Annotated in this window: 46 protein-coding genes, 2 tRNA genes and 1 pseudogene (2 of these 49 cut by a window edge); 37 read left to right on the plus strand and 12 right to left on the minus strand. The window is 72.2% G+C overall.

Annotation, left to right across the window (positions count from 1 at the left end):
• The 6 genes from JW613_RS09950 to obgE all read left to right on the plus strand — a co-directional run.
• On the plus strand, positions 1-424 hold the final stretch of the coding sequence (locus tag JW613_RS09950) for a hypothetical protein (protein WP_209210362.1). 764 nt of this gene lie to the left of the window's left edge; only the last 424 of its 1,188 coding nucleotides appear in the window; its start codon lies off the left edge, out of view; it ends in the stop codon at positions 422-424.
• 171 nt (positions 425-595) lie between these two features.
• Positions 596-1,435, plus strand: coding sequence for a TIGR03936 family radical SAM-associated protein (locus JW613_RS09955; protein ID WP_209210665.1), 840 nt, complete (start codon positions 596-598; stop codon positions 1,433-1,435).
• Positions 1,436-1,684: 249 nt separating this feature from the next.
• A complete protein-coding gene (locus JW613_RS09960) occupies positions 1,685-6,436 on the plus strand; it encodes an Rne/Rng family ribonuclease (protein ID WP_209210363.1) in 4,752 nt (1,583 codons plus the stop codon).
• Positions 6,437-6,706: 270 nt separating this feature from the next.
• The gene (gene rplU, locus JW613_RS09965) at positions 6,707-7,030 is read left to right on the plus strand and encodes a 50S ribosomal protein L21 (RefSeq protein WP_099880752.1); all 324 of its coding nucleotides are present in this window, start codon (positions 6,707-6,709) and stop codon (positions 7,028-7,030) included.
• Between the two features lie 13 nt (positions 7,031-7,043).
• Positions 7,044-7,301 carry a 50S ribosomal protein L27 gene (gene rpmA / locus JW613_RS09970; protein ID WP_099880750.1) on the plus strand — a complete coding sequence of 86 codons (258 nt, stop codon included), beginning with the start codon at positions 7,044-7,046 and terminating at the stop codon, positions 7,299-7,301.
• Positions 7,302-7,439: 138 nt separating this feature from the next.
• The gene (gene obgE / locus JW613_RS09975) at positions 7,440-8,879 is read left to right on the plus strand and encodes a GTPase ObgE (protein WP_209210364.1); all 1,440 of its coding nucleotides are present in this window, start codon (positions 7,440-7,442) and stop codon (positions 8,877-8,879) included.
• A gap of 128 nt (positions 8,880-9,007) precedes the next feature.
• Here obgE and JW613_RS09980 read toward each other — a convergent pair whose 3' ends face one another.
• Together JW613_RS09980 and JW613_RS09985 are read right to left on the minus strand one after the other, a co-directional pair.
• A complete protein-coding gene (locus tag JW613_RS09980) occupies positions 9,008-10,258 on the minus strand; it encodes a phospholipase D-like domain-containing protein (protein ID WP_209210365.1) in 1,251 nt (416 codons plus the stop codon).
• Between the two features lie 274 nt (positions 10,259-10,532).
• Positions 10,533-12,626: a CDP-glycerol glycerophosphotransferase family protein gene (locus JW613_RS09985; RefSeq protein ID WP_209210366.1), complete on the minus strand. Its 2,094-nt coding sequence runs from the start codon at positions 12,624-12,626 to the stop codon at positions 10,533-10,535.
• A gap of 438 nt (positions 12,627-13,064) precedes the next feature.
• On the opposite strand from JW613_RS09985, the gene proB reads away from it, so the two are divergent.
• From proB to JW613_RS10010, 5 genes are all read left to right on the plus strand, one after another.
• The gene (gene proB / locus JW613_RS09990) at positions 13,065-14,213 is read left to right on the plus strand and encodes a glutamate 5-kinase (protein ID WP_209210666.1); all 1,149 of its coding nucleotides are present in this window, start codon (positions 13,065-13,067) and stop codon (positions 14,211-14,213) included.
• A 356-nt stretch (positions 14,214-14,569) separates the two neighbouring features.
• Entirely contained in the window at positions 14,570-14,944 is a 375-nt protein-coding gene (locus JW613_RS09995; protein WP_221506483.1) for a DUF8830 family protein, read from the plus strand.
• A gap of 149 nt (positions 14,945-15,093) precedes the next feature.
• Positions 15,094-16,383, plus strand: coding sequence for a glutamate-5-semialdehyde dehydrogenase (locus JW613_RS10000; protein WP_372447928.1), 1,290 nt, complete (start codon positions 15,094-15,096; stop codon positions 16,381-16,383).
• A 78-nt stretch (positions 16,384-16,461) separates the two neighbouring features.
• On the plus strand, positions 16,462-17,136 hold the full coding sequence (locus JW613_RS10005) for an SCO2584 family spore wall biosynthesis protein (RefSeq protein ID WP_209210368.1): 675 nt from the start codon (positions 16,462-16,464) through the stop codon (positions 17,134-17,136).
• A 120-nt stretch (positions 17,137-17,256) separates the two neighbouring features.
• On the plus strand, positions 17,257-18,381 hold the full coding sequence (locus tag JW613_RS10010; protein ID WP_209210369.1) for an SCO2583 family membrane protein: 1,125 nt from the start codon (positions 17,257-17,259) through the stop codon (positions 18,379-18,381).
• Here the strand turns inward: JW613_RS10010 and JW613_RS10015 are convergent.
• Positions 18,335-19,465 (minus strand): M48 family metallopeptidase, encoded by a 1,131-nt coding sequence (locus JW613_RS10015; protein ID WP_209210370.1) that lies wholly within the window; start codon positions 19,463-19,465, stop codon positions 18,335-18,337. The two genes, JW613_RS10010 and JW613_RS10015, sit on opposite strands and share 47 nt — an antisense overlap.
• A 219-nt stretch (positions 19,466-19,684) precedes the next feature.
• On the opposite strand from JW613_RS10015, the gene JW613_RS10020 reads away from it, so the two are divergent.
• The 6 genes from JW613_RS10020 (at position 19,685) to JW613_RS10045 (ending at position 23,748) form a co-directional block, all read left to right on the plus strand.
• On the plus strand, positions 19,685-19,855 hold the full coding sequence (locus JW613_RS10020; protein WP_185016833.1) for a hypothetical protein: 171 nt from the start codon (positions 19,685-19,687) through the stop codon (positions 19,853-19,855).
• Positions 19,856-19,872: 17 nt separating this feature from the next.
• Positions 19,873-20,508, plus strand: a complete 636-nt coding sequence (gene nadD / locus JW613_RS10025) for a nicotinate-nucleotide adenylyltransferase (RefSeq protein ID WP_099880734.1) — start codon at positions 19,873-19,875, stop codon at positions 20,506-20,508.
• Positions 20,505-22,292, plus strand: coding sequence for an LCP family protein (locus JW613_RS10030; RefSeq protein ID WP_209210371.1), 1,788 nt, complete (start codon positions 20,505-20,507; stop codon positions 22,290-22,292). Before nadD ends, JW613_RS10030 begins: the two co-directional genes overlap by 4 nt.
• A 132-nt stretch (positions 22,293-22,424) precedes the next feature.
• Positions 22,425-22,889, plus strand: a complete 465-nt coding sequence (gene rsfS, locus JW613_RS10035) for a ribosome silencing factor (RefSeq protein WP_099880730.1) — start codon at positions 22,425-22,427, stop codon at positions 22,887-22,889.
• A complete protein-coding gene (locus JW613_RS10040) occupies positions 22,886-23,539 on the plus strand; it encodes a histidine phosphatase family protein (RefSeq protein WP_209210667.1) in 654 nt (217 codons plus the stop codon). Before rsfS ends, JW613_RS10040 begins: the two co-directional genes overlap by 4 nt.
• A 136-nt stretch (positions 23,540-23,675) precedes the next feature.
• A tRNA-Ala gene (locus JW613_RS10045) sits at positions 23,676-23,748 on the plus strand.
• A 108-nt stretch (positions 23,749-23,856) separates the two neighbouring features.
• Here the strand turns inward: JW613_RS10045 and JW613_RS10050 are convergent.
• Entirely contained in the window at positions 23,857-24,897 is a 1,041-nt protein-coding gene (locus JW613_RS10050; protein ID WP_209210372.1) for a helix-turn-helix transcriptional regulator, read from the minus strand.
• 291 nt (positions 24,898-25,188) lie between these two features.
• Between JW613_RS10050 and JW613_RS10055 the strand changes: the two genes are divergently transcribed.
• From JW613_RS10055 to JW613_RS10060, 3 genes are all read left to right on the plus strand, one after another.
• The gene (locus JW613_RS10055; protein WP_307865853.1) at positions 25,189-26,586 is read left to right on the plus strand and encodes an MFS transporter; all 1,398 of its coding nucleotides are present in this window, start codon (positions 25,189-25,191) and stop codon (positions 26,584-26,586) included.
• 87 nt (positions 26,587-26,673) lie between these two features.
• On the plus strand, positions 26,674-26,868 hold the full coding sequence (locus JW613_RS35715; RefSeq protein WP_245225312.1) for a hypothetical protein: 195 nt from the start codon (positions 26,674-26,676) through the stop codon (positions 26,866-26,868).
• A 7-nt stretch (positions 26,869-26,875) separates the two neighbouring features.
• Positions 26,876-27,109 (plus strand): hypothetical protein, encoded by a 234-nt coding sequence (locus JW613_RS10060; RefSeq protein WP_019358162.1) that lies wholly within the window; start codon positions 26,876-26,878, stop codon positions 27,107-27,109.
• 9 nt (positions 27,110-27,118) lie between these two features.
• Here JW613_RS10060 and JW613_RS10065 read toward each other — a convergent pair whose 3' ends face one another.
• Positions 27,119-28,447, minus strand: a complete 1,329-nt coding sequence (locus tag JW613_RS10065; RefSeq protein WP_372447929.1) for a glycosyltransferase 87 family protein — start codon at positions 28,445-28,447, stop codon at positions 27,119-27,121.
• Positions 28,448-28,598: 151 nt separating this feature from the next.
• Between JW613_RS10065 and JW613_RS10070 the strand changes: the two genes are divergently transcribed.
• From JW613_RS10070 to JW613_RS36565, 6 genes and pseudogenes are all read left to right on the plus strand, one after another.
• Positions 28,599-28,671, plus strand: a tRNA-Ala gene (locus JW613_RS10070).
• A gap of 407 nt (positions 28,672-29,078) precedes the next feature.
• The gene (gene leuS / locus JW613_RS10075) at positions 29,079-31,952 is read left to right on the plus strand and encodes a leucine--tRNA ligase (RefSeq protein WP_209210374.1); all 2,874 of its coding nucleotides are present in this window, start codon (positions 29,079-29,081) and stop codon (positions 31,950-31,952) included.
• Positions 31,953-32,126: 174 nt separating this feature from the next.
• Positions 32,127-32,951, plus strand: coding sequence for a hypothetical protein (locus tag JW613_RS10080; protein ID WP_209210375.1), 825 nt, complete (start codon positions 32,127-32,129; stop codon positions 32,949-32,951).
• Positions 32,952-32,986: 35 nt separating this feature from the next.
• On the plus strand, positions 32,987-33,832 hold the full coding sequence (locus JW613_RS10085; protein WP_209210376.1) for a DegV family protein: 846 nt from the start codon (positions 32,987-32,989) through the stop codon (positions 33,830-33,832).
• A gap of 709 nt (positions 33,833-34,541) precedes the next feature.
• Positions 34,542-35,537, plus strand: coding sequence for a ComEA family DNA-binding protein (locus JW613_RS10090; protein ID WP_209210377.1), 996 nt, complete (start codon positions 34,542-34,544; stop codon positions 35,535-35,537).
• A gap of 509 nt (positions 35,538-36,046) precedes the next feature.
• Positions 36,047-38,356, plus strand: a pseudogene (locus JW613_RS36565) (ComEC/Rec2 family competence protein); the annotation flags it as partial.
• Between the two features lie 115 nt (positions 38,357-38,471).
• On the opposite strand, the gene JW613_RS36570 reads toward JW613_RS36565, so the two are convergent.
• Positions 38,472-38,717: a hypothetical protein gene (locus tag JW613_RS36570; protein WP_307865854.1), complete on the minus strand. Its 246-nt coding sequence runs from the start codon at positions 38,715-38,717 to the stop codon at positions 38,472-38,474.
• A gap of 129 nt (positions 38,718-38,846) precedes the next feature.
• Here JW613_RS36570 and holA point away from each other — a divergent pair, with 129 nt between their 5' ends.
• Positions 38,847-39,836, plus strand: a complete 990-nt coding sequence (holA, locus tag JW613_RS10100; RefSeq protein ID WP_218967857.1) for a DNA polymerase III subunit delta — start codon at positions 38,847-38,849, stop codon at positions 39,834-39,836.
• Positions 39,837-40,148: 312 nt separating this feature from the next.
• Here the strand turns inward: holA and rpsT are convergent, their stop codons facing one another.
• On the minus strand, positions 40,149-40,415 hold the full coding sequence (gene rpsT / locus JW613_RS10105; protein ID WP_099880717.1) for a 30S ribosomal protein S20: 267 nt from the start codon (positions 40,413-40,415) through the stop codon (positions 40,149-40,151).
• 321 nt (positions 40,416-40,736) lie between these two features.
• Between rpsT and lepA the strand changes: the two genes are divergently transcribed.
• Together lepA and JW613_RS10115 are read left to right on the plus strand one after the other, a co-directional pair.
• Positions 40,737-42,611, plus strand: a complete 1,875-nt coding sequence (lepA, locus tag JW613_RS10110) for a translation elongation factor 4 (RefSeq protein ID WP_209210378.1) — start codon at positions 40,737-40,739, stop codon at positions 42,609-42,611.
• Between the two features lie 321 nt (positions 42,612-42,932).
• Positions 42,933-44,825 (plus strand): AMP-dependent synthetase/ligase, encoded by a 1,893-nt coding sequence (locus tag JW613_RS10115; RefSeq protein ID WP_209210379.1) that lies wholly within the window; start codon positions 42,933-42,935, stop codon positions 44,823-44,825.
• Between the two features lie 61 nt (positions 44,826-44,886).
• On the opposite strand, the gene JW613_RS10120 is transcribed toward JW613_RS10115, so the two are convergent.
• A complete protein-coding gene (locus JW613_RS10120) occupies positions 44,887-45,084 on the minus strand; it encodes a hypothetical protein (RefSeq protein WP_245225313.1) in 198 nt (65 codons plus the stop codon).
• A gap of 332 nt (positions 45,085-45,416) precedes the next feature.
• Between JW613_RS10120 and JW613_RS10125 the strand changes: the two genes are divergently transcribed.
• Positions 45,417-47,288, plus strand: a complete 1,872-nt coding sequence (locus JW613_RS10125) for an ATP-binding SpoIIE family protein phosphatase (protein ID WP_245225314.1) — start codon at positions 45,417-45,419, stop codon at positions 47,286-47,288.
• Positions 47,289-47,299: 11 nt separating this feature from the next.
• On the opposite strand, the gene hemW is transcribed toward JW613_RS10125, so the two are convergent.
• Positions 47,300-48,523 carry a radical SAM family heme chaperone HemW gene (gene hemW / locus JW613_RS10130; protein ID WP_209210380.1) on the minus strand — a complete coding sequence of 408 codons (1,224 nt, stop codon included), beginning with the start codon at positions 48,521-48,523 and terminating at the stop codon, positions 47,300-47,302.
• A gap of 115 nt (positions 48,524-48,638) precedes the next feature.
• On the opposite strand from hemW, the gene JW613_RS10135 reads away from it, so the two are divergent.
• Positions 48,639-49,244: a Uma2 family endonuclease gene (locus JW613_RS10135; RefSeq protein ID WP_245225315.1), complete on the plus strand. Its 606-nt coding sequence runs from the start codon at positions 48,639-48,641 to the stop codon at positions 49,242-49,244.
• On the opposite strand, the gene JW613_RS10140 is transcribed toward JW613_RS10135, so the two are convergent.
• The gene (locus tag JW613_RS10140) at positions 49,216-50,088 is read right to left on the minus strand and encodes a DUF3097 domain-containing protein (protein ID WP_209210381.1); all 873 of its coding nucleotides are present in this window, start codon (positions 50,086-50,088) and stop codon (positions 49,216-49,218) included. The genes JW613_RS10135 and JW613_RS10140 overlap by 29 nt on opposite strands.
• A gap of 13 nt (positions 50,089-50,101) precedes the next feature.
• The gene (locus JW613_RS10145) at positions 50,102-50,884 is read right to left on the minus strand and encodes an MBL fold metallo-hydrolase (protein ID WP_209210382.1); all 783 of its coding nucleotides are present in this window, start codon (positions 50,882-50,884) and stop codon (positions 50,102-50,104) included.
• Between the two features lie 262 nt (positions 50,885-51,146).
• Here JW613_RS10145 and hrcA point away from each other — a divergent pair, with 262 nt between their 5' ends.
• The 6 genes from hrcA to JW613_RS10175 all read left to right on the plus strand — a co-directional run bounded on the left by hrcA (position 51,147) and on the right by JW613_RS10175 (position 56,726).
• On the plus strand, positions 51,147-52,163 hold the full coding sequence (hrcA, locus tag JW613_RS10150; protein WP_099886484.1) for a heat-inducible transcriptional repressor HrcA: 1,017 nt from the start codon (positions 51,147-51,149) through the stop codon (positions 52,161-52,163).
• Complete coding sequence (gene dnaJ / locus JW613_RS10155) at positions 52,164-53,297, plus strand: molecular chaperone DnaJ (RefSeq protein WP_209210383.1); 1,134 nt, start codon at positions 52,164-52,166, stop codon at positions 53,295-53,297.
• A gap of 224 nt (positions 53,298-53,521) precedes the next feature.
• Positions 53,522-54,607 carry a nitronate monooxygenase gene (locus tag JW613_RS10160; RefSeq protein WP_209210384.1) on the plus strand — a complete coding sequence of 362 codons (1,086 nt, stop codon included), beginning with the start codon at positions 53,522-53,524 and terminating at the stop codon, positions 54,605-54,607.
• Positions 54,604-55,341, plus strand: coding sequence for a 16S rRNA (uracil(1498)-N(3))-methyltransferase (locus JW613_RS10165; RefSeq protein ID WP_209210385.1), 738 nt, complete (start codon positions 54,604-54,606; stop codon positions 55,339-55,341). The genes JW613_RS10160 and JW613_RS10165 overlap by 4 nt, the downstream gene beginning before the upstream one ends.
• 51 nt (positions 55,342-55,392) lie before the next feature.
• Complete coding sequence (locus tag JW613_RS10170) at positions 55,393-55,776, plus strand: histidine triad nucleotide-binding protein (protein ID WP_209210386.1); 384 nt, start codon at positions 55,393-55,395, stop codon at positions 55,774-55,776.
• A gap of 29 nt (positions 55,777-55,805) precedes the next feature.
• Entirely contained in the window at positions 55,806-56,726 is a 921-nt protein-coding gene (locus JW613_RS10175; RefSeq protein WP_209210387.1) for a ribonuclease Z, read from the plus strand.
• Positions 56,727-56,739: 13 nt separating this feature from the next.
• On the opposite strand, the gene era is transcribed toward JW613_RS10175, so the two are convergent.
• Positions 56,740-57,671, minus strand: the 3' portion of a protein-coding gene (gene era, locus JW613_RS10180; protein WP_099886483.1) for a GTPase Era. The gene runs 40 nt beyond the window's last position; only the last 932 of its 972 coding nucleotides appear in the window; its start codon lies off the right edge, out of view; the stop codon is at positions 56,740-56,742.

Below are 57,671 nucleotides of genomic sequence, written 5' to 3' on the forward strand. Positions count from 1 at the left end.
GACGGTGGTGGTCTTCCGGTTCCTCGGACGGATGGCGTATCTGCTGCTGGTGGCCCCTTTCGTGGGGTTGTGGCGCTACCTGCTGGCCCCCCTCGGACGGGCGCTGCGCGACTGGCTGTGGCGCCCGCTCGCCACCGCGGCACGTGCGGTGGGGCGTACGGCGGGCCGCGGCCTGAGGGCTGCCGGACGGCCGGTGCGGGACGCGCTTCGCTCGGCGCGGGAATCGATGCGCGCGACACGGGCAGAGATACGGCGTGCCCTGTGGGGATCCCCCCGGCCCGAGGCCCGGAAAGTGCCCCGCTCGAAGGAGCGGGAGCCGCTGCCCCAGGGCAGCCGCGTACCCTGGGCACCAGGATCATCCGCACGACCCCGGGCTTCCCGGCCGTCCGCCGGGGTGCCGCCCGGTCGCGAAGACCGCAGGTGAGGCGCCTCGACACGGAGGGCGCCGGCCTGGTCGGTGCGGACTTCCGCCTTCGTACACGACGCATAGACGAACCCATCAGACATGGACGGTCGCGCCCTCGCGCACCGCCCGGCACCGAGGAGAGAACCACTGGGCAAGCGACAGCCCGAAGGCCCGCCGCCCGCACCCACCGTGCAGCGCCTCCGCCTGCGCTACACGAAGCGAGGCCGCCTTCGGTTCACCAGCCACCGCGACTTCCAGCGCGCGTTCGAAAGAGCACTGCGCCGGGCCGAGGTCCCCATGGCGTACTCCGCCGGTTTCACCCCGCACCCCAAGGTCAGCTACGCCAACGCCGCCCCCACCGGCACCGGCAGCGAGGCCGAGTACCTGGAGATCGCCCTCGTCCAGCAGCGTGACCCCGAACAGCTGCGGGCGCTGCTCGACAGCTGTATGCCGGACGGCCTCGACATCGTCGACGCGGTCGAGGCCCACGGGTCCGACTTCAGCGACCGGCTGCAGGCGTCCGTATGGGAGCTGCGGCTCGACGGCGTCACCCCGCAGCAGGCACAGCAGGCGGCGGACGCGTTCTTGGCGGCCGAGTCCGTCGAGGTGCAGCGGCAGACCAAGAAGGGCCTCCGCTCCTTCGACGCCCGGGCCGCCGTCCGCTCACTGACGGTCGCGGGCCAGGACGACGGACAGCCGACCGGGCAGCACGCCGAGGCGGACACCGCCGCCGCTGCGGTCGGCTCCACCGGCACCGATAGGCCGGGCAAGGGGGCCTGTGCGATACTGCGCCTGGTAGTACGGCACCTGACACCTGCCGTACGACCCGACGACGTCCTGTCCGGTCTCCGCGCTACGGCCGACCTGGCGCCGCCGGTCCCCGCAGCGGTGACCAGGCTGGCGCAGGGGCCGCTCGATGAGGAGAGCGGCACGGTGACCGACCCGTTCGCACCTGACCGCGACGCGCTTCCGGAGCCCATCGGCTCAGGGATCTCCAGCGCCGCGACGGTGCCGGGCGGCGCCGCGTAGGACAGCCGCCGAAGCCGCGCCGCCGCCGACGACGCACGCCAGGGAGCCACCCGGGCAGCCGTAGGCCAGGCGAGCGCACAGACCAGCAGACTTTCGCCGTAGCCGGGCCGGACAAGGGCCGGAACCGGCGAGTGAGACGACAAGCTCCCGCGCGGCGCCCGCGCCCCGGAGAGCGATCCGCCCGCAAGGGCGGGCCGCCCCGGACCTCACGAGCGCGGCGCCCGGGAGCGTGACGGGAGAACCGCCCGCATGCTCGAACCAACTGAATCCAACGAAGCCGAGGCAGCCGCAGCCGGTCCCGCCGCTTCCGCGGAAGCCGCCGCCTCCGGCGGATCCACCGCGTCCGGCGGGTCGGTCGTCGGCAGTGGCACCACTGTCGGCGGCGGAGCCGCCGGAGCGCCCGAGACCGCCGGTGGTGCGCTCAGCACGCCGAGCGACAACCTGCCCCCGCGCCGCCGCCGTGCCGCCAGCCGTCCCGCGGGACCGCCGTCCACGGCGGACACCGGTGAGCCGGTGAGCAGCACGGACAGCGGTGGGACCGGGAGCTCGGCGACCGCCGGGGCCGGAACGCCGACCGTGCGCGACAGCGCCGAGGACACCTCGGGGGAGGCCGGAGCCCAGGACGGCCCGGCCCCGGACGACTCGGGGAGCGACGCCGCTCCTCAGGCCCCCGCCGACATCGCACCGGCGCCCGCCGCCCGCACCCGCCGCCGCGCCACCCGCAAGGCGACCGCCCCGGCCGGCTCGCCGCCGCCGGCCCAGCCCGCCGAACAGGCCGAGGCAGCCGAACAGGCCCAGGCCGCGGAACGGACCGAGGCGGCTCCGCAGCCGGAGACCGCCGGTGGCACCGTCGAGGTGGGCACCGAGCCGCCGAAGACCGGCAGCCGCCGCCGCGCCACCCGCAAGGCCACCGCTCCCGCGGGCTCGCCCGCTCCGGCGGAGTCCACCCCCGAGCCCGAGGCGGCCGAGTCCGAGGCGCCGAAGGCCCGTACCCGCCGTCGTGCCACCGGCCGCAAGGCCGCCGACGCCGCCCCGGCCGAGGAGACGGCGCAGTCGTCCGAGGAGGAGAAGCCCGCGGCTGCGCGTCGTCGCAGCACCCGTGAGACCTCCGCGCCCGCCGAGACCTCCGCGCCCGCCGAGACCGCTGAGACCTCCGCGTCCGCCGGGACGGCCGAGGGCGCCGGGACGGCCGAGAACGCCGAGGCGCCGAAGACGCGCGGTCGTCGCCGTACCGCCACCCGCAAGGCCGCCGCTGCCGCCGACGCGACGGCCGAGCCGGAGACCGGGACCGGGACGGGGACCGAGACCTCCGCCGAACCCGCCTCCGCCGAACCCGCCTCCGCCGAACCCGCCTCCGGCGGCCGTACGCGGCGCCGTGCGACCCGTGCGGGTTCCGCGCCCGCCGCCACCGAGGCGACGGAGACCGTCGAGGCCTCCGCGCCCGCCGGGACCACCGAGGCCGCACCGGCCCCCGAGCAGGGTGCGGCCACCGAGACGTCCGCTCCTGCCCGTACGCGTCGCCGGGCGACCCGCAAGGGCGCCGAGGCCGCGGAGCCGGCCGGAACCGCCGATTCCGACCGCCCCGCCTCCGACAGCGGCAAGGCCGCCAGGAGCGACGCGAAGGGCAATGCCGCCAAGGCTGCCAAGGCGACCGAGGCAGCCGGGACGGCCGAGGCGCCGCAGGAGGCCGAGCCGAAGGTCGCCAGGGGCTTCGAAGCCCCCGCGTCCGGGACCCCCAGGACCGGCGAGCAGTCCGAGAAGTCGGAGAAGGCCGAGACGCGCGGGGGACGGCGTAAGCGCCCCGCGCCGCCCGTGGCGATGTTCCAGCCGCCCGTCTTCACCGAGCCGGCCTTCCAGACCCCGCAGTCCGCCGCCGCTGCCGCCGAGGCCGAGCGCCGGGCCGAGGCCGAGGCGGAGACCGAGCCGGAGCCGGAGACCGAGACCGGGGCCGCGATCGAGGAGGAGGCCGCCGCCACTCCGCGCCGTCGCCGTCGCCGCCGCGCGGAGTCGGCCGAGCAGCAGGCCGAGCAGCAGCCCGCCGCCCGCGACGAGAGCCGGGACGAGCGGGAGGACCGCGAGGGCGGCGACCAGGACACCGAGGGCGAGGAGCAGGAGGGCGCCCAGGCGGACGAGCGCCCCGCACGCCGCCGCCGTCGGGGCGGCCGCCGTCGGCGCCGTGGCGAGAGCGCCGAGCAGGCCGAGGGTGCCGAGTCCGACGAGGCCGATGAGCCGGAGGAGCGCGAGGAGCGCCCCGAGGCCGCCGAGGAGACCGAGACCGCCGGGCGGGCCGCTGCGGACGCAGCGGGGGCCGGCGAGGACGAGGGCGAGGCCGGGGCCACCGGTGGCACCTCCTCCAGCAGCTCGCGCCGTCGCCGCCGTCGCCGCCGCCGCTCCGGTGACACGGAGGCCCCGGCCGGTGAGACGGTCACCTCGGAGGACCCCGAGCGCACCGTCGTCAAGGTTCGTGAGCCCCGCAAGAAGAAGGACGAGCCCTCCGACGAGGTGCAGGCCATCAAGGGCTCCACCCGGCTGGAGGCCAAGAAGCAGCGCCGCCGCGAGGGCCGTGAGCAGGGGCGTCGCCGGGTTCCGATCATCACCGAGGCGGAGTTCCTCGCCCGCCGCGAGGCCGTCAAGCGCGAGATGATCGTGCGGCAGAGCGGCGAGCGTACGCAGATCGCCGTCCTGGAGGACGATGTGCTGGTCGAGCACTTCGTCAACAAGGAGCAGTCGACCTCGTACGTCGGCAATGTCTACCTCGGCAAGGTGCAGAACGTCCTGCCGTCGATGGAGGCCGCCTTCGTCGACATCGGCAAGGGCCGCAACGCCGTGCTGTACGCGGGCGAGGTCAACTTCGAGTCGCTGGGCATGGGCAACGGCCCGCGCCGGATCGAGACCGCGCTCAAGTCCGGCCAGTCGGTGCTGGTGCAGGTCACCAAGGACCCGATCGGCCACAAGGGCGCCCGGCTGACCAGCCAGGTCTCGCTGCCGGGCCGCTACCTGGTCTATGTGCCCGAGGGGTCCATGACGGGCATCAGCCGCAAGCTCCCGGACACCGAGCGCTCGCGGCTCAAGCAGATCCTCAAGCGGGTGGTGCCCGAGGGCGCCGGCGTGATCGTCCGTACGGCGGCCGAGGGCGCCAGCGAGGACGAGCTGCGCCGCGACGTCGAGCGGCTGCAGGCGCAGTGGGAGGACATCCAGAAGAAGGCCCAGAAGGGCAACGCGCCCACGCTGCTGTACGGCGAGCCGGACATGACCGTCCGGGTGGTGCGCGACATCTTCAACGAGGACTTCTCCAAGGTCACCATCAGCGGTGACGAGGCCTGGGAGACCATCCACGGCTATGTCTCGCACGTGGCTCCCGACCTGGGCGACCGGCTCCAGAAGTGGACCTCGGACGTGGACGTCTTCGCCACGTACCGCATCGACGAGCAGCTGGCCAAGGCGCTGGACCGCAAGGTGTGGCTGCCCAGCGGCGGTTCGCTGGTGATCGACAGGACCGAGGCGATGATCGTCGTCGACGTCAACACCGGCAAGTTCACCGGCCAGGGCGGCAACCTGGAGGAGACGGTCACCAGGAACAACCTGGAGGCGGCCGAGGAGATCGTGCGCCAGCTGCGGCTGCGCGACCTCGGCGGCATCATCGTGATCGACTTCATCGACATGGTCCTGGAGTCCAACCGCGACCTGGTGCTGCGCCGCCTGCTGGAGTGCCTGGGCCGGGACCGTACCAAGCACCAGGTGGCGGAGGTCACCTCGCTGGGCCTCGTGCAGATGACCCGTAAGCGGGTCGGACAGGGGCTGCTGGAGTCGTTCTCCGAGCAGTGCGTGCACTGCAACGGGCGCGGCGTCATCGTGCACATGGACCAGGCCGTGGCCGCCGGTGCGGGTGGCGGCGGCAAGAAGGGCAAGAAGGGCAAGGGCAAGGCGGACAAGGGCGAGGCGAAGGGCGGCGGCCAGCAGGTCGCACAGCCGCAGCCGGCTCCCGCCGAGCCCGTCCCGGCAGAGCCCGAGCCCTCGCCCGCGACCGCGCCGGCGGCTGCCGCGGTGGAGCCCTCCGAGGTGGTGGCCGAGTCCGCCGACGTCTCGACGGCGGCCCCCGCGCCGGTGGAGTTCGTGCCGGACGAGGAGCTGTTCAACAGCGCCGCCGAGGCGGAGGCAGCAGCGGCTGCCGCGCGTGGTGGACGTGGCCGACGCCGGGGCAGCCGCAAGGCGAGCGCGCCCGCGGGGTCGCCGAGGGCGACGGCGGGTGAGACCGCCGAGGTGGTCGAGCCGACAACACCGGAGCCCGCCGCTTCGGAGTCCGCCGTGTCACAGCCCGCGGTTCCGGAGGCCGTCGCCGCCGGGCCCGCTGCGGTCGAGCCCACCGCCCCGGCACCGGCCGAGGCTCCGGCCGAGCCCGCGGCCGACGTGGCCGCACCGGTTGCCGAACCGAGCACGGAGCAGGCCGCCGAGCAGCCCGCCGAGCAGCCCGAGGCGGCCACCGAACCCGCCACCGGCGCCCGGCGCCGCCGTCGGGTGACGCGCAAGGTCAGCGCTCCGGCCGGGGCGCCGCGTACCGGGGACGGCACCGCCGCCGTGCTGGTCGTCCCGTCGGACGAGGCGACCGCTCCGGCTGCGGCCGCCGAGCCCGAGCCGGTGGTCGGCGAGGTCGTCACCGATGTCGCGCCGGTCCGGCCGCGGCGGCGGGTGACGCGGACCATCACCACCACCGCTCCGGCGGAGGAGGGCGAAGCCGTCGCCCCGGCGAAGAAGACCGCCGCGAAGAAGGCGGCCAAGAAGGCCCCGGCCAAGAAGACGGCCGCGAAGAAGACCGCCGCCAAGAAGTCGACGACGGCGAAGTCGGCGACGAAGGCGGCGGGAAAGTCGGCAGCGGGAAAGACGGCGGCGAACAAGACCGCCGCGAAGAAGGCGGCCAAGAAGGCTTCGGCCAAGAAGACGGCCGCCGCCGAGCAGGAGGGCGGAGCCGGAACCTCGGTGTCCGCCGCCACCCCCGAGGAGTGACCCGCACCCCCCGGCGGTGACCCGCCGGGCGGGGAGGGCCCGTCCCTCCCCGCCCGGCTCGGGTCCGGGCAACGGGGCCTCGGAAAGAACCCCAGGTCCGTATGGGGTACCCTTGACCGTCGGCGTGTCCTCACCCGGGCGCGCCGCTCCTGAGCAAATCCCTCCCGGTTCCCGGGAGAGGCCGCTCAATCCTTCCGGATCAGATCCGCGCTCTCGCGCGGGCGGGCGGCTGGCGTCAGGAGCTCCGATACGAGCGAGAGAGAGTTCCGCGTGTACGCGATCGTGCGCACCGGCGGTCGCCAGCAGAAGGTTTCTGTGGGCGACGTCATCGAGGTTGACCGTATTTCTGACAGCAAGGTCGGCGACAGCGTCGAGCTCTCGACCCTGCTCGTCGTCGACGGTGACGCGGTCACCAGCGACCCCTGGGTCCTGGCGGGCGTGAAGGTCCAGGCCGAGGTGGTGGACCACCACAAGGGCGACAAGATCCGGATCCAGAAGTACAAGAACAAGACCGGGTACAAGAAGCGCATCGGCCACCGCCAGCTGCACACCGCGCTGAAGGTCACCGACATCCCCGCCCCGGCCAAGAAGTAAGGACTGAGGAGAGATGGCACACAAGAAGGGCGCATCGTCCACCCGGAACGGTCGCGACTCCAACCCGCAGTATCTCGGCGTGAAGCGCTTCGGCGGTCAGGTCGTCAACGCGGGTGAGATCCTGGTCCGCCAGCGCGGCACCCACTTCCACCCGGGCAAGGGCGTCGGCCGCGGCGGCGACGACACCCTGTTCGCGCTGGACGCGGGTGCGGTGCAGTTCGGCACCCACCGCGGCCGCAAGGTCGTCAACGTCGTACCCGCTGCCAAGTAAGCAGCCGGACGGCACACTCTCCACACCCGAGGGCGGACCTCCTTCTCCCGTATGTTCGGCATATGCCTGCGTACGGGAAACGGGTCCGCCCTCGGTGCGTAGTACACCCCCCTCAGCACGCCTTGGAGGCACACCCCTATGACCACCTTCGTGGACCGCGTCGAGCTGCATGTCGCCGCGGGTAACGGTGGGCACGGTTGCGCCTCCGTGCACCGGGAGAAGTTCAAGCCGCTCGGCGGCCCCGACGGCGGCAACGGCGGGCGCGGCGGCGACGTGGTCTTCGTCGTCGACCCGGACGTGACCACGCTGCTCGACTACCACCACAGTCCGCACCGCAAGGCCACCAACGGCCGGCCCGGCGAGGGTGGGCACCGCTCCGGGCAGGACGGCACGGACCTGGTGCTGGCGGTGCCGGACGGTACCGTCGTCCTGAACAAGCGCGGCGAGGTGCTGGCCGACATGGTCGGCGCCGGCACCACCTTCATCGCGGGGCGGGGCGGCCGCGGCGGCCTCGGCAACGCGGCGCTGGCCTCCGCACGGCGCAAGGCCCCCGGCTTCGCGCTGCTGGGCGAGCCCGGTGAGGAACGGGACGTCGTCCTGGAGCTGAAGACCGTCGCCGATGTCGCGCTCGTCGGTTACCCGAGTGCGGGCAAGTCCTCGCTGATCTCGGTGCTCTCCGCCGCCAAACCGAAGATCGCCGACTACCCCTTCACCACGCTGGTGCCCAACCTCGGCGTGGTCACGGCCGGGAGCTCCGTCTACACCATCGCGGACGTGCCGGGGCTGATCCCCGGCGCCAGCGAGGGCAAGGGGCTCGGGCTGGAGTTCCTGCGGCACGTCGAGCGCTGCTCCGTGCTGGTCCATGTGCTGGACTGCGCCACGCTGGAGACCGACCGCGACCCCGTCTCCGACCTGGACGTCATCGAGGCCGAGCTGGCCCGCTACGGCGGCCTGGAGGACCGGCCGCGCGTCGTCGTCCTCAACAAGACGGACATCCCCGAGGGCAAGGACCTGGCCGACATCATCCGGCCCGATCTGGAGGAGCGCGGCTTCCCTGTCTTCGAGGTCTCCGCCGTCTCCCGGCAGGGCCTCAAGGAGCTGTCCTACGCGCTGGCGGGTCTGGTGGACCAGGCCCGCGCCGCCCGTCCCGCGCAGGAGTCCACCCGTGTCGTCATCCGCCCCAAGGCCGTCGACGACGCGGGCTTCACGGTGACCCGCATCGAGGAGGGCTTCTTCCGGGTGCGCGGCGAGAAGCCCGAACGCTGGGTGCGGCAGACCGACTTCAACAACGACGAAGCCGTCGGATATCTCGCCGACCGCCTCGCTCGCCTCGGCGTCGAGGAGGAGCTGCTGAAGGCGGGCGCCCGCGAGGGCGACGGCGTCGCCATCGGCGACGAGGACAACGCCGTCGTCTTCGACTGGGAGCCCACCATGGTCACCGGTGCCGAGATGCTCGGCCGCCGGGGCGAGGACCACCGCATGGACGCCCCCCGTCCGGCAGCCCAGCGCCGCCGCGACCGCGAGGCGGAGCGCGACGAAGCCCTGGGTGAGTACGAGGACTTCGACCCGTTCGAGTAAGAGGGCCGCGCCCCGAAGGGGCGCGGGGAACGGCGCGACAAGCCACGACGAACCCGCAGCCTGTAAGCGCCAGTCAGGGGCAGAACCCCTGACCAGCACAGCCGGAAGGGCGAGCCCAGAGGCGCGCCCTAGTGCTCCGGCTGGGGGCTCACTCCCTTGCAGCTGGGGGTGTTGTCGGCGCTGCCGGGCCGCGCCGCGGCCCACACGGCACGAAAGCGCCGCACATAGGCGTCGTGCACCGCCGAGCTGTCGACCTTCATCAGAGCCTCGTCGTTCTTGGTGAGCGCCGGGCCCGAGTAGTTGTGGCTTCCGGTCCACACCACCTTGTTCGCGGCACCCGCGTACCGACCCGAGATCATCAGGGTCTTGGAGTGGATGACCTCCCGTGCCGTCTTAGGGTCGCCGTCGTCGTCATAGTGCAGGCACCGCACAGCGGGGCCGCCAGGTACGTGCAGCGTCTCCCAGGTGCCGGGGGAGCCGGTGCTGTCCTTGCTGTCGGTCTCGGCGTAGACGATGTCGACGGCGCAGCCTTGCCGGCGCAGCGCGGCGAGTTCGTCGGCTACGCCCTGCCGGGTGAGCTTGAACATCGCCAGCCGGACGCTGGTGCGGTGGCTGCCGCGCGCGTCCTTCCAGCGGCAGGTCACGTTGTCCAGGATGCCGCGCACGGTGTCGCCGCCGCTCGGCCGGGGGAAGAAGTAGCCGGTGTAGGGGCCGGCGGCGGCCCGGGTGTAGCGCCAGGTGCGCCAGTTCGCGGCGGCCATCTTGTCGAAGTAGCGGCTGTAGGCCTGGTAGGTGCGGGCCTGGGAGACGACCATCGCGTCGTTCCAGAACTTGGTGTAGTTGCCGGTGGACAGGTTCGAGGACGTCTGCACCACGACGTTTCGTAAGCCGCCGGTACGGGAGAAGAGCCAGAACTTGTTGTGCGCGATGGACGCCCCCGAGCCGGGGTTGCCCAGACAGGACTTCCCCTTCGGGCAGAGCCCGACGAAGGACCGTTTCGCCCGGTCGGTGCCGAGCGCCTTGCGCAGGATCTTGTACGAGCTGCTGGAGGGCATCGTGCTCACACTCGACTCGTCCAGCAGCACCCGCACGTTCACGCGCCGCTTGGCCGAGGTGTGGGCCTTGGCCAGTGCGCGGGCCACCTCGGCGTCCCAGAAGTGGTAGAGGGCCAGCTTGATCGTGGAGCGGGGCGCCGCCGCCTTGATCCGGGCCAGCAGATCGCTGCGGATGGCGCGCTGCTGGGTGGGGGTGCCGTTGGGCAGGTTGAAGACGGGACCGGTGCCGGGAGAGGCGGCTGCGGCGGGGGAGGGGGTGGCGAGGTGGATTCCCGCCACCAGGAGCAGAGCGAGTGGTGTTGCGGCGGTTCTCAGGCGTGTCACGTGCGTCCCCTCCTGGCTGGTGGTGCGGAACCCGGCGGATGGTGCCTACCGGGTCGCCAGCGAGCGTAGGGACGCGGGGCCGGGCTTTCAGCCGTATGCGTCAGGTCCTGGGACGGATGGGACGGAAGTGACGCAGACATACGGAAGGGCCCCGGGAGGTGAATTCCTCCCGGGGCCCCGCACCGTCATGTGCTTCCGTGCGCCGGTGTGCTGCGCATGCGCCGCCCGAACGAGTGGCCCCGCCCAAACGGTGGTCACGCGGTGGCGGTGCTGCCTATGTCGGCACCGCATCCTCCGGATCCGCCGTCGTCGGCGCCTCCATCTCGGCCTCCTCGGCGGCCTCTTCCATCTCCCGCTGGCCGGGGATCTCGGCCGTACGCCGTGCGACACGGGTGTTGCGGGCCTCGGCCTCGGCCGCCAGCTCCAGCCCGGCCGCGTTGAAGCGGACGAGCGAAGGCGGATCGGAGGGGCCCAGCAGATGTGTCTTGAGCTCCTTGCGGGCCCGCACCAGGGCGTCCTTCTCCGGGTGGCGCACCGACTCCAGCAGCGCCGGGATCTGCTGAGCGTCGGGGGAGAGCACGGTGCCGGCCCGCACGGTCGGGAAGGTGGCCCGGAACTCCTCCTCGCTCATGCCGCTGGTGTTCGCCACCGCGTACGGCTTCTCGCTGCTGAGGTAGTCGGAGACGACGGAGGAGACGTCCGAGATCAGCAGGTCGGCCTGGTTGAAGCAGGTGAAGATCGCCGGCCGGGGGCCGTCGATGATCTGGTGCTCCCACTCCGGGAACGACGCCCAGTAGGCCGCCTCCCACGCCTCTGTCGCGGCCCGCACCCGTTCGGCGTTGCCCTCCTCGGGTGTGCCCTGGATCTTCATCCGCTCCATCTCGTCCGCGCTGCGGCGGAACGCGGTGGTGGACACCCGGTCCAGCTCCGTGGTGCGGCGCTCCAGCTCCGCGACCGCCTCCGTGCTGCGCCGCGCACCGCCGCGAGCCGCGTTGGCCTGCGTGATCAGTGCGCGGATGCGCTGGTCGGCGGCGCCCGCGCGGGGGTCGACCGAGCCGGTCATCGGGTGCGGCTTGTAGAGCAGCCGTACCTTCGGGTCCGCCAGCAGGGCCTTGACGATGTTCTCGCCGGCCAGCCGGACCGAGGTGTTGCCCGGGTTGCCGTCCCAGCCCTCCCAGGTGGGCGCGTACAGCACCGTCGTGTAGTCGCTCTTCGGCGCCGCGGCGCGCTCGTCGGCGTGCTGGATGGGGCTCAGCTGCGGGCGGCCCACCTCCACCACGTCCTTGTCGTCGACCCCGACCTCGGCGAGCTGGTACCGCTCACGTGCTGCTTCTCCGGCGACCCACACCTGGTCGTACGCCTTGGCGTAGGGGTTGCAGGAGGAGAGCTTGTCGGACTCGCCGTGGTTGATGAAGGCGTGCTTGAGGGTGGGGATGCGCAGCACCTGGGAGGTCTTGCCGGAGTTGGCCGGGTGCAGCAGCACCTTGAGCGTGGAGTGCTCCAGCCGCATCAGGTGGGCGACCTTGGGGATGCAGACGATCGGGATGTCGGTGGCGTCGATCTTCTGCACCATGAACCGCTCCCGCAGCACGATCAGCGGCCTGCCGTCCAGCTGGGCCAGGGTGCTCAGCCACATGTTCGCCTGGTACGCGGAGGTGGCGCCGCCCGAGAAGTACATGCCGATGGTCGGCCTGTACTGCGCCAGCCACTTGTCCAGCCACGCCAGCACGTCCTGCTCGCTCTTGGAGCGCTTCTTGGGCAGTAGCCAGGTGCCCAGATACACAGCGCTGCTCAGCGACAGCAGCAGGGTGCAGCTGACGCCGATCAGACCCCACTCCTGCGCCGACAGCCCGGCGCTGAGCATCAGCCCCAGGGTGCCGGGGATCGAGAAGCGCAGCAGCCTGCGGCTGGGCTGGCGGGCCAGCAGCCGGGACGGCGCGTTGGTGAGGTGCAGCGCCGAGGTGTCGATGTTGCGCGTGACGACCGGCAGGGTGCGGGTGCGGCGCACCAGCTGGGCCACCGCCTGGCACAGGAAGTGCGCGGCGTACGCGGCCAGCAGCAGCAGGGTGAGCGGGCGCTCGATGTCCGGCGGGACCTCGGGGATGCGCACCAGGCCGATGACGACCAGCATGTCGCGCAGCAGCTGTCGCGTGGTGACGTCGAAGCGGACCTTCCCGAGCAGCGCCAGCAGCCCGGGCTGCTTGTGCGTCAGGTACAGGTCGAGGGCGAGTCCCGCCAGCGAGGCGGCGACGAAGACGGGCACGTTCGGTAGCAGCGCGCCCGCGAGCTGCACGGTGTAGAACACCGCGAGCGCGAGCAGGGCCGCGAGCTGCACGGCGCGTCGTGTGGAGAGTCCGGCAGAGGGCACGGGCTGGGCTCCTGGCATGGAGATCGTGGTTCGAAGGAACAGGGCTTGAGGGATGGCCGGTGGCGGTGGCCAGTGGTCGACCACTGACCGTATGACGCCCGTGGGTCAAGTGACAATCTTCGTCGTCCCCGGATACGTGCTTACCTGGTCAAAGGTAACCATCCGCACCCGTCCGTTGCGCGAAACGGATGAGCGGAGCGGACCGGCGCTGACGTAGATTGCGACACAGGACAGACGGCGGGTCACGGGCCACGGGCGCACAGCGGCGCCCCTCGGCCGGCCGCGGCGGGACAGGCGCGAGGGGTACGTACGGGCGTGACAGGAGACAGGGGAACAGGCCGCGTGGCCGACGCCGCGGGACAGGGCGCGCATCCGGGGGGCGGCAGAGGCAGCAACACCGATTCGGTCACGGAGAGTGCACAAGTGGGCCGTCAGGCCGTGCGGGAGGCGCGCCGCGTCGTCGTCAAGGTCGGCTCCTCCTCGCTGACCACCGCGACTGGCGGACTGGACGCCGACCGGGTGGACGCCCTCGTCGACGTCCTCGCCAAGCACATCGACGCCCGGCACGCCGACACGCGCGCCGGCACCGAGCAGACCGCGCTCCCCGGCCGCGAGATAGTGCTGGTCTCCTCCGGCGCCATCGCCGCCGGGCTGGCGCCGCTGGGGCTGGCCAAGCGCCCCCGCGACCTGGCCCGCCAGCAGGCAGCGGCGAGCGTCGGCCAAGGGTTGCTGGTGGCCCGCTACACGGCCTCCTTCGCGCGCTACGGGCGGCGCGTCGGCCAGGTGCTGCTGACCTCGGACGACACCAGCCGGCGTGCCCACTACCGCAACGCCTACCGCACCCTGGACCAACTGCTGGCCATGGGCACCGTCCCGGTCGTCAACGAGAACGACACGGTGGCCACCGACGAGATCCGCTTCGGCGACAACGACCGGCTCGCCGCGCTCGTCGCCCACCTGGTCCGCGCCGACCTGCTGGTCCTGCTCTCCGATGTGGACGGCCTCTACGACGGCAACCCCGCCACCCCCGGCACCCGCCGCATCGCCGAGGTGCGCGGCCCCGCCGATCTGGAGGGCGTCGACATCGGCAGCGCGGGCAGCGCGGGGGTGGGCACCGGCGGGATGGTCACCAAGGTCGAGGCGGCCCGGATCGCGGCCGGCGCCGGAGTGCCCGTCGTGCTGACCTCCGCCGTGCACGCGGCCGACGCGCTGGCGGGCCGGGAGACGGGCACGTACTTCCACCCGACCGGGCGGCGCGCCGCCGGGCGTCTGCTGTGGCTCGCGCACGCCTCCACGCCCACCGGCGCGCTCACGCTGGACGACGGCGCCGTGCGGGCCGTCGTGGACCGCCGTACCTCGCTGCTGCCCGCCGGTATCGCCGGGGTGGAGGGTGACTTCTCGGCGGGCGACCCGGTGGAGCTGAGGGACACCGCGGGGCGGGCGGTGGCACGCGGACTGGTGAACTTCGACGCCAGGGAGCTGCCGCGGCTGCTCGGCCGCACCACGCACGAGCTGGCCAAGGAGCTGGGCCCGGCCTACGAGCGCGAGGTCGTCCACCGGGACGACCTCGTGCTGCTGAGCGGCTGAACGACGCCGCCCGCTGAGCGCCGCATGGCGCCGCCTGCTCCGCGGCTGATCGGTGCTGTCTGCTGCGCTTCTGATTCGGGCCGGACAGGAAGCCGGACAGGAAAAAGTCCAGCCTTTCCACGGACACCTTCCGCAAAACGGCCCCGCGCTCGCCCTCGGGCTGGTCAACTTTGACGCGGGCGATACGTGCGGCACGTGCACCCGCACGTGCACGCACCGTCCCGACGGCAGCACCGACAGCCACCGAGCAGCACCGACACACGAGCAGCACCACGGACACGAGCAGCAGCAACCGGACAACGCAGCAGCAGCACCACTCCAGGAGGCCACCGGTGAGACGACTGGCCAGCGTCGACATGGCGTCTTCTCCCCAGCCCGAGGAACGAGTCGGCTCCCGGCTCTGGCACATCACGCTGAGCGTCGCGGGGCGGGAGGCACCGCTGGCCGACGTACGGCGCGCGCTCGAACAGCTCGCCCACGACCATCCGTTCCTGTTGACCAGCCGCTACGCCAACGACCACGCCGAGATCCGCTACTGGGAGGAGGCCCATGACCTGCACGACGCCGCCGCCGTGGCGCTGCGGCTGTGGGGCGAGCACCGGGCTTCGGCAAAGCTGCCGCCCTGGGAGATCGTGGGGCTCGAAGTGATCGGCCGGGAGACCTTCCAGCAGCGCGTCGCCGAGGGCTACGGTCCGCCACCCGCCAGCCCGATGGGGGTGCACCCGTTCTGAGGGCGCCGGGTTCCGACGGCACCGGTCGCGGCGGCACCGGTTTTGGCGGCACGGGTTCGGCGGCACCGGGTCCCGTCGGCGCCGGTGCGGCCCCCTTCCGAGCGGTCCTGCTGAGACGCCGAGGCGGCCCGCCGGGTGCCCCGGCTACCATGCGCGCCATGAGCGCATCCGAGACCCCGGAGTCCCCCGTCCGTCAGGCGGCCCGCCGCGCGCGGACTGCGGCAGCCGACCTCGCCCCGGCCCCCCGCACCACCCGTGACAGCGCGCTGCTGGCCATCGCCGACGCGCTCACGGCCCGGACGGACGAGATCGTCGCCGCGAACGCCGACGACGTCGCCAAGGCGCGCGCCGCCGGGACGGCCGAAGCCGTCGTCGACCGGCTCACCCTCACCCCCGAGCGGGTCGAGGCCATCGCCTCCGACGTCCGCGACGTGATCGCGCTGCCCGACCCGGTGGGCGAGGTGCGGCGCGGCTCGACGCTGCCCAACGGTCTGGAGCTGCGCCAGGTGCGGGTCCCGCTGGGCGTCGTCGGAATCATCTACGAGGCCCGCCCGAACGTCACCGTCGACGCCGCCGCGCTCTGCCTCAAGTCCGGCAACGCGGTGCTGCTGCGCGGCTCGTCGTCCGCTCACGCCTCCAACACGGCACTGGTCGCCGTACTGCGCGATGCCGTCGAGAAGGCGGGACTGCCCGCCGATGTGGTGCAGTTGGTGCCCGGCGAGGGCCGGGAGAGCGTCACCGAGCTGATGCGCGCCCGGGGCCTGGTGGACGTGCTGATTCCGCGCGGCGGCGCCTCGTTGATCCAGACCGTGGTGGAGCAGTCCACCGTCCCCGTCATCGAGACCGGCACCGGCAACTGCCACGTCTATGTGGACGAGCGCGCCGACATCGACACCGCGCTCGCCATCCTCGTCAACTCCAAGGCCCAGCGCCCCAGCGTCTGCAACGCAGCGGAGACCGTCCTGGTGCACGCCAAGATCGCCGACGCCTTTCTGCCGCGTGCCCTCGAGGCGCTCGCCGAGGCGGGCGTCACCGTGCACGGGGACGACGCCTGGCAGACGGCGGCCGGCGCCTCCGGGCGGACGGTGCTGCCGGCCACCGAGGAGGACTGGGCGAGCGAGTACCTCTCGTACGACATCGCAGCCGCCGTGGTGCCCTCGCTGGACGCCGCCGTGGAGCACATCCGCGCCTGGTCCTCCGGGCACACCGAGGCGATCGTCACCGGCGACACCGCCGCGGCCCGCCGCTTCACGGCACTCGTGGACTCCGCCGCCGTCATGGTCAACGCCTCCACCCGGTTCACGGACGGCGCCCAGTTCGGCTTCGGCGCCGAGATCGGGATCTCCACCCAGAAGCTGCACGCCCGCGGTCCCATGGGTCTGCCGGAGCTGACCTCCACGAAGTACGTGGTCACCGGGGACGGTCACATCAGGGAGTGAACGGCACCGATTTTCTGCCCGGTTCCCAGTTCCCATCAGCCCTGCCCAAATTGACCGCATAGGTCTACGCTGGATCGCGTGCCGGACGACGTGGGGGGCAGGCCGTTCCCGGACGGCGAGGAGCCCGAGTACCGCGACCACGGGGCGGCGGACGACGAGTTCGCCTCCGTGGTACTCGACGAGGACTTCGTACGCGCCGCCGAGGTCCATGAGCCGAGCGCGGCCGAACGGATACTCGCCTCCGCCCAGTCGCACGCGGAGCTCACGGAGAACGAGAACCTCCGCTCCGCCGAGGACGGCGTCGGCCGCGCACGCGGCGAGGGCGAGCTCCCGCACGACGACCTCACCGAGGCCGACGACCCCTTCTACGACGACCCGGACGACGACGAGGGCCGCTTCGACCGCTCCGACTACCGCGTGGAGTACGAAGGCACCGACGGCCTCCCGCCGGAGCTGGACCCGGCCTACGAGCACGGCGCCGACTTCGGATACCCGCACGGCGCCCATGGCCGGTACACGCCGCACGGCGGCGGCGCGCGCCCCTACCGCGGTCACCGCAGCTGGCAGCGGCCCGTCGCCTGGGTGCTCGCCGTGGTGATGGGCATCGGCATGGTGGCCCTCGCCTTCTCGGCCGTCTACCGGGGCACCTCCAACCAGCGGCAGGACCCCACCCCGCCACCGGCCACCACCGGCGTCGACCGCGAAGGACCGGGCGCCCTGCCCACCGTCTCCGTGGAGCCCCCCGGCGGCTGAGCACCGTCGGCAGGGGCCGGAAGCGGCCTGTCGCGGTAGGCGGAACAGGCCGCTGGGATTCCCGCAAGTTGGCCGGGGCCACGCCGTTCACGCCCGCCCGGTCGGTCCTACCCTGTCCTTATGGCCGGGCGAGTGGATCCTCCCGACGGGACGCCCGACGGCGGCGGTCCCAACGGCGGCGACGACGAATACCGATCGCTGGTGTTCGACGAGTCGTTCATCAAGGCTGCGCGGCTCCAGGAGTTCTCGGCGCGTGAGCGCCTGCAGGACGAGGAGCACGCCGCTGTCCGCGCCCGCCCCGAGGCGGAGCGCCGCAGCAGAACGGGCCTGGGCTTCTCCCGGCAGGGGCTGATCCTGGTGCTGCTGATCGCCCTGGCCTTCGGCACCGCCATCTACATGGGCATACGGAATCCGTACCGGTCCCCGGCGCGGGCCGGCGCGGAGCCCCTGCACAGCGAAATGCTGCCGCTGGCGCCCACCGGCCGGGTCCCCGGCAGCACCCCGGCGGACCTGTTCGAGAACAGCCCTGCCGACCGGTTCGCGAAGGGGGCCGATGGAGTGGCACTGCCACCCGTTCGGAGTAGCGACCACTTCTCGGAGAGTCAGGTACTTGCCGCGCTCACCATGGCCAAGGAGTACGTGGTGCAAAGCTCGCTCGACCCCCAGGTGGTCGCCGGCGGCGCCGTGCGGCCGGTGCGGGTGCTGCTCAACCCCCGCCAGCAGCGCCAGTTCGACCGGAGCGTCGACAAGCCGCGCAGCGACGGTCGGCACGCCGCCACGGCCTGGATGGTGCGCCTCGACACCGACAAGGCCGCGCTGGCCAGCTCGAAGGTACGGGTCGACGGCACGCTTGCCGTGCAGGAGGTCGGGGACGGCCTGGAGGTGACGGCCGACCACGTCTTCGTCTACGCCGTACGCCCCGCCGACGCGAAGAAGGGTGCGAAGGCCCGCAAGAGCGCCTCCCTCTTCTCCGTCCGCAGGGAGGTGCGCTTCCGCTTCGAGCGCGAGGACCTGCGCGACCATCAGGTCAACGTGCGGCAGGTCGCCATGCGCGCCGGCCCGATGGACTGCGGCGGGGACTCCTCCGACGTGCTGACCCCGCTGCTTGCCGGCGAGCGCGCCAAGGACGCGGGAAAGGCGGGGACCGACCCGTACGAGCGGGGCCGGTCCGCCGCCTCGATGTGCGGGCTGCTGGCGTCTAGCGCTCAGCCGAGCCCGGACCATCCTTCCCGTTCGAGCCGTTAGCCCGGCCGTTTCCGCCGTTCCCCTCGCTTCCGCCGTCCTGACCCCCGGAGCCGCCCCGGCCGCCGGTGAAGGTGTCGCGCAGCCTGCCCCCGACGTCACCGACACCGCCCGCCAGGTCGCGCACGAAGCCCATCAGCGGGTCCTTGCTGTTGCGCACCGACTCGGTGTAGTGGTTCGCCGACTCCCGGAACGAGTCCCGGACCGAGGTGTCCTGGTCCTCCGTGCGCTTCGGGTAGTGGCCGTCCATGATCCGCTGGAAGTCGCGGCTGGCCTCCCACTTCTTCAGCTCCGCGGCCCGCACGGTGGTGAAGGGGTGGGAGCGCGGCAGCACGTTCATTATCTTCAGCACGGAGTCGCGCAGATCGCCGCCCGCCTCGTACTCGTCGGCCTGTGCCAGGAAGGCGTCGACATTCATCTCGTGCAGGTGGTTGCCGCCGGCCAGCTTCATCAGCCCGCGCATCGACGCATGCAGATCCTGCCCCACCAGCAGCCCGGCGCGGTCGGCCGACAGCTCCGACTTGCGGAACCACTCGCGCAGCGCCGTCACCAGCGCCATGACAGCGACGTTCCCCAGCGGGATCCACGCGACCTTGAACGCCAGGTTGGACAGGAACAGCAGTATCGTCCGGTAGACCGCGTGGCCGGAGAGCGCGTGCCCGACCTCGTGGCCGACCACCGCGCGCATCTCCTCCTCGTCCAGGAGCTCGACCAGGCCGGTGGAGAGCACGATGATCGGCTCGTCCATACCGACGCACATCGCGTTGGGCTTCGGGTCCTGGGTGACGTACATCGGCGGGATCTTCTCCAGATCCAGGATGTAACAGGCGTCCCGCAGCATCGCGTTGAGGTGGGCGAACTGCTGGTCGCTGACCCGCACCGAGTCGGAGAGGAACAGCAGCCGCATGCTGCGCTCGGGCAGCAGGCCGCTCAGTGCCTTGACCGCGGTGTCGAACCCGCTCAGCTTGCGCAGCGCGACCAGGGCCGAGCGGTCCGTCGGGTGCTCGTACGCGCGTGACGAGATGCCCTCAAAACGCCGCCTCTCGCGGCCCGGCAGGCGCTCCGTGCCGCCTGTGCCGTCTGTCATCGTGTTTCCCCCTCATCGACTGGGCTGTCCACACTAGAGGGTGGGACGCGGAGCGGGGCCTTCCCGTTGCGTTCCGGATGAGTCGGGGTGAGGCGCCGGAGGGTCCCCGCTTACGATGTGGCTGCGCACCTCCGCGTCGCGCCGGTGTGTCCACCGGTCCGCGGCGAGGGACCAGCGCACGCCAACTGTCCGCGCCTCGAGGGATAGGTTCCGCCGACGATGACTCTGCCCAGCACCGCACATGCCACCCTGCTGACCCTCGCCTCCGGGGGCGAGCACGGTGAGGGCGGTCAGCACGAGAGCCTGAGCCCGTATCTGACCGGCGGCGGTGCGCTCCTCGCGCTGATGCTGCTGCTGTGGATCACCACCCGCTTCAACCGGGACCGCTGAGCGTAGAGTCGTCCCGCATGGGAGAGGACATAGTGCCCGGGACCGGTAAGCGGCGGCTCGGTGTGATGGGTGGGACCTTCGACCCCATCCACCATGGCCACCTGGTGGCCGCGAGCGAGGTGGCGGCGCGCTTCCACCTCGACGAGGTGGTGTTCGTACCGGCGGGGCAGCCGTGGCAGAAGAGCCACAAGCAGGTCTCGCCGGCCGAGGACCGCTATTTGATGACGGTCATCGCGACGGCGTCGAACCCGCAGTTCTCGGTCAGCCGCATCGACATCGACCGCGGCGGCAAGACGTACACGATCGACACGCTGCGCGAGCTCGCCGAGGCCAATCCGGACACCGACCTGTTCTTCATCACCGGTGCCGACGCGCTCTCGCAGATCCTCAGCTGGCGCAACACCGAAGAGCTCTTCTCACTGGCCCACTTCATCGGCGTCACCCGTCCGGGCCATGCGCTGGCCGACCCCGGGCTGCCGCAGGGCGGTGTCTCACTGGTGGAGGTCCCGGCGCTGGCCATCTCCTCCACGGACTGCCGCGCACGGGTGGAGCGCGACGACCCGGTCTGGTACCTGGTGCCGGACGGTGTGGTGCGGTACATCAGCAAGCGCGCGCTGTACCGGGGCGGCACGGAGGGGGACCCGCGAGCGTGAGCGACGGCTACGGATACGACCCGTACGGCCCGCAGCCCGAGATCATCGGCTACGACGAGTACGGCAGGCCCGTATACCGCAGGCAGGAAGCGCCGCAGGAGGGCACCTACGCCGGACAGGACCCGTACCCGGCGTACGACCCGTATGCCCAGGCCGCCCAGCCCCCCGGGCAGCAGCAGACCGGCTACGACCCCTATGCGGGCCATCCGGAGCAGCAGGGCGGCTACTACGACGCGTACGGCTCATACGACCAGTACGCGCAGCAGCAGGCCCCCCAGCAGCAGACCCCGCAGCAGACCGCGCCCTACGCCGCACCGCAGCCGCAGCAGCAGCCGGACTGGGTCCCCACCCAGGGCCGGCCGCCGCAGCAGGAGCAGTACGGGGCCTACGAGCCCTACGAGCAGCCGGGGCAGCCCGGACGGCCCGGCGAGCCCGCACAGCCGGACCCGTCCGAGCGGCCGGCGACCGGGGAGCCGACGGCACAGGCCGGGAGCAGCGCCGCTCCCGGCCGGGCCGAGGCGTCCTCCGGCGCGGAGGGCGAGTACCACACCGAGCAGTTCTCGTTCGTGGAGGAGACCAGCGACGACTCCGAGGACGTCATCGACTGGCTCAAGTTCACCGAGAGCCGTACCGAGCGCCGCGAGGAGGCCAGACGCAAGGGACGCAACCGCGTCGTCGCGCTGGTCGTCGTCCTCGCGCTGCTGCTGGTGGGCGGCGTCGGCTACCTGTGGCACGCGGGCATGCTGCCGGGCATCGGCGACGACGCGGGCCCGGGCGGCGCCGCAGTGGGTGAGCAGCGGAACGTGATCGTGGTGCACCTGCGCGAGCGCGGTGACGCCAGCTCGACGGCGCTGCTCGTCGACAACGAGGGCGCGGGCGAGGGCTCCACCGTGCTGCTGCCCAACTCGCTGGCCGTCTCCACGGAGGACGGCACCACGACGACGCTGGGCAAGTCGGTGGAGGACCGGGGCGCCGGACCCACCCGTGACGCGCTGAACACCCTGCTCGGCTCCGGCATCAAGGGCACCTGGCGGCTGGACACCCCCTACCTGGAGAACCTGGTCGAGCTGGTCGGCGGTATCGCCCTGGACACCGACACCACCGTGCCCGGTGCGAAGAAGGGCGAAGGGCCGCAGGTCGAGCAGGGCAGCAAGCAGGACCTGGACGGCCGCGCCGCCGTCGCCTACGCCACCTACCGCGCCGAGGGCGAGCCCCAGGCCAAGCAGCTCGCCCGGTTCGGGCAGGTCATGCAGGCGGTGCTCAAGAAGCTCTCCAGCGACGCGGAGGCGGCCACCAAGACGGTCGAGTCCCTCGGCCAGATCCCCGATCCTTCACTGTCCGAGTCCCAGCTGGGTGCCTCGCTGGCCCAGCTGGCGAACCACGCGAAGCAGGGTGACTACCGCACCCGGACGCTCCCCGTGCGGGCCGACGGGACCCTCAGCCCGCAGGTCAGCGAGCAGATCGTCAAGAAGGTGCTCGGCGGCAACGTCAAGAACTCCGACCCCGACGCGGCGCCCCGGGTGAGCCTGAAGAACGCCACCGGTGAGCGCGGCCTGGACAACGCGGCCTCCGCGGCGCTGGTCAACGGCGGCTACACGGTCGTCAAGGGCGGCAGCGCCGCCACCCGCACCAGGTCGCTGGTGACCTACGCCGACGCCGCGAAGAAGGCCAAGGCCGAAGAGGTCGCCAAGACGCTGGGGCTGCCCGGCAGCGCGGTCCGCAAGGCCGAGGGCGCCGCCAACGCGGACGTCACGGTGCTGCTGGGAGCCGATTACCGGGGCTGAGGCGTGGTCTACGACGACGAGGGCCGGCCGTGGCGCACACCGGGCGGTCGGCCCGGCGACATGGGCCGAAATCCGGTCGCGCGGCCGTGAGACCCTGGAAGACGAGATGTTTCCGATCCGAAAGCCTTGCCTGTGACCGCCACGGACCGTTCCCTCGAGCTGATCAACACCGCCGCCCAGGCGGCGGCCGACAAGCTCGCGCACGACATCGTCGCCTACGACGTCAGCGACGTGCTCGCCATCACCGACGCCTTCCTGCTCGCCTCGGCACCCAACGACCGGCAGGTCAAGGGCATCGTCGACGAGATCGAAGAGCGGCTGAACAAGGAGCTGGACGCCAAGCCCGCCCGCCGCGAGGGCGAGCGCGACGGCCGCTGGGTGCTCCTCGACTACGTCGACATCGTCGTCCACGTCCAGCACAGCGAGGAGCGGGTCTTCTACGCTCTGGAGCGGCTGTGGAAGGACTGCCCCGAGCTGGAGCTGCCCGAGGAGGCCAAGGCCACCCGTGGCAAGGCCGCCGAGCACGCGAACGCGGTGGCCGCGGGCGACGAGCAGCTGCCCGAACCGGCGGACGAACTGGACGGAGAACTGCGCTGAACGGCACGGGGGCGGTACGGAACCGCAAGATCGTTCTCTGGCGGCACGGCCAGACTGCCTGGAACCTGGAGCGGCGCTTCCAGGGCAGTACGGACATTCCGCTCACCGATGCCGGCCTCGACCAGGCACGACGTGCCGCACGGCTGCTGGCGGCGCTGAGGCCCGATGCGATCGTCGCCTCCGATCTGCAGCGCGCCGCGGCCACCGCGGCGGAGCTGGCCGCACTCACCGGGCTGGACATCTCCCAGGACGAGGGGCTGCGGGAGACGTACGCGGGCGAGTGGCAGGGCCTCACCCACGAGGAGATCGTCGCCCGCTACGGCGAGCAGTACGCCGCCTGGAAGCGCGGCGAGCCGGTGCGCCGGGGCGGCGGTGAGCTGGAGACCGAGGTCGCTGAGCGGGCCGCGCCCGTGGTGGAGCGCGCCGTGGAGAAGCTGCCGGACGGTGGCACGCTCGTCGTCGTCAGCCACGGCGGCACCATCCGCACCACCATCGGTCGGCTCATCGGGCTGCCGCCCACCACCTGGGAGTCGCTGGGGGGTCTGTCCAACTGCAGCTGGTCCGTGCTGGGTGAGACGGTGCGTGGCTGGCGGCTGCTGGAGCACAACGCGGGCAGCCTGCCCGAGCCGGTGCTCGGCGACGACGACTGAGCCGGGCCGTGGGGCGGACGACGGGGACGGGCCGCGGCATCGGCGCCGTCGAAGGGCGGCGGACGGCCGGATTTCTCATTTGGCCTGGCCACCCGCTAAGCTGCTTCTCGTTCGCGGCGCTCCGGCGCCGGTCCTCGGGGCTATAGCTCAGTTGGTAGAGCGCTTGCATGGCATGCAAGAGGTCAGGAGTTCGATTCTCCTTAGCTCCACGCGGACCTCTCGGATCCCGTCCTCCTCCCGGAGGGCGGGATCTTTGCTGTGTGCCCGGCCAGGCGCCGCCCCCGGGCGCCCGGGGGCTCAGCCCGGAGCCTGGGCGCTCAGCCTGGCTCCCTGTGCGGTCGGGCCGGGTCCGAGGCGCTCATCTCCCGCGCCACCCGGCGGCTCGCGCGCAGCAGCCGCTCATGTGTCCGGGACAGCGGCTCGGCGTGCTCAGGACAGCCGATCAACGGGTCGTCTATCGTCCGCAGCCGCTCGAGCAGCTGCCCGGTCTCGTCGTCGTGCGGCACATAGGCCACGATCCGGGTCTCGGCCGCGCCACTGATCTGCAGCGAGGTCGAACTGAGCCGCAACTGGCCGACCGAGGCGTGCTGCACCAGCTTGATCCGGGCTCCCGGCGGGGCCACATCGCCGCTGTGCCACAGCTGGGCGAACTCCGCGCTCGCCTCGCACATACGGCCGACGAACTCCTCCCAGGCAGCCTCTCCGACATGGCGGCCGTAGGTGCCGCGGAGCGTGGCCACCATCAACGACAGTTCGGCCTCGCGGTTGAGGAGCGCGCAACAGCACGGCGGCATCACCACGAACTGCTGCCACAGGACATTGCGTTCGGGCTGTCCCACCAGATCGAGGGTCGGAAAGAGATGCCGGTAGCCGGCGTTGGCGGCCAGCACGTCGTACCGGCCGTTGTAGACCACGGCGGGCATCGGGTCCATCGCGTCGAGGATGCGGTGGACCTCGGGGTCGACCGCCTCGGCGATCCGCTCCGGGGACGCTGGATGCGGAACCTCGGCCAGGTGGTACAGATGCTCGCGCTCGGCTTCGTCCAGTCGCAGCGTGCGGGCCACCGCGTCCAGGACCTGCGCGCTCGCGTTGATCGGACGGCCCTGCTCCAGCCATGTGTACCAGGTCACGCCCACCCCCGAGAGCTGGGCGACCTCCTCCCGGCGCAGCCCAGGGGTGCGGCGGCGCGGGCCCGCCGGCATCCCGACATCGGCGGGGGAGACCCGGGCGCGGCGGCTGCGCAGGAACGTGGCCAGCTCGGACCTGCGGCGCCGGGTGGTAGGGCGTGGCGCTCCGGCAGCACTGCGTGCGGCCCTCGGCTCCGTTCCTGTCTCGGCGATGACTGTCACATCCCCCATCGTCGGGGCAGCGCACATCGGCTGCCAGGTGCTGTCAGTACCAGCATTGCCGGGCTCTCGGGATCTTCGACCCGGCCCGGCCAGGCTCTGGGCATGACCTTCGCTCCTTCGTCTTCCGCTTCTCCGCGGCCGGCTGCCGGGACACCGGGGACCCCCGGCAGCCCCACCCCCGGCAGTCGGACCCGTGGCACCGGGCATCCCGCCGTTCGGTATCCCAGTGAAGAGCACGCCACTGACAGTGGCACAGGGACCGCGCGTCCTGGCCCGCGCCCCGGGTGGCTCCTCGCCATCGTGCTCACCGGCCAGTTCATGGCGCTGCTGGACACCTTCATCGTCAACGTGGCCGCCTCCGACCTGCGGGCGGACCTGCACGCCTCGGGCGCGGGGCTGCAACTGGTGGTCGCCGGCTACACCATCGCCTACGCGGTACTGCTGATCACCGGGGCCCGGCTGGGGGCGCTGCTGGGCCACAGCAGGGTCTTCCTGGGCGGTCTCGCCCTGTTCACCGCCGCCTCGCTCGCCTGCGGTCTGGCGGCCGGCACGGGCCAGCTCATCGCCTTCCGGCTGGTGCAGGGCGCGGCCGGTGCCGCGATGCTCCCCCAGGTGCTCAGTCTGATCCAGCGCACCTTCACCGGGCTCGCCCGCACCCGCGCGCTGGGCGCCTACGCCGCCGTGCTCGGCGTCGGCGCCGCGGCGGGCCAGCTGCTGGGCGGAGTGCTGGTCACTGCCGACCTGTTCGGCCTGGGCTGGCGTCCGATCTTCCTGATCAACGTCCCGGTGGGCATCGCACTGCTGTGCCTCGGTCCCTGGCTGATGGGTGTGCGCGGTGAGGCCAGGGGCGGCGACGAGGAGCGGCGCGCCCTGGATCTGCCGGGGCTGGCCCTGCTCGGCGCGGTACTGCTCCTGTTCACCGTCCCGGTGGTGCTCGGACGGGAACAGGGCTGGCCGCTGTGGGGGTGGATATCCCTCGCGCTGTGCGCCGCGCTCGTCCCGGCCTTCGGACGCTACGAGGTGCTGCTCGCCCGGCGCGGCGGCAGGCCTTTGATCTCACCGCTGGTGCTGCGGGCGCCGGGCGTGCCGCTGGCCGTCGTACGCATCTTCTGCATGATGGCCGGCAACGCCGGGTTCGTCCTGGTGCTGATGCTGCATCTGCAAAGTGGCCTGGGGAAGAGCGCGCTGCTGGCGGGGTTGTCGATGGTGCCGACGGCCGGGCTGTTCGCCGTGGTCGGCACGAACTGGCGGCGGCTGCCGCAGTCGTGGCATCCCCGGCTGTCCTCCGCCGGGTTCCTGATCGCCGCCGCCTCGTTCGGCTGGCTGGGCGTGCTGCTGTCGGGCGGCGGTGACGGGGGAGTCCCGCTCTACGTCTGCCTGGCTGCCAGCGGGTTCGGGCTGTCACTGGCGTACAACCCCGTACTGTCGCGCACGCTGGCCGGTGTGCGGCAGAGCGAAGCAGCCGATGCCAGCGGTCTGTTGGTCACCACGGCGCAGCTCGGACTGCTGAGCGGTGTCGCACTGTTCGGCGCCATCTATCTGGAGCACGCGGAACGTACGGCGCCGTCCGCCGCCACCTCGGCCCACGCGCTCACCGTCACCTGTGCGGCGCTGGTCGCCGGAATGCTCATCGGAGCGGTGGCGGGACCGCTGAACGGACTGGTGCGCCGGGTGAGGGGATTGGCCAAGGATCGCTGACCGGCCCTTAGTCCAGCAGCCGGTACGTGGCAGAATCGTGACGGCTGGAAGGGGGAAGGCCAAGGGGGAAGGGGAGGGACGAGTGCGATGTCGGCGACGGTCCTCGACGAGGACGGTTCCGGGTCCGCGCCCACGTGGCCCCCGCCCCGGGCGGAGCACCCGCGGGACGCTCCGTGCAACCTGCAGTGCCCGTCCTGCGGTTCGGCGAACGTCGCCCAAGTGCTCGGCGACAATGGAGGAGTGTCCTACGTGTGCACGGCTTGCGGCCACATCTGGAGCTGACTGAGCGATGGGCGCCCACAGCAGGAAGTGCGACTGGTGCGGCAGCGGCACCCCGATCGTCCGTGACATGGAGCCGGTCAACAGCGCCTACCAGTACTGGTGCGAGGACTGCGCTCGGGCGCTGATCATAAAAGGCGACCCGATCGAGACCTATCGGGAGCTGGACGGCGAGCCGATTTACGGCCGCCTGCTGGAGGCCCACTGCACGCTGAAGCGTTTCTACTCCTTCGCGACGGCCTGACCTCCCCTCTCACCGCGGTGCGCGCAGCGTCCGCAGCGCCACCACCGCTGCCAGCACCAAGAACGCCGTACCCACGAGCGGGTAGCAGGCCGACAGCAGCATCTGGGCACCGTTCTGGTGCAGTTCGGGCGGATGCGACGCGTTCGCGTCGCGGGGCACCCACCACAGCGCGTACGAGCAGAACACCAGGCCCGTCAGCAGCGTCGCGGCCAGCCAGCGGCGGCTGCCGCGGCGCTGCGCCTCCGCACCCAGCAGCAGCAACAGCGGCAGGCACCACACCCAGTGGTGGGACCAGGAGATCGGGCTGATCAGCAGGGTGGTGACGGCACAGGCGACGGCGGCCCAGGCGGTCGCGTGCGGCAGGCCGCGCTCTCCGGCGAGTGCTGCCGTCACGGCCGTGCCCAGGCCGAGTACGGCCACCAGGAAGGCCAGCCCCATCCACAGCCAGCTCGGTTCGCCGGTGTGCAGCAGACGGGCGGCCACACCGCTCAGCGACTGGTTGTCGGTGATCTCCGTCCGCCCGACCCGGTCGGACTGGAAGACGGCCCCGCCCCAGAAGCGCCGGGAGTCGCGCGGCAGCACCACAGCGGACAGCAGCGCGGTCGCCAGGAACGTCACCGTCGCGACCGCGGCCTGCCGCAGCCACGGGTTCCACAGCTCCCTCGTACGACCTGTGTGCCGCAGCCGCCGCCAGCCATGGACCAGTCCGTACAGTGCGAGGAAAACGGCGAACAGCGCGGGTGTCAGCTTGATCCCTGCCGCGACACCGATTCCCACCCCCGCCCAGCAGTGCCCCGCCCGGCGGGTCAGGTCCCACAGCACCAGCGCGGCCAGCAGCAGGTTGATCTGCCCGTAGCGCAGTGTCGTCCACACCGGCTCGCACCACACCACGAGCGAGGCGATGCCCAGCGCCGCCGCTCCGCGCGGGACGTGCCGCGGGCGTCCCAGCAGCCGCAGGGACAGATGGACGAGCACCACCAGCAGTCCGAGATTGACGAACGTCGCGGCCCCGCGCATATCGGCCACGTCCAGCAGCGTCAGCGGCAGAAACAGCAGCGCGGCGAAGGGCGGGTAGGTGGCGGGCAGGTCGGCGTAGGTGGCACGCATCGAGTACAGGTCGTAGCCGTTGCGTACGGTCCAGCCCTCGGCCCGGTAGACCATCAGATCGATCATCGAGACGTTCGCCGTGCGCTGGGCGGCCCAGAAGGCGGCGAAGGAGACCATGGACAGCGCGAGTGCCAGGGTGACCGGTCGCCGCAGCAGATATCTCTTGAGCCCAAGGAACCCCCTGAGCGCCGGCGACCACTTGCTTTCGGCGACCTGGTGCAACGTGCTCACGGGGCGACAGTATCGAGTGATCGGCGGTGGGCACCGGTGGGGCCGAGCCGCCCGGCCCGGTCGGCGCCCGGAAAGCGATTTGGCACTAGGCGGTGCACCCCGTGTAAGCTGGCGGAGCCGCCGCGGGGAAACCCCGGCGGACCAGAGATCTGGGGCTATAGCTCAGTTGGTAGAGCGCTTGCATGGCATGCAAGAGGTCAGGAGTTCGATTCTCCTTAGCTCCACAGAAGCGAGAGGCGAGGTGTGCCTGCGGAATGCGCAGGCCGTCTCGCTTCTTTTGTTTCTTGCGCGGCTTCGCCGCGCGGTGTGGGGGCTTCGCCACCCACACCCCCCTGGGAGGGGTGGTCCCTCTCTTGTCTTGGGGGAGACGACCCTCTCGTTCTCTTCTGAGGGGCGGGTCCCTCTCTTCGCTAGCTGTACGTGAGCTGTAGGTGGGCTCCAGGCGGAGGGCTCGCCCGGTGCGGTACCCTGAGCGCTATGCGTGCCGTACGCCTTCTGCTTAGCGAGCCGCGCTGAATCACTGCCGGTCCCCCTCCCGCGGACCGGAACCGGCGCGGCTCCCCCTCCTGTGCGAGGGGTTTTTTCGTTTCAGGAGCGCTGGGCAGTCACGACCGATGGAGCTTTGAGGACGATGAGCGAGACGACCACCGCCGCCGAGACCGCGGCCCCTTATCGCTACACGGCGGCCCTGGCCGCCGACATCGAGGCACGCTGGCAGGATTTCTGGGAGAAGCACAGCACCTACGAGGCGCCCAACCCCGGCGAGGGCTCGCTGGGCGGGGACCCGGAGCAGGCCGCCAAGCCCAAGAAATTCATCATGGACATGTTCCCGTACCCCTCGGGTGCGGGGCTGCACGTCGGCCACCCGCTGGGCTACATCGCCACGGACGTCTACGCCCGCTACGCGCGGATGACCGGGCACAACGTGCTGCACACCCTGGGCTTCGACGCCTTCGGCCTGCCCGCCGAGCAGTACGCCGTCCAGACGGGCACCCACCCGCGCACCTCGACCGAGGCCAACATCGTCCAGATGACGGCCCAGCTGCGCCGCCTGGGGCTGGGGCACGACCAGCGCAGGTCGTTCGCGACGATCGACCCCTCGTACTACCGCTGGACCCAGTGGATCTTTCTGCAGATCTTCAACTCCTGGTACGACACCGAAGCCGACAAGGCCCGCCCCATCGAGGAGCTGGTCGAGCAGTTCGCCTCCGGCGCCCGTGAGACGCCCGAGGGGTGGGGAGCGTGGAGCGAGCTGAGCGAGCGGGAGCGGGCCGACCTGCTGGGTGAGTACCGGCTGGCCTACGCCTCCGACGCGCCGGTCAACTGGAGCCCCGGCCTGGGTACCGTGCTGGCCAACGAGGAGGTCACCGCAGACGGCCGCTCCGAGCGCGGCAACTTCCCCGTCTTCAAGGCGAAGCTGCGGCAGTGGAACATGCGGATCACCGCCTACGCCGACCGCCTGCTGGACGACCTGGACGACCTGGACTGGCCCGAGGCGATCAAGCTGCAGCAGCGCAACTGGATCGGCCGCAGCGAGGGCGCCCGGATCAGCTTCCCCGTCCAGGACGCGTACATCGACGTCTTCACCACCCGCCAGGACACCCTGTTCGGCGCCACCTACCTGGTGCTGGCCCCCGAGCACCCGCTGGTCGAGTCCATCGTCCCCGAGTCCTGGCCCGAGGACACCCACCAGGTGTGGACCGGTGGCCATGCGACGCCGGCCGAGGCCGTGGCCGCCTACCGGGCGCAGGCGGAGGCCAAGTCGGACGTGGAGCGCCAGGCGGAGGCCAAGGACAAGACCGGCGTCTTCACCGGCGCCTACGCGACCAACCCGGTCAGCCAGGAGAAGGTCCCGGTCTTCATCGCCGACTATGTGCTGATGGGTTACGGCACCGGCGCCATCATGGCGGTGCCCGCGCACGACCAGCGCGACTTCGAGTTCGCACGCGCCTTCGAGCTGCCCATGCGCTGTGTCGTCGAGCCCACCGACGGCCGCGAGGCGGACCCCGCGACCTGGGAGAACGCGTTCAGCTCCTACGACGCGACCATCGTCAACTCCAGCGACCACGACATCTCCCTGGACGGCCTGGGGGTGAACGAGGCCAAGGAGCGGATGCGCAAGTGGCTGGAGGAGCACGGCCTGGGTGAGGGCACCGTCAACTACCGGCTGCGCGACTGGCTGTTCAGCAGGCAGCGCTACTGGGGCGAGCCGTTCCCGATCGTCTACGACGAGGACGGCATCGCACACCCGCTGCCCGAGTCGATGCTGCCGCTGGAGCTGCCGGAGGTCGAGGACTACTCCCCGCGCACCTTCGACCCCGACGACGCGAACACCTCGCCGGAGACCCCGCTGTCCCGCAACGAGGAGTGGACCAACGTCACCCTGGACCTGGGCGACGGCAAGGGCCCGCGCCGCTTCCGCCGGGAGACCAACACCATGCCCAACTGGGCGGGGTCGTGCTGGTACGAGCTGCGCTATCTGGACCCGCGCAACGACGAGAAGCTGGTCGACCCCGAGGTCGAGCGCTACTGGATGGGCCCGCGCCAGGGCCAGCCCAAGGGCGGCGTCGACCTGTACGTGGGCGGCGCCGAGCACGCCGTGCTGCATCTGCTGTACGCGCGTTTCTGGTCGAAGGTCCTGCACGACCTGGGCCACATCTCGTCCGCCGAGCCGTTCCACAAGCTGTACAACCAGGGCATGATCCAGGCGTACGTCTACCGGGACGCGCGCGGTATCGCCGTACCGGCCGCCGAGGTGGAGGAGCGCGACGGCGCGTACTACTACCAGGGCGAGAAGGTCAGCCGCCTGCTGGGCAAGATGGGCAAGTCCCTGAAGAACGCCGTCACCCCGGACGAGATCTGCACCGACTACGGCGCCGACACGCTGCGGCTGTACGAGATGGCCATGGGCCCGCTGGATGTCTCCCGCCCCTGGGACACCCGCGCCGTCGTGGGCCAGTTCCGGCTGCTGCAGCGGCTGTGGCGCAACGCCGTGGACGAGGCGACGGGCGAGGTCACCGTTGTCGACACCGAGCCGGACGAGGCCACCCTGCGTGCGGTGCACAAGGCGATCGACGGCGTCACCCAGGACATGGCCGGGCTGCGCTTCAACACGGCTATCGCCAAGATCACGGAGCTGAACAACCACGTCACCAAGCTGCGCGAGGTGCCCCGCTCCGTGGTCGAGACCATGGTGCTGCTGATCGCTCCACTGGCTCCGCACATCGCCGAGGAGCTGTGGCGCAAGCTGGGCCACGAGGAGTCGATCGTCCACCAGGACTTCCCCGTCGCCGACCCGGCCTATCTGGTGGACGAGACGGTGACCTGCGTCGTGCAGGTCAAGGGCAAGGTCAAGGCCCGGCTGGAGGTCTCGCCCACGGTCTCCGAGTCCGAGCTGGAGACCCTGGCACTGGCCGAGCCCCTGATCGTGAAGGCGCTGGGCGGTGCCGATGTCCGCAAGGTGATCGTGCGTGCGCCGAAGCTGGTCAACATCGTCCCGGCGTAGGGCCGCGGTCCACCTCGTCCCGCCGGGGACGGACGGCCGGCCGAGGGCGCAGCTGCTGTGACGTCCCCTACGGGACGTCACAGGGGCGGTTCCGGGCTCTGTGGAACCCGTAACCGCCCCCGCCCGTTTACGCTGAACGAGGAGACGGGATGACGGACGACTAAGGAGCGACCTGTGGACGTGGGAGTCGTCATCGGACTGGTGTTCGTGCTGGCCGTCCTCATCTTCGGCACGATGGTCACGCTGCGGGCCGTACGGGCCGTCAAGCGCGGCGTCGAGCGCACCGGTGCACAGGTGCGCCGCACAGCGGAGGAGACGATGCTCAAGGCGCGCTCCGCACAGCCGGGACCGGTAGGCGAAGCAGCCCGTATCCGCCTGCAGTTGCGCTCCTCGATCGACAGCACCCGTGCCGCGCTGGAAGTGGGCGCACAGAACGACCCGGGTCTGTCCGAAGCCGTCGCCCTCCTGGACAAGCTGCACGAACACGCCCGCAGTCTGGACGGCGAGCTGCGGATGCTGATGGAGCGCGAGCCGGACCACAGCCGGATCGCCGCCCGGCTGCCCGATGCGCGGGAACGTGTGCGGCACATCAAGGAGTCCGCCGACTCGCTGCGTTTCGCGGCACAGGACCGGGCACGGCAGTTCGACGCCGAAGGGCTGAACGCCCTGCGCGAGCAGATCGACATCGAGTCCGGCGCCCTCCGGCACTGGACTCCCGCCCGGCCGGGCGACGACCCGTCGGCCGCCGCTCCGAGTGCCGACGGCCCCCCGGCCGGAACCGGCGCCGCCGACCGGCAGGGCGAGCAGCGGCAGCATGAACCGCGGCAGGGCGAGCAGCGGCAGGACGGACAGCGGCAGGGCGAGCAGTCCGCGCGGCCCGCGCTGGGCCCCTCCGGCCAGGGCCTGGACCCGTCGCTGGCCGATCTGACCGACCCGACCGCCGACCGGAGGAAATCGACGCCGGCGTTCGAGAAGCGCCGCCCGCGGAACGCCTCCTGAACCGCTGCGTCCCCTCGCCCGATACCCTCCGTTCCATGCACGGCCCCCTCGCCATCGTCACGGATTCCACCGCCTATCTGCCGCCCGAGGCGCTGCGGCGGTACGGGATCGAAGCCGTGCCGCTGACCGTCGTCCTCGGCAAGGAGGCGCTGGAGGAGGGCACGGAGATCTCCGCCCGATCGCTGGCCGCCGCGCTGCGCGAGCGGCGTCCGGTCACCACCTCCAGGCCCAGCCCCGAGACCTTCGCCCGCACCTTCCGCGCCGCCGCCGAGGCGGGGGCGGCAGGGATCGTTTCGCTGCATCTGTCGGCCGAGTTCTCCGGCACCTACGACGCGGCGCTGCTGGCCGCCAAGGAGGCGCCCGTGCACGTGCGCGTGGTGGACACCGGCGTGGTGGCCATGGCCCTGGGCTTCTGCGCCCTGGCGGCCGCGGAGGCGGCCGAGGCGGGAGCGTCCCTGGACGAGGCGGTGGCTGCGGCCGAGAAGCGCGCCGAGGGCACCTCCGCCGTCTTCTACGTCGACACCCTGGACTATCTGCGCCGGGGCGGTCGCATCGGTGCCGCCCAGGCGCTGCTGGGCTCCGCGCTCGCCGTCAAACCGCTGCTGGAGGTGGCTGACGGCCGGATCGGGATGCTGGAGAAGGTCAGGACCGCCTCCAAGGCCATCGCGCGGCTGGAGGAGATCGTGGTGGAGCGGGCCGGGGACGCGCGGGTGGACATCGCCGTGCACCATCTCGCCGCCGCCGAACGCGCCGAGCAGCTGGCGGAGCGCTTCCGTGACCGGGTGCCGGGCCTGCGCGAGCTGCATGTGAGCGAGGTGGGCGCGGTCATCGGCGCCCACACCGGTCCCGGACTGCTGGGGGCCGTGCTCTCACTCAGATGAGTGAGCGAGTTGTCCACAACTCACGGGTTATCCACCGGAATCGAGCAAGATCACCGCGCTGGGCCCTGGCTGCCTAGCGTCGGTGGGCATGAGCGAACGAGCAGCACGTACAGCACGCACGCCACGCCCCCGATCGACTCACGGCCTGCCACCGGCCGAGCCCTGGGACGCGCACGAGTCCGGGGCCGGTGACGGAGCCAGGGACAGTGACGAGCCCAGGGCCTATGACGGGGCCGGGGACAGGAGCGGGGACGGCCGGGGCCGGGACCGGGAGTGGGACAGGGGCGACGGGGACGCCGTGCACGGTGGACGCCCCGGAGAACTCACGACCGGCGGGGGCGCCGACGAGCCGGGCACCGGCGGCCGGACCCGACGCCCCCCGCGCCGTCGGCCGCCCCGGGGCCCTCGGGCGGCCCCCGGCACGGGACCGGGCCGACGCGGCGCCCACCGCCTGCCACGGCGCGTGCGGCCGTCGGCGCCGGAGCCTCGCGCGGCGGCCCGCGCCCGGTCCTTGCTGGCAGCGGAGACCCACAGCGCGCCCCCGGTGCCCCAGCCCCGCACCAGGGCGCGTCCGATGGCGGACCCGCCGGCCCCGGTGCGCCCCTCCGTCGAGCGGCCACCTTCCGAACGGCCGACCGTCGCGCGGCCACCTGCCGAGCCGCCACCTGCCGAGCCGCCCGTCAGCGGACCGGATGCCCCCGTCCCCCTCATGGCGCGTGCCGAGGCGATCGCGGCCGCACGCTCCGCCGTACGCCGCAGCAGGGAGCGCAGGCATCAGCACAGCGGTGACACCCGGGCGCCCGGCGGCCCGCCGATCCCCGGGCCGGTGCCACCGCCGCAGCGGGAGCCACCCGGGTGCGAGCCGCTGTCGGAGCCCGGGCCCGGGGACGGCTCCGAGCCCGGGCGGGTGGGTGGCGGGTTCTTCACCGAGCGGGAGGAGCGGCAGGAGCTCCCGGAGCCGGACGGGCGCGATGAGGAATCACGCCGGCTCCCGCTGAAGGAGCGCTGGCGGCTCGCTCTGGAGGAGCGGCTGCCGGTGTGGCTGCGGGTGCGGTGCGGGATGGAGCCCAAGACGCTGGCGGCGCTCTGTCTGGTGCTGCTCGTCGCGGTCGGGTTCGCCGTGCACCACTTCTGGACCGGGCGGCCGCAGGGCGTGGCGGTCCCGAGCGCCCCTGGCTCGCCGAGTGCCCCGGCCTCTCCGGAGGGCGGGACGCCTGCGGCACCGGCTGCGGGCGGGGCCGCTCCCACCGCCGACGGGGCACAGGGCAAGCGGCTGGTGGTGGACGTCTCGGGGAAGGTTCGCGACCCGGGCGTGCTGCGGCTGCCCGCGGGATCCCGGGTGGCCGACGCGCTGAAGGCCGCGGGCGGGCTGCGCAAAGGAGCGGACAGCAGCGGCCTGAACAGGGCGCGGCTGTTGGTGGACGGCGAGCAGATCGTGGTGGGGGCGCCGGGCCGGGCCGGAGCCGCACCGGGCGGCGCGCCGGGACCGAGCAGCGCGAGCGGTGCGTCGGGTGCTCCCATCAGCCTCAACTCGGCCACCCCGGAGCAGTTGGAGACCTTGCCGGGGGTCGGTCCGGTGCTGGCCCAGCACATCATCGACTACCGCACTCAGCACGGTGGCTTCCGGTCCGTCGACCAGCTCCAGGAGGTCAACGGCATCGGGGAGAAGCGGTTCGCGGACATCAAGCCGCAGGTGGTGCCGTGAGCGGCCCCCCACCGGCCGCCGCATCACGCGCCGGACCGCGCCGGCCGGGCGGTACGCCGGATTCCGGGCTCAGGGCCGGGGCCGGGTCCAGGAGCGGGTCCGGGACACCCGGGTCGGACGCTGCCGGGGACGAGCGGCCGGTGCGGGAAGAGCCCTCCGATCTGCGGCTGGTGCCCCCCGCGCTGGCGGCCTGGGCGGCAGCCGCCCTGGCGCTGGGTGCTTCGGCGGAGCGTGCCGTGCTCGGTGTCGCCCTCTGCGGCATTGCGGGGCTGGCGCTGCTGGCCTGGTCCCTCCGGGGCGCCCCGGCTGCTCGGGCCGCCCTGAACTCCCCAAGGAGCACCCCGCCGACTCCGACAGCCCCTGCGGCCCCGACGACCCCTGCGGCCCCGACGACCCCTCCGGCCACGGTGCCGCGCGGCGGGAGGAGAGAAGAACGACCCTCGGGAGGAAGGCCCCGGGGCGGGACGCCGGTCGCCGTCGACGGCGGCCCCCGGCGAGGAGGCCGGACCCTGTTGGTGGGGGCGGCAGTCACCCTGCTGTGTGCTGCGGCGGCCGGCGGAAGCGCGGCGTTGCACGCGGCTGATGTGCGCACGGGGCCGTTGCCCGGGCTGGCGGACAACCACGCCCGAGCCACTGTCGAGGCCACCGTCACCAAGGACCCGCGGCTCGCGCAGCCCGAACCGCAGGGCGCACGGCAGTCGGCCGGGCTGGTGGTGGTGCGTGCGGAGGCGGTCGCGCTGGTGGCCGAGGACGGTGCCAGGACTCGGCTGCGCACCCCGGTGCTGCTCCTGGTCCGGCTGGAGCAGCACAAGCACCGAAGCGGGCGTACGGAGACGGCGGCCGACGGGGCGCGGGCCGCGTGGCTGCGGCTGCTCCCCTCCACCCGGCTTCGGGTGCGGGCAGCTTTGGTGCCGCCGGCCGGTGACCGGCAAGGTGGCCGGGACGTCGCGGCGGTACTGCGGGTGGGGCCCGGCCCGCCCGAGACCGTCGCGGGACCGACGGCCGTGCAGCGGGCGGCGGGTGAGCTGCGGGCGGGGCTGCGCGAGGCATCCGCGGGCCTCGGTGCCGATGCGCGGGGGCTGCTGCCCGGGCTGGTGGTCGGGGACACCTCACGACTGAGTCCGGAGCTCGCCGAAGCCTTCCGGGCGACCGACATGTCGCACCTGCTCGCGGTGAGCGGGGCGAATCTGTCCATCCTGCTGGTCGTGCTCATCGGACCGCCCGGTCTCGCGCACCGGGCGGAGCGGCGAGGGCTGGCACCTCGGCTGGGCCTTCCGCTGCGGGCGACCGCCATGGTGGCCGCGCTGCTGACGCTGGGTTTCGTGGTGGTGTGCAGACCGGAGCCGAGCGTGCTGCGGGCGGCGGCGTGCGGGCTGATCACGGTGTGGGCGATCGGCACCGGACGGCGGCGGTCGCTGCTGCCGGCGCTGGCGGCAGCAGTGTTGGCCCTGGTGTTCTACGACCCCTGGCTGGCGCGGGACTTCGGCTTCCTGCTCTCGGTGCTGGCCACGGCTTCGCTGCTGACGGTGGCGCCGCGCTGGTCGGGGGCGCTGCGGCGGCGGGGCTGCCCGGGGAGGGCGGCGGAGGCGCTGGCGGTCGCGGCTGCGGCTCAGTTGGCGTGTGCGCCGGTCGTCGTGGTGCTGGCGGCGCATGTGAGTCTGGTGTCGGTGCCGTGCAATCTGCTGGCGGAGTTCGCGGTCGCACCCGCGACGGTGCTGGGGTTCGCGGCGCTGGCGGCGGCGCCCGCGGCGATGCCCGTGGCGAAGGGGCTCGCATGGCTGGCGAGTTGGCCGGTGGAGGCCATCGCCGGGATCGCCCGGACGGGTGCCGGGCTGCCGGGCGGGGAGATCAGCTGGCCCGGTACGTGGCTGGGGGCACTGGGGCTGGCGGTCGTTCTGGTCGGGGTGGTCGTGGCGGTGCGGTTGTCGTTGCCGTACCGGCCGTGGCTGGCTGCCGCCTGTGTGCTGGGGCTGCTGGTGGTGATTGTGCGCCCGGTGCCACTGGTGCGGCCGTTCACCGGGTGGCCGCCCACCGGCTGGCGGATGGTGGCCTGCGACGTGGGGCAGGGTGATGCGCTGGTGCTGGCCGTGGACGGGGAGCGGGGCGGTGCGGGTGGCGCGGTCGTGGTGGACGCGGGGCCCGAGCCGGCGGCCGTCGACCGGTGTCTGCGCGAGTTGGGGGTGAACACGGTCCCGCTCGTCGTACTGACCCACTTCCACGCCGACCATGTGGCGGGGCTCCCGGGGCTGCTGCGGGGGCGGAGCGTGGGTGCGATCCAGACGACCGGGCTGGCTCGGCCGCGCGACCAGGCGGAGTTCGTGCGCAGAACGGCACGGCGGGCGGGAGTGCCGGTGCTCGGCTCACACGCGGGAGAGCGGCGGCAGGCCGGTGATCTGCGCTGGGAGGTGGTGTGGCCGCCACCGACGCAGGCGGTCGGCGGCCCGGGCTCCGGCCCCGGCGGCAGCGTCGGCACAGGCGGCGGAGAGGAGGACGAGGGCGCCAACGACGCGAGCGTCACGCTGCTCGTCAGCACGTCGGGACTGCGGCTGTTCCTGGCCGGGGATCTCGAACCGCGAGCGCAGCAGGCGCTGTTGGCGCTGCGGCCCGATCTGCCGCGGGTCGATGTGCTCAAGGTGGCGCACCACGGCTCGCGCTACCAGGATCCGCAGCTGCTGCGGCGGCTGCGACCGCAGGTGGCACTGGTCTCGGCGGGACGGGAGAACCCGTACGGACACCCGGCGCCCGAGACCCTGCACGAGCTGGCCGCCGCCGGAGCCCTGGTGGCCCGGACGGACCGGCACGGGGCGCTGGCGCTGACGCGCCGCCCGGACGGCAGCCCCGCCGTGGTGACCCAGCGGGGCAGCCCCGGCACGGGCGGGAACGCACCGCCCTCCTCCGGCGCGGACCGCCACGGCCCCCTCGCCCTCCGCCGGGTCAGTCGCCTTCCAGCCAGCCCTCGTGCGCCGCGGCGAGGGAGTTCAGCAGGGCCGGGTCGTAGGTGGCGTGCGGGTCTTCGAGGACCACCAGCCACTGGGCGTCCTCGGCGTCGTCCTCGCCGGCGAGCGCTTCGCGGACGAGTTCGGGTTCCTCGGTGAGCCCGAGCCGCAGTTCCAGCTGCGCGGCGACCTCCTCGGCCGCCTCCCGGTCGGGCAGCACCAGCACATGCCGTACGTCGTTCACCGGGGCATTCTCTCAACGGCGCCCCGGCTCCCGACGGCGCCCCGGCTCCCGACGGCCCCCCGGTGGCGGCTGCCAGGGGAGGGATGCTCCGGGGCCGGGGTGTCGGTGCGGCGTGGGATGCTGGTCGCGATGGCTGGTACGCGTAAGAAGACCTCGGACGATCCGCTCGCCCCGCTGACCGTGGCGGTGGGCCAGGAAGAGCTGCTCATCGAACGTGCCGTGCGGGCCGTGATCGATGCCGCGCGCGCCGCCGACGCGGACACGGATGTGCGGGACCTGGCGCCGGGGGATCTGCAGCCCGGCACGCTGGCCGAGCTGACCAGCCCCTCGCTCTTCGCCGAGCGCAAGGTCGTCGTCGTTCGGGCGGCGCAGGACCTGGGGGCGGACACCGTCAAGGACGTGAAGGCGTATCTGACGGCCCCGGCGGAGGAGATCACCCTCGTTCTGGTGCACGCGGGCGGCGCCAAGGGCAAGGGGCTGCTGGACGCCGCGCGGAAGGCGGGTGCGCGCGAGGTCGAGTGCCCGAAGATGACCAAGCCCGCCGACCGGCTGGCGTTCGTCCGTGGGGAGTTCCGCTCGCTGGGGCGGGCGGCGACGGCCGAGGCGTGCCAGGCGCTGGTGGACGCCATCGGCAGCGATCTGCGCGAGCTGGCCTCGGCGTGCACACAGCTGACCGCCGACGTCGAGGGCACCATCGACGAGGCCGTGGTCGGGCGCTACTACACGGGCCGTGCCGAGGCCTCCAGCTTCACCGTCGCCGACCGGGCGGTCGAGGGGAAGGCGGCCGAGGCACTGGAGACGCTGCGCTGGGCGGTGGCCACGGGGGTCGCTCCGGTACTGATCACCAGCGCGCTGGCGCAGGGGGTGCGGGCCATCGGCAAGCTGGCGGGCGCCCCGCGCGGGGCGCGGGCGGGCGACCTGGCGCGGGAGCTGGGCATGCCCCCGTGGAAGATCGACCGGGTGCGGCAGCAGATGCGCGGCTGGACGCCGGACGGGGTGGCCGCGGCCCTGCGGGCCGTCGCCGAGGCGGACGCGGCCGTCAAGGGCGGCGGGATGGACCCGGAGTACGCGCTGGAGAAGGCCGTCGTCACCATCGCCGGCGCCGCCCGCTCCCGCTGAGCGAGCCACCGCCCCGCACCCCGGACGGAGCTTCGGGCGGCCCCCCCGGGCGGTCCGTCGCCGGGGGCCGCGCGTGGCGGGCCGGGGCCGCGCATGGCGAAGGCCCCGCCCTGGAGCCCTGGGGAGGGGCTTCGGACGGGGCCTTTGCTTCGTACTGTGTGGTGCGCCGCACCCGCGTGGCGAACGCAGGCCGCGTGCGGCGCGCTGTCTCAAGCGGTTGCCCGGGCGTACGGCGGATGAGAGAGGGCCCGCCTCACAACGTCCGAGCGGTCGGGAGACCGAGGAGCTGGGAACAGCTCCGAGAAGGTGAGGTCAGCCCTTGAGGGAGGCCACGTGCTTGGCCAGCGCCGCCTTCTTGTTGGCGGCGTTGTTCTTGTGCAGCACACCCTTGCTGGTGGCCTTGTCGAGCTTCCGGGCGGCCTGCTTCTGGGCCTCGATCGCCTTGGCGGCGTCACCGGCGGCCACGGCCTCGCGGGTGCGACGGATCGCGGTCTTCAGCTCGGACTTCACGGCCTTGTTGCGCTGCCGTGCCTTCTCGTTGGTCTTGATCCGCTTGATCTGGGACTTGATGTTCGCCACGAATGAGCCTTTGCGGTTCGGAGTTTCAAACGCCGGTGCCAGCAGGCACCGTCCAGTGCCATAAGGCACAGTCGCTCAGGTTACCAGCCGGGGCAGCGGGCCTCCCAATCCGGTCGGTGCCCCGCGCGCATGGGACCATGGGATGCGACACACCGTCTCGACGGGGCCGCGCAGCGCCCCCGGAAGGCGCCCGGGCCGTCCCGAAGACGCTCCGAAAGGGCGCCCCGGAAGGCGTCCGAGACCTCGCCGCGAGACCGTACAGCCCGAAGCCGCACGACCCGACAGCCCGAAACCGACAGGCCAGAACCGACAGGACACTGCGTGCCCGCGACCCCAACGAACGCGCCGGAGCCGAGCCGTACCGACCCGGCGCTGATCCGTAACTTCTGCATCATCGCGCACATCGACCACGGCAAGTCCACGCTTGCCGACCGGATGCTCCAGCTGACCGGCGTCGTGGACAAGAGGCAGATGCGTGCGCAGTACCTCGACCGTATGGACATCGAGCGCGAGCGGGGTATCACGATCAAGTCCCAGGCCGTGCGGATGCCCTGGGCGCCCACGGACGACCCGGGAACCCCGTACGTCCTGAACATGATCGACACCCCGGGGCACGTCGACTTCACCTACGAGGTCTCCCGTTCGCTGGCGGCCTGCGAGGGCTGCATCCTGCTGGTCGACGCCGCGCAGGGGATCGAGGCGCAGACCCTCGCCAACCTCTATCTGGCGATGGAGCACGACCTCACGATCATCCCCGTGCTCAACAAGATCGACCTGCCCGCTGCCCAGCCCGACAAGTTCGCGGCCGAGCTGGCGCATCTCATCGGCTGCGAGCCGGAGGACGTGCTGCGGGTCTCCGCCAAGACCGGTGAGGGTGTCGAGGAGCTGCTGGACCAGGTCGTCCGCCAGGTCACCCCGCCGGTCGGGAACGCGGACGCACCCGCCCGCGCGATGATCTTCGACTCGGTCTACGACGCCTATCGCGGTGTGGTCACCTACATCAAGGTCGTCGACGGAATGCTCAGCAGGCGCGAGCGCATCCGGATGATGTCCACCGGGGCCACCCACGAGCTGCTGGAGATCGGCGCGAACTCGCCGGAGATGACGCCTGCCGACGGGCTGGGCGTGGGCGAGGTCGGCTATCTGATCACCGGTGTGAAGGATGTACGCCAGTCCAAGGTCGGTGACACGGTCACCCGGCTCACCAAGGGTGCCGAGGAGCCGCTGCCCGGCTACAAGGACCCCAAGCCCATGGTGTTCTCGGGGCTGTATCCGCTGGACGGCTCCGACTACCCCGAGCTGCGTGACGCGTTGGACAAGCTGCTGCTCAACGACGCCGCACTCACCTATGAGCCGGAGACGTCGGCGGCGCTGGGCTTCGGCTTCCGGGTGGGCTTCCTGGGGCTGCTGCATCTGGAGGTGATCCGCGAGCGGCTGGAGCGCGAGTTCGGCCTCGATCTGATCGCCACGGCGCCCAATGTGATCTACCGCGTGGAGATGGAGGACGGCACCGAGCACGTGGTGACCAACCCGAGCGAGTTCCCCACCGGGAAGCTCGCCACGGTGCACGAGCCGGTGGTGCGGGCCACGCTCATCGCGCCCAGTGAGTTCATCGGCGCGATCATGGAGCTGTGCCAGTCGCGGCGCGGCAGCCTGCAGGGGATGGACTATCTGTCCGAGGACCGGGTGGAGCTGCGCTACACGCTGCCGCTGGCGGAGATCGTCTTCGACTTCTTCGACGCGCTGAAGTCCAAGACCCGCGGTTACGCCTCGCTGGACTACGAGCCCACGGGCGAGCAGACGGCCGATCTGGTCAAGGTCGACATCCTCCTCCAGGGCGACAAGGTGGACGCGTTCTCCGCGATCGTCCACAAGGAGAAGGCGTACGCGTACGGCACCCGGATGGCCAACAAGCTGCGTGAGCTGATCCCCCGGCAGCAGTTCGAGGTGCCCATCCAGGCCGCCATCGGTGCGCGGGTCATCGCCCGCGAGACGATCCGCGCCATCCGCAAGGACGTGCTCGCCAAGTGCTACGGCGGTGACATCTCCCGTAAGCGGAAGCTGCTGGAGAAGCAGAAGGAAGGCAAGAAGCGGATGAAGGTCGTGGGGCGCGTGGAGGTGCCGCAGGAGGCGTTCATCGCGGCGCTGTCCAGCGATGACGCCGCGGGCGACGGTAAGGCGAAGGCGAAGAAGTAGTCCGCCGTCGCCTGCGGCGTACTCCGCCGGGTGCTCCGCCGTGCGCGGGCCAGTTCCCGGCTGCCCCTTTTGGTGCGTTGCAGTCCGCCGGTGTGTTGTGGCTGCTGGGGGCACCTCCCGGCCGAAGGCTGGGGGAGCAGTTCCCCGTGCGCACCTTCGGGGCCCCGCCCCCTTACGTAAGGGCAGACCCCTTACGTAAGGGGGCTGCTGCCTTTACTCTGATCACTGCTCAGTAGTTACTCGTGAGTCAATAAGCGCGAGCCGACACACAGCAGGACGACAAGCAGGACGACAAGCAGGACGCGGGTCCCGGAGGATGTCGTGACCGACACACAGTCCCTGATCGAGAACCGGCCGCCTTCCGTGGCCACGCTCTTCCTGGAGCGGGTCGAGGCCACCCCCGACGCGGAGGCGTACCGCTATCCGGTGATCCGGCCCGCGGGCGAAGGCGAGGGGCCCGACGAGTGGCGCTCCTACAGCTGGGGTGAGGCCGCCGAACGGGTGTTCTCGATCGCGGCGGGGCTCATGGACCTGGGTGTGCGGCCCGAGGAGCGCGTCGGTATCGCCTCCGGCACGCGGATCGAGTGGATCCTCTCCGACCTGGGCATTCTGTGTGCGGGCGCCGCCACCACCACCGTCTACCCCAGCACCAACGCCGCCGAGACGGCCTACATCCTCGCCGACTCCGACAGCCGGGTGCTGATCGCCGAGGACGCCACCCAGCTGGCGAAGGTCCGCGAGCACCGCGACGAGCTGCCCAATCTGGCGCATGTGGTGCTCCTGGACGGCGAGCCCACCGCCGAGGACGCCGAGGGTGACTGGGCGCTGAGCTTCGCCGAGCTGGAGCGGCGCGGCGCCGCCTACCGGGAGAAGCACCCCGACGCCGTCACCGAGACGGTGCGCGGGCTGCGCTCCGACCAGTTGGCCACCCTCATCTACACCTCCGGTACGACAGGAAAACCGAAGGGTGTCCGGCTGGCACAGGACGCCTGGTCGTACATGGCCCGCGCGATCCCGCAGACGGGCCTGCTGAACAGTGACGACGTGCAGTACCTGTGGCTGCCGCTGGCGCACGTCTTCGGCAAGATGCTGATTTCCGTGCAGATCGACTCCGGACACGTCATCGCGGTGGACGGCAGAGTCGACAAGATCATCGAGAATCTGCCGGTCGTCCAGCCGACGAAGATGTGCGCGGTGCCGCGGATCTTCGAGAAGGTCTACAACGGCGTCGCGCAGAAGGCCCGTGCCGGGGGTGCGGCCAAGTACAAGATCTTCCAGTGGGCGGCCGAGGTCGCCCGTGAGTACGCGCGTACGACGCAGGACAACCAGCGCCGTACCGGGGTCGCCGACGCACCCACCGGGCTCAAGGTCAAGCACGCCATCGCCGACCGGCTCGTCTACAGCAAGCTGCGGGAGGCGTTCGGCGGCCGGATGGTCGGCTGCGTCTCCGGTTCGGCCGCGCTCGCCCCGGACCTGGGCTACTTCTTCGCGGGCGCCGGCATCCCGGTGCTGGAGGGCTACGGACTCACCGAGTCGTCGGCCGCCAGCTTCTGCAACCGCAGCGACAACTTCCGCACCGGCACCGTCGGCAAGCCGATGCCCGGCACCGAGGTGCGGATCGCGGACGACGGCGAGATCCTGCTGCGCGGCCCCGGCATCATGCAGGGCTACCACGGGCTGCCGGAGAAGACCGCCGAGGTGCTGGAGGAGGACGGCTGGTTCCACACCGGCGACATCGGCGAACTGTCCGACGACGGGTATCTGCGGATCACCGACCGCAAGAAGGACCTGATCAAGACCTCCGGCGGCAAGTACATCGCCCCTGCCGAGGTGGAGGGCCAGTTCAAGGCGATCTGCCCGTACGTCTCCAACATCCTGGTGCACGGGGCGGGACGGAACTACTGCACCGCGCTCATCTCGCTGGACGAGCCGGCCATCACAGCCTGGGCGGCCGACCACGAGGACCTCAAGGGCAAGCCCTACGCCGAGGTGGTCGGCTCCGAGCAGGTGCGCAGCCTGGTGGACGGCTACGTCGAGCAGCTCAACGCCGGGCTCCAGCGCTGGCAGACGATCAAGAAGTTCCGGATCCTGCCGCGTGACCTGGACATCGAGCACGGCGAACTGACGCCCAGCCTCAAGATGAAGCGGCCGGTGGTGGAGAAGGAGTTCAGCGGCCTGATCGAGGAGATGTACGAGGGCGCCCGCGAGCGGTGACCGCAGTGGGGTCAGGTCGCCGGAAGCTCCTTGAGGAGGCTCGGGCCCGGGACCTCGGCGGTCAGGAGCCGCGTAGCTCGGCCAGGGCGTCGGCCAGGGCGGCGACGTCACGGGCGTCGTCCAGTCGGCGCTGCTCCTCCTCCAGCAGCCGACGCGACTGACGGTTCTTGCGGAACAGATCGAGGAAGACCGCCACCTTGGTGCGCAGCACCTGGAGCACGCCGAGGACGGCCTCCAGGGCGACGAGGTTGTCCTCCATGTCGTCGACGAGCAGGTTCCCGGCCTCGCGCGCGGTGGGGCCGGCGCGCCCGGGGATGGTGTGGTCGTTGCGGCCCCGTTGGCTGCCCTGGTTCCACCCGGTCGCGGACCGGACGCCGGCCCAGGCGGGAATGAGCCCGAGGAAGGCGAAGAGATTACCGGGCCGCAGACCGGTGTCAAGGGCTCAGAGTCGGGAACGGCGGTGTTCGGCCACGATTTCCGTGACTCCACGCGTATGACCGAGCCCCGTCTGTCACCCTTGCTCCACCGTGCCGAGCGCGGTGAGGGAACGACCGGGGGAGTACCCGGGGGAGTCGCCCGGGGAGGGGTGCGATGGACAGCGGGGACGAGGCGGACACCACGGGGGCGGAGAGGCCGACCACGATGCCACCGCCGGATGCCACTACAGCGCCACCGTCAGGGGCGGGAGGGCGCGGGGGCGAGATGCCGCACGCGGTCCGTACCGAACTGCCGGGCAACGCGCTCGCGGCAGGGGCGGCGCGCGGCTTCGCCCGCGCGGCGCTCGGCCGGTGGGGAGTGCGCGGTACGGCGGCCGAGGACGCGGTGCTGCTGGTCAGCGAACTGGTCACCAACGCCGTTGTGCACGCCGGTACCTCGGTCGAGGTGGAGTGCCGCTACGCCGCCGGAGTCGTCTACGCGGAGGTCGCCGACCGCCATCCCGCGCGCCGGGTGGCCGCACAGGGCGAGGAGGGCCACGGCCTGCGGCTGGTCGGCGCGCTCGCCAAGGAGTGGGGCATCAGTTACCGCAGGGACCGCAAGGCCGTGTGGTTCCAACTCGGCCCCGCGCCGCACACCCTCGGTGCCGGTGCCGGGTCGGGCGAGACCCCACCCGACGACCCGGGGTCCGCCTCCGCCTCCCCTGCCGCCGCCCTTCCCGCCGTCTCCAGCGCGGCCCATCCGTTCCGGGACCGCGAGTGGACCAACAACGGTGCGCTCTCCTTCCTCGCCGAGGCGTCGGACCTGCTGTCCGGGCACACCGACGAGGACAAGGTCGCCTCGCTCGCCGGGCAGTTGATGGTGCCGCGCTTCGCCGACTGGTGTGCCGTATGGCTGCGGGACGACGAACGCTCGCGGCGGTCCCGGCTGGCCCGGGTCTGGCACGCGCAGGAGAGCCGCATCGAGGAGTTGCGTGCCGAACTCGCCGAGGAGCCGCCCGCCCCCGCGCCCCGGGTGCTGCCCGGTCAGGCAGCCCCTTGGCGCCGGCCCGGCCGCGCCGCGTCGAGCAGTGGCGCCGCCTCGACCGGCACCGACGAGGCCTCGGTCGTGTGCGACCTGGTCGTCGGCGGCCGTTCGGTCGGGGCGCTGGTGATCGGGCGCGCCGGTCTGCTGCGGATACCGGACGAAGTGCTGGGGCTGGTGGAGGACTTCGCACGCCGGGTGGCGCTCGCCGTACTCTCCGCGCGTCGCTACGCCCTCCAGGCGAACATCAGCCGGATCCTGCAGCGCGGCCTGCTGCCCAGCGAGGAGATGCACGTCCCCGGTCTCGACACCGCGCTCGTCTACGAACCCGCCGGCGAGGGCGCCTGGGCGGGTGGTGACTTCTACGACCTGCTGCGGCTGCCCGACGGCCGCTGGCGCTTCGCACTGGGCGATGTGTGCGGCAACGGCCCGGAGGCGGCCGTGGTGACCGGGCTGGCCCGCCCCGTGCTGCGACTGCTCGCCAGGGAGGGCCACTCCGTGCCCGAGACCCTGGAGCGGCTCAACCGGGAGGTGGGGGAGCAGGCGCGGTTCCTGTCCGTCGTCTACGGCGAACTCGCCTTCCGGGGCGGGCTCGTGGAGTGCACGCTCAGCTGTGCGGGGCATCCGCTGCCGCTCGTGCGCGACGCCTTCGGGACGGTGCGTACCGCCGCACAGCCGCAGTTGCTCCTCGGGGTCGCTCCGCGGGTCGGCTACGAGTGCCACTCCTTCTCGCTGCACCCCGGCGACACGCTGCTGTGCGTCACCGACGGAGTGACCGAACGCCGCTGCGGGCGTCGCCTGTTCGACGACGGCGACGGCCTGGCGACCTGCTTCGCCGCCAGCGCGGGGCTGGACGCCGACGGCACGGCCGAGCATGTGCGCCGCGCGGTGTACGCCTTCGCGCCCGACCTGCCCGCCGACGACCTGGCCATGCTGGTGCTGCGGGTGCCGGAGCAGACCGGAACGGCACCCGACGGCCGGACCGGCCTGCCGCACCAGCCGTGAGGCCCGCCGCCTCAGTCCACCAGGTCCCTGACCACCGCGTCGGCCAGCAGCCGGCCCCGCAGGGTCAGCACCGCGCGGCCCTCCTCGTACGGCTCCCTCTCCAGCAGTCCCTCGTCCCGGGCCCGCTCGGCGGCCCGCGCACCCTGCGGCGCGAGCAGCGACAGCGGACAGCCCCGGCTGAGCCTCAGCTCCAGCAGGATCCGTTCGACGCGCCTGTCCTCCGCGGTGAGCAGTTCGCGGCCGGCGCCGGGTGAGCGGCCCTCGGCCAGCGCCTTCGCGTAGGCGGCGGGGTGCTTGACGTTCCACCAGCGGACGCCGCCGATATGGCTGTGCGCACCCGGTCCGGCGCCCCACCAGTCGGCGCCCGTCCAGTACAGCTCGTTGTGCCGGCAGCGGGCCGCCTCGTCCCCGGTCACCGCCCAGTTGGAGACCTCGTACCACTCCAGACCGGCCGCCGTCAGCCGCTCCTCGGCGATCAGATAGCGGTCCGCGTGCACATCGTCGTCGGTCATCGGCACCTCGCCGCGTCGGATGCGGCGGGCGAGCCGGGTGCCTTCCTCCACGATGAGCGCGTACGCCGAGATGTGGTCGGGGCCCGCGGCCAGGGCGGCGTCCAGGGAGGCGCGCCAGTCCTCGTCCGACTCGCCCGGCGTGCCGTAGATCAGATCGAGGTTCACATGGGAGAAACCCGCCTTGCGGGCCTCCCCGACGCACTCCTCGGGCCGTCCGGGGGTGTGTGTGCGGTCCAGGACGCGCAGGATGTGCGGGCGGGCGCTCTGCATGCCGAAGGAGACGCGGTTGAAGCCCGCCTCCCGCAGCTCGGCTAGGTAGGCGGGGTCCACCGACTCCGGGTTGGCCTCGGTGGTGACCTCGGCGTTCCGCGCCAGCCCGAACTCGTCCCTGACGGCCGCGAGCATGCGGCCCAGGTCGGCGGCTGGGAGCAGCGTGGGGGTGCCGCCGCCGACGAACACCGTCTCGACCGGGCGCGGGTCGTCACCGAGTACCCGACGGGCCAGCCGGATCTCCTCGACGGCCTGCTCCGCGTAGCCCTCGCGGGAGCTCCCGCCCAGCTCGGTGGCGGTGTAGGTGTTGAAGTCGCAGTAGCCGCAGCGGGTGGCGCAGTACGGCACGTGGAGGTAGAAGCCGAGCGGGCGGTCGGCCGCGCCGTCGAGTGCGTGCGGGGGCAGCGAACCGTCGTGGGGCACGGGCTCGCCGTCGGGAAGTGCGGAGGGCATGCTCTCCATTGTCCGGCACCGTTCGGACGACGGCCCACGACGCGACGTGCGCACTGTCACATCTGGTGGCTACGCTGAGTGTGTACGTGAACGCAGTGGCTGCAAGGGGGCTGGAATGACCATCGCACCAGAACGGATGGATGCCAGGATGACCGACTCCCACGCGATAAACGCCTTCGAGGAACTCGACGTACCTGAGGGATTCAAGGCCGAGCTGCTGTGGGGGGAAATCGTGATGATGGCGGGGCCGGATCTGGTCCACAACCGGATCGTGCAGGCCGTGGCGGACCAGATCCCCCGCAAGCGCTGGGACCGTCTCCAGACCCAGGACGTCGCCCTCCTCGCCCAGACCAGCGAGCCCCAGCCGGATCTCGTGGTGCTCCCGCGTGACGCGGGCCCTGCTTCGGGCAGGCTGATGCCCCCCGAGGAGATCACCCTCCTACTGGAGGTTGTCTCCAAGACGAGCAAGCACCGGGACTACGTCACCAAGCGCACGCTCTACGCGGCGGGCGGCGTCCCCGGATATTTGATCATCGATCCTTTCACGGGTGAGTGCGTCCTGCTCACCGAACCGGCAGGCAAGGGCGAGGAGGCCGACTACCGGGTGGAGCGCCGGGCGCGGTTCGGCGAGTCCCTCCCGCTCGACCTCCTCGGAGTGAAGCTGGAGACCGAGGAGTTCCAGACCCTTCCCGTCAAGCAGTCGGAGAAGCCGGAGCAGTGACGAAGTCGATGAGCTCTTCGACCCGGCCCAGCAGGGCGGGCTCCAGGTCCTTGTAGGAGCGGACGCGGCCGAGCAGCTGCTGCCAGGCCGCGCCCGTGTTCTGCGGCCACCCCAGGGCGGCGCACACCCCCGTCTTCCAGTCCTGGCCGTGCGGAATGCGCGGCCAGGCCCGGATGCCTGCCGAGGCGGGCTTCACGGCCTCCCAGATGTCGATGTACGGGTGCCCCACCACCAGCACATGGTCCCCGCTCACCTGCTCGGCGATCCGCGATTCCTTCGAGCCGGGGACCAGGTGGTCCACCAGCACCCCCAGCCGGGCTCCGGGCCCGGGCGCGAACGCGTCCACGACGGCGGGCAGGTCGTCGACGCCCTCCAGGTACTCCACGACCACGCCTTCGATCCGCAGGTCGTCGCCCCACACCTTCTCGACCAGCTCGGCGTCGTGCCGCCCCTCGACATAGATCCGCCCCGCCCGTGCGACGCGGGCGCGTGCGCCGGGCACGGCGAGGGAGCCGGAGGCCGTCAGCCGCCCCCCGGCCGCCGGGGCACCGCCTCCGGCACCCGCACCCGCCTTCGCGCGGGGACGCACCAGCGTGACGGTCCTGCCCTCCAGCAGGAAGCCCGCCGCGGTCATCGGGAAGACCCGGTGCTTGCCGAAACGGTCCTCAAGGGTGACGGTCGGGCCCTCCGCGGTCTTCTCGCACCGTACGACCGCCCCGCAGAACCCGGTACTGACCTCCTCCACCACCAGATCCCGCTCGGCGGCCACCTCGGGCACGGTGCGCGCCCGCTTCCACGGGGGAGTCAGATCCGGGTTGTCATAGCGGTCGTTTCGGCTGCGCATGCCGCTCATTGTGCTACGTGTCGCGGCTCGGGCCGCCAGGTGCCCAGGTGCCCTGGGAGGCGAACCGGCGTGCCAGCTCGTCCCGTTGGGCCCGCACGTACGCCGCGTCCACCAGGGCCCCGTGTCCCGGTACGTACACGGCGTCCTCGCCGCCCAGCGCCAGCAGCCGGTCCAGCGCGGCCGGCCAGTGGGCCGGATGGGCGTCGGCCCCGGCCTGGGGTGCGCCGGACTCCTCCACCAGGTCGCCGCAGAAGACGACGTCGGGGGAGCCGGGCACTAGGACGGCCAGATCGTGCTCGGTGTGCGCCGGGCCGACATTGACCAGTACGGCCTCGCGTCCGCCCAGGTCGAGGGTGAGCTGTCCGCTGACCGGATGGTGCGGGCGCACCAGGACGTCGGCCGCCTCCCCGGCCTCGTCCTCCAGCAGACCGTGGGCCACGGCATCGTCCCGCAGCAGCTCGGCGCTGCGGGCCAGCAGCTCATCGGCGCCGACGGCCGCGTACACCTCCGCGCCGGCGAAGACGGCGGCACCGAAGACATGGTCGAAGTGCGGATGGGTGAGGACCACCCGCGTCACCCGGCGCCCCAGCAGCGCGGTCGCCTCGGCGCGGATCACAGCGCCCTCGCGCAGCGAGGACCCGGTGTCGATCACCAGGGCGCAGTGGTCGCCGCCGACGGCGCCCACCGTCGCGTCCCACTGCGGCAGTCTGCGCCGCAGCACACCGGGCGCGACCCGCTCCCAGCTGTGGTCGTCGGCCGACTGATGGTGTCCGGCGTCTTCCCCAAACGGCTGCATGCCACGACGCTAACCGCAGTCCGGTCACGACGCTCTGGGCCGCACCGGGAGCGAGGATCGCACCACGGTGGCGCGGTACCGTCGGGCCTGCCGGCAGGCGGTCCCGGCCCCGGCCGCGGTCTGCCGACGGGCGGCCCTTGCCCTGGCCGTGGTGACCGGCCGTACACTGGCTCAGGGACTTGGCACTCCGGCAGGAAGAGTGCCAGAGGGGATCGCCGAGGGAACGGACTTCGGACCAACGGCCGGACGGGAGGTGTGCGCCGTGCTCAGCGAGCGTCGACTTGAAGTCCTCCGCGCCATCGTCCAGGACTACGTCGGCACGGAGGAACCGGTGGGCTCCAAGGCGCTCACGGAGCGCCACAACCTGAAGGTGTCGCCGGCCACTGTCCGCAACGACATGGCGGCACTGGAGGACGAGGGGTACATCGCCCAGCCGCACACCAGCGCGGGCCGTATCCCCACCGACAAGGGGTACCGCCTCTTCGTCGACAAGCTCGCCGGGGTCAAGCCGCTGTCGTCCCCCGAGCGGCGCGCCATCCAGAACTTCCTCGAAGGAGCCGTCGACCTCGACGACGTCGTCGGCCGTACGGTCCGGCTGCTGGCCCAGCTCACCCGGCAGGTCGCCGTGGTGCAGTATCCGTCGCTGACCCGTTCGACGGTGCGGCACGTGGAGCTGCTGGGGCTGGCGCCCGCGCGGCTGATGCTGGTGCTGATCACCGACACCGGCCGGGTCGAGCAGCGGCTGATCGACTGCCCGGCGCCGATCGGTGAGACGGTCCTGGCGGATCTGCGGGCCCGGCTCAACAGCCGGGTGGTCGGCGAGCGCTTCACCGAGGTCCCCTCCCTGGTGCAGGACCTGCCGGAGGCGTTCGACGCCGACGACCGGGGCACGATCCAGACGGTGCTGGCCACCTTGCTGGAGACCCTGGTCGAGGAGACCGAGGAGCGGCTGATGATCGGCGGCACCGCCAATCTGACCCGCTTCGGGCACGACTTCCCGCTCACCATCCGGCCCGTTCTGGAGGCGCTGGAGGAGCAGGTCGTCCTGCTGAAGCTGCTCGGCGAGGCCAAGGACCCGGGTATGACCGTACGAATCGGGCATGAGAACCAGCACGAGGGACTGAGTTCCACATCGGTCGTCTCGGTCGGTTACGGTTCGGGCGACGAAGCAGTCGCCAAACTCGGCGTGGTCGGACCGACCCGCATGGACTACCCCGGAACGATGGGAGCTGTACGCGCAGTGGCACGGTACGTCGGACAGATCCTGGCGGAGTCATAAGTGGCGACGGACTACTACGCGGTCCTCGGTGTGCAACGTGACGCCTCGCAGGACGAGATCAAGAAGGCGTTCCGCAGACTCGCGCGCGAGCTGCACCCGGACGTCAATCCGGACCCGAAGACCCAGGAGCGGTTCAAGGAGATCAACACCGCTTACGAGGTGCTCTCGGACCCGCAGAAGAAGCAGGTCTACGACCTGGGCGGGGACCCGGCCTCCGGCGCCGCGGGTGCCGGCGCGGGCGGGTTCGGCGCGGGCTTCGGCAACTTCAGCGACATCATGGACGCCTTCTTCGGCACGGCGGCGCAGCGCGGCCCGCGCTCGCGCACCCGCCGGGGCCAGGACGCCATGATCCGGCTGGACATCGATCTGGACGAGGCCGCGTTCGGCACCACCAAGGACATCCAGGTCGACACCGCCATCGTCTGCGGCAGCTGCAGCGGTGACGGTGCCGCACCCGGCACCTCGGCGCAGACCTGCGACATGTGCCGGGGCCGTGGCGAGGTCTCCCAGGTCACCCGGTCCTTCCTGGGCCAGGTCATGACATCCCGGCCCTGCCCCCAGTGCCAGGGCTTCGGCACCGTGGTGCCCACCCCCTGCCCGGAGTGCGCGGGCGACGGGCGGGTGCGCTCGCGGCGCAGCCTCACCGTGAAGATCCCGGCCGGTGTCGACAACGGCACCCGCATCCAGCTCGCGGGCGAGGGCGAGGTCGGCCCGGGCGGCGGCCCGGCCGGTGACCTGTATGTGGAGATCCACGAGAACGCGCACCCGGCCTTCCAGCGCCGCGGTGACGACCTGCACTGCACCGTCACCATCCCCATGACCGCCGCTGCTCTCGGTACGAAGGTGCCGCTGGAGACGCTGGACGGCATGGAGGAGATCGACATCCGGCCCGGCACCCAGTCCGGCCAGTCGATCCCGCTGCACGAGCGCGGCATCACCCATCTGCGCGGCGGTGGCCGCGGCCAGCTCATCGTCCATGTCGAGGTGACGACCCCGACGAAGCTGGAGCCCGAGCAGGAGGAACTCCTCCGCCGCCTGGCCAAACTCCGCGGCGAGGAACGGCCTACCGGCCAGTTCCAGCCCGGTCAGCAGGGGCTGTTCTCCCGGCTGAAGGACGCTTTCAACGGGCGTTGAGGACCGGCGGCCGGGGTTCGGCCGGGGGTTCGGGGGTTGTCCCCCGGGTGGATGGGTCAGCCGGGTCAGCAGGGGCTGTTCTCCCGGCTGAAGGATGCCTTCAACGGGCGTTGAGGACCGGCGGCCGGGGGTTCGGCCCCGGTGCCGAACCGGGCACCGGGGGCGCGGTGGCGGACACCGAGGGTGCACGGGGGTGTGCGGTGGGGGCGTGACAGGATGTGGCCATGTCCACCTCGTCGCCTTCGCTCTCCGAGCTGACTGCGCACCCCGTCATCCAGGCCCCGATGGCAGGTGGGGTCTCCCGCCCCGAGCTGGCCGCGGCGGTGAGCGAGGCGGGTGGCCTGGGCTTTCTGGCCGCCGGGTACAAGACGCCCGAGGCGATGTACGAGGAGATCAGACAGCTGCGGCAGCTGACGGGGCGCCCGTTCGGCGTCAATCTGTTCATGCCGCAGCCGCGCACCACCGACCCGTCCGCGGTCGACGTCTACCGCGAACAACTCGCGGGCGAGGCCACCTGGTACGAGACGGAGCTGGGCGACACCGACGTCACGACGGACGACGCGTACGAGGCGAAGCTGGCGATCCTCCACGACGATCCGGTCCCGGTCGTCTCCTTCCACTTCGGCTGCCCCACCCGCCGGGTGCTGGCGCGGTTCGCACAGCAGGGCACCTGCACCGTGGTGACCGCGACCTCGGTCGCTGAGGCGCGCGCGGTGCAGGCGGCCGGTGCGCACGCCGTGTGCTTGCAGGGCATAGAGGCGGGCGGCCACCAGGGCACGCACCGCGACGACGCGCAGGGTGACCGCGGGAGCGCCGGTATCGGGCTGCTGTCGCTGATCACGCAGGTCAAGGAGGCGGTGGAGCTGCCACTGATCGCCGCGGGGGGACTGATGCGCGGGCAGCAGATCGCCGCCGTGCTCGCCGCGGGCGCGGTGGCCGGGCAGTTGGGCACCGCCTTCGTGCCCACCGAGGAGTCCGGTGCCCACCCGCTGCACAAGCAGGCGCTGACCAGTCCGCTGTTCACCCGCACCGAGCTGACCCGGGCCTTCTCGGGGCGCCCGGCGCGCGGACTGGTCAACCGCTTCCTGCGGGAACACGGCCCGTACGCGCCCGCTGCCTACCCGCAGCTGCACTATCTGACGGCCGGGCTGCGCAAGGCCGCCGCCAGGGCGAAGGACCCGCAGGCGATGGCCCTGTGGGCGGGTCAGGGGCACCGGCTGGCGCGGGAGTTGCCCGCCGGGCAGTTGGTGGAGGTGCTGGCGGCGGAGCTCGCCGAGGGGCGTACGGCACTCGCGGGGTCGCCCTCGTGAGCGCGCCGGTCTTCCTCGCCGACTCGGGGCTGCTGCGCCCGGGCACGGTGGTACTGGACGGGCCGGAGGGGCGGCACGCCGTCTCGGTGCGGCGGCTGCGCCCCGGCGAGGAGATCGTCCTGACGGACGGCGCCGGAGCGGGCGCGTACGGGAGCGTGACCGCCGCCGAGGGCAAGGACCGGCTGCAGATCGCCGTCCGCGAGGTCCGTACGGAGCCGGAACCGCGGCCGCGGCTGACCGTCGTACAGGCGCTGCCCAAGGGGGACCGGGGGGAGCTGGCGGTGGAGACGATGACGGAGACGGGCGTGGATGCCGTCGTGCCGTGGGCGGCGTCGCGCGCCGTGACCCGGTGGAAGGGGGAGCGGGCGGCCAAGTCGCTCGCCAAGTGGCGGAACACCGCGCGGGAGGCGGGTAAGCAGGCGCGTCGGCTGCGGTTCCCCCAGGTCGCCGACCTCGCCTCCACCGCCGAGGTCGCACAGCTGCTGCGGTCGGCCGACTTCGCCGGGGTGCTGCACGAGGAGGGCAGCACTCCGCTGGCCACCGCCGAGTTGCCCGCGGTGGGGGAGATCGTGTTGGTGGTGGGGCCCGAGGGCGGCGTCGCCCCCGAGGAGCTGGAGCTGTTCGCCGCCGCCGGGGCCGCCCCGTTCCGGCTGGGGCCGTCCGTGCTGCGGACCTCCACGGCCGGGACGGCCGCCGCCGCCGTCGTTCTCGCCCGTTGCGGTCGCTGGAACTGAGGGGCTGTCCGATCGCCGGGGGCCACGACACCCCTCGGGTAACATCCCGGCATGGCTTCCAACGGAGAACCGCAGCAGGACTGTCTGTTCTGCAAGATCGTCGCCGGCGAGGTGCCCGCGACGCTGGTGCGGGAGACCGACACGACCGTTGCGTTCCGCGACATCAACCCGCAGGCGCCCACCCATGTGCTGGTGATCCCCAAAGCGCACCATCCGGACGCGGCCTCGCTCGCGGCGGCCTCTCCGCAGCTGATCGCCGACGTGGTGCGGGAGGCCGGCGAGGTGGCGGCGATGGAGAAGATCGCCGTGCCGCACGGCGGTCCGGGCACCGGGTACCGGGTGGTCTTCAACACCGGTTCGGGCGCGGGGCAGACGGTCTTCCACGCGCACGCCCATGTGCTCGGGGGCCGCGGTCTGGAATGGCCGCCCGGATGAGAGCGACGCAAGTGAGGCGGTGAGGCGCGTTGTCGGTGCGAGAACTGGTCGTACTGGGTACCGCCAGCCAAGTGCCCACCCGGCAGCGCAACCACAACGGATACATCCTGTTGTGGGACGGCGAGGGCATCCTGTTCGACCCGGGTGAGGGCACCCAGCGGCAGATGCTGCACACCTCCGTCGCCGCGCACGATCTGACCCGTATCTGCCTGACGCACTTCCACGGCGACCACACCCTCGGTCTGCCCGGCGTCATCCAGCACATGAGCCTCGACGGGGTGCCGCACGAGGTGACGGCGTACTTCCCGGCGAGCGGGCGCCACTACTTCGAACGGTTGCGGCACGCCACGCCGTTCCATGACACGGTGCGGCTGCGCGAGGAGCCCGTCACCGCACCGGGGGTGCTGGCCGGCGGCCCGGCGCAGCCCGAGGTGCCGTTCACCCTGGAGGCGCGTCGGCTCTCGCACCGCATCGACACCTTCGGCTACCGGCTCACCGAACCGGACGCGCGCCGTATGCTGCCCGACCTGCTGGCGGAGCGCGGTATCAGCGGTCCGGACGTGGGCCGCCTCCAGCGGGAGGGGGAACTGCGTGGCGTACGTCTGGAAGAGGTCAGCGAGCCGCGGCGGGGACAGCGCTTCGCCTTCGTCATGGACACCCGGCTGTGCGACGGGGTCCACGAGCTGGCCGAGGGCTGCGACATGCTCGTCATCGAGTCGACGTTCCTGCAGGCCGACGCGGAGCTGGCCGAGGTCTCCGGGCATCTGACGGCCTTCCAGGCGGGCCGGGTCGCTGCCGAGTCGGGCGTACGGCATCTGGTGCTGACGCACTTCTCGCAGCGCTACCAGGACACCGATGTGTTCGCCGCGGAGGCACGCGCCGCCGGCTTCGAGGGCGAACTGACGGCGGCGCGGGACCTGATGCGCGTCCCGGTGCCCAAACGGGCCTGACCGGCCCGCGGAGTCAGAAGCCCAGCCGGCGCAGCTGCTTGGGATCGCGCTGCCAGTCCTTGGCGACCTTGACGTGCAGATCGAGGTAGACGGGGGTGCCCAGCAGCGCCTCGATGTGCCGGCGCGAGCTGCTGCCGACCTCCTTGAGGCGCTTGCCCTTGGGGCCGATGACGATGCCCTTCTGGCTGGGGCGCTCGATGTAGATGTTGGCGTGTACGTCCAGCAGCGGACGGTCGGCGGGGCGGTCCTCGCGGGGCACCATCTCCTCGACCACCACCGCGATCGAGTGCGGCAGCTCGTCCCGTACGCCCTCCAGCGCCGCCTCGCGGATCAGCTCGGCGACCATGACCTGCTCGGGCTCGTCCGTCAGATCGCCGTCCGGGTACAGCGGCGGACCCTGCGGCAGCAGCGGCACCAGCAGATCGGCCAGCAGGTCCACCTGGGAGCCCTCGGTGGCGGAGACCGGAACGATCTCCGCCCACTCGATGCCCAGCTCCCGGCCGAGCTGGTCGACGGCGAGGAGCTGCTCCGCGAGCGCCTTGCTGGAGACCAGGTCGGTCTTGGTGACCACGGCGACCTTCGGCGTCCGCTTCTTCAGCTCGGCCAGCTCCCCGGCGATGAACCGGTCGCCCGGGCCGATCTTCTGGTCGGCGGGCAGGCAGAAGCCGATGACGTCGACCTCCGCCCAGGTGGTGCGCACCACGTCGTTGAGGCGCTCGCCGAGCAGGGTGCGGGGCTTGTGCAGGCCGGGGGTGTCCACCAGGACGAGCTGGGCTTCCGGGCGGTGCACGATGCCGCGCACCGTGTGCCGGGTCGTCTGCGGGCGGGTGGAGGTGATCGCGACCTTCGTGCCCACCAGCGCATTGGTCAGCGTCGACTTGCCCGCGTTCGGGCGTCCGACGAAGCAGGCGAATCCCGAGCGGTGCTCTGCCTCGTCCCGGGCGC

The sequence above is a fragment of the Streptomyces smyrnaeus genome, from assembly GCF_017676345.1.
Taxonomy (GTDB): domain Bacteria; phylum Actinomycetota; class Actinomycetes; order Streptomycetales; family Streptomycetaceae; genus Streptomyces; species Streptomyces smyrnaeus.

Coding starts and splice junctions, on each gene's coding strand:
- JW613_RS09960 (WP_209210363.1), top strand. CDS start 1,685: ATGCTCGAACCAACTGAATCCAACGAAGCCGAGGCAGCCGCAGCCGGT.
- rpmA (WP_099880750.1), top strand. CDS start 7,044: ATGGCACACAAGAAGGGCGCATCGTCCACCCGGAACGGTCGCGACTCC.
- obgE (WP_209210364.1), top strand. CDS start 7,440: ATGACCACCTTCGTGGACCGCGTCGAGCTGCATGTCGCCGCGGGTAAC.
- JW613_RS09995 (WP_221506483.1), top strand. CDS start 14,570: ATGGCGTCTTCTCCCCAGCCCGAGGAACGAGTCGGCTCCCGGCTCTGG.
- JW613_RS10000 (WP_372447928.1), top strand. CDS start 15,094: ATGCGCGCCATGAGCGCATCCGAGACCCCGGAGTCCCCCGTCCGTCAG.
- JW613_RS10010 (WP_209210369.1), top strand. CDS start 17,257: ATGGCCGGGCGAGTGGATCCTCCCGACGGGACGCCCGACGGCGGCGGT.
- JW613_RS10015 (WP_209210370.1), bottom strand. CDS start 19,465: ATGACAGACGGCACAGGCGGCACGGAGCGCCTGCCGGGCCGCGAGAGG.
- JW613_RS10020 (WP_185016833.1), top strand. CDS start 19,685: ATGACTCTGCCCAGCACCGCACATGCCACCCTGCTGACCCTCGCCTCC.
- nadD (WP_099880734.1), top strand. CDS start 19,873: ATGGGAGAGGACATAGTGCCCGGGACCGGTAAGCGGCGGCTCGGTGTG.
- JW613_RS10050 (WP_209210372.1), bottom strand. CDS start 24,897: ATGGGGGATGTGACAGTCATCGCCGAGACAGGAACGGAGCCGAGGGCC.
- JW613_RS35715 (WP_245225312.1), top strand. CDS start 26,674: ATGTCGGCGACGGTCCTCGACGAGGACGGTTCCGGGTCCGCGCCCACG.
- JW613_RS10060 (WP_019358162.1), top strand. CDS start 26,876: ATGGGCGCCCACAGCAGGAAGTGCGACTGGTGCGGCAGCGGCACCCCG.
- leuS (WP_209210374.1), top strand. CDS start 29,079: ATGAGCGAGACGACCACCGCCGCCGAGACCGCGGCCCCTTATCGCTAC.
- JW613_RS10085 (WP_209210376.1), top strand. CDS start 32,987: ATGCACGGCCCCCTCGCCATCGTCACGGATTCCACCGCCTATCTGCCG.
- JW613_RS10090 (WP_209210377.1), top strand. CDS start 34,542: ATGGCGCGTGCCGAGGCGATCGCGGCCGCACGCTCCGCCGTACGCCGC.
- holA (WP_218967857.1), top strand. CDS start 38,847: ATGGCTGGTACGCGTAAGAAGACCTCGGACGATCCGCTCGCCCCGCTG.
- JW613_RS10120 (WP_245225313.1), bottom strand. CDS start 45,084: ATGGAGGACAACCTCGTCGCCCTGGAGGCCGTCCTCGGCGTGCTCCAG.
- JW613_RS10125 (WP_245225314.1), top strand. CDS start 45,417: ATGGACAGCGGGGACGAGGCGGACACCACGGGGGCGGAGAGGCCGACC.
- hemW (WP_209210380.1), bottom strand. CDS start 48,523: ATGCCCTCCGCACTTCCCGACGGCGAGCCCGTGCCCCACGACGGTTCG.
- JW613_RS10135 (WP_245225315.1), top strand. CDS start 48,639: ATGACCATCGCACCAGAACGGATGGATGCCAGGATGACCGACTCCCAC.
- JW613_RS10140 (WP_209210381.1), bottom strand. CDS start 50,088: ATGCGCAGCCGAAACGACCGCTATGACAACCCGGATCTGACTCCCCCG.
- JW613_RS10145 (WP_209210382.1), bottom strand. CDS start 50,884: ATGCAGCCGTTTGGGGAAGACGCCGGACACCATCAGTCGGCCGACGAC.
- JW613_RS10160 (WP_209210384.1), top strand. CDS start 53,522: ATGTCCACCTCGTCGCCTTCGCTCTCCGAGCTGACTGCGCACCCCGTC.
- JW613_RS10170 (WP_209210386.1), top strand. CDS start 55,393: ATGGCTTCCAACGGAGAACCGCAGCAGGACTGTCTGTTCTGCAAGATC.